Genomic DNA, 57,671 nt, shown 5'->3' on the forward strand with positions numbered 1-57,671 from the left:
TATGAGGGCCGCGCCCAAGCGCGTGGGGCGGCTTTTTATGATCTCGTTCTCCCGCTTCAAGCGAGCGACCTCGGAGCGCAGGTGGGACAGCTCCATCGCTTCCGGCGTTACAACCTTGCTGCCAGTCCCCGTCAGCTTGCCCGCCAAAGCGGCCTTGATCCAGTTGCGCAGACTCTGGCTGCTCAAGCCTAGCTCCTTCGCCGCTTCCGTGATCGTCTGGCCATCACTCACGCGTTTGACGGCAAGCTCTTTGAACTCCGCCGTGTACGCCTTTTCCGGTATCTTCTTCATTTCTAGTCTTTCCAAAGTAACGTCAATTTTACGTCACCTGTGGAAGGCTAAATTTCGGGGGAAGCTCACATGCAGCGTTGTCTTCAGTTCGTCTTCCAGAGGCGCTCATTTGAGCCATCAGGTGATGTACTTTCTCATTCACAAATCCGCCTGGGTCGTTTGCGATACGTGCTCGCGCCGGGAGCATGCATCGGTGACAGGGCAACCCGCGCTAGCAAGCCGCTCGTCATCGATGATGCGTATCTGCTTACCACTTGTACCGACGACCCCTTCTTTCTGCAATTTCGAGAGGGTCCGGCTCACTGTCTCGAGCTTTAACCCGAGATAGTTCCCGATTTCCTCGCGCGTCATCCGGAGATTAAACTCCACACCGGAATAACCGCGTGCCTTCATCCGGGTCGCGAGATTCATGAGGAACGCGGCGACACGCTGTTCGGCGGTCATTGTACCCAGCATCATCATGAGACCCGCTTCGCGCACAATCTCGCCGCTCATCATCCGGTGGATGTGGTGCTGTATTGCTTTCATGTCTTGACACAGGTTCTCCAACAAGGCAAAGGGAACCACGCATACCGTGCTGTCCTCCAGTGCGACCGCGTCGCAATTGTGCTCGTCAGAGCAGACGCCATCCAGTGCAAGCGGATCGCCCGCCATGTGAAAGCCTGTGACTTGCTCATCGCCGTGACGATGGACGACGACTGTCTTGAAGCAGCCGGTGCGAACAGCGTACAGGCTTGTAAACGCATCACCAGCGCGGTATAGCGTCGCGCCACGTTTCACAAACCGAGTTGAGCAAACGATGGCATTCACGCGCGCAGATTGGGCAGTTGTTAAATTCGCCGGTATGAACGTGGCATGCAGGGATGTATCAAAATGGCGTATGAGCCGGGGCACGAAAGTGGATCGAGAGGGGGTAAAGGTCGATGCCGTCAAATGTGAGATAGGCGCAGTATTGAAAGCGACGGTCGAAGATGCGGTAGCGAGAGTCATGCTTTGCTCCAAGTCGGTTGATCCTTCGGTGGTTCGATGACCTTTAGTGCGCGCGCAAGCCGCGCGATCGTCTCTCGCGCCAGTTCTACCTCGGCGGTCTTGTCGAAAAAATAATCAGCGCCGGCTCGATAGCAGGCCGCGCGATAGGCCGGACTTGAACAATTCGTCAATACCATCGTGATAATCGGCACAGAACCTCGTGCCAAAGCCTCAACGAGCGTTAGGCCGGTGCTTCCGGTTAGTCGAAAGTCAACAATCGCGAGGTCTGCGCCGCTCGCCTGAACGCCATCCAGTGCCGTGTCGCAATCCTCTGCCTCACCGACGACCATGGTGTCGTCTAGCGCGCCGATCATGGCCGAGATGCGACGGCGGATAAGGCTCGAATCGTCAACAAGAAAAACCTTCAGCATTTCGCGCATCCGTGAGAACGTATGGCTCGAAGTATCCTTGGAACCATCTAAAAACAAAATCGGCGAACGGCGAGATCTGAAGTAGGCGTTTAGGAAAGCGCGTAGGGATTGGACTACCCTAACAGGGGTGGCCGACTACGCAATTGCGTCCTGTCGCTCAGTCCTCCATGAAAGGCGAATACATTCGGATTCTTGCGGTCAACCTGGCCGATGCCGCGTTTGCCACGTGACGAGCGGGAATATTCATCCTTTTTCAATCGAAAAAAGACGCGAATATTTATGTCATTTTCCTGCTTAGGTGAGCCATACGAAACTGCCGGGAAAACGCGAGAATTTTAAGTGTGAAATATTCCAGTTAAGCGTATAACAAAGGTTCGACACATTTATTCACTGATGATTGCGATGGTGATCGGCAGTTTAGTGTAATCGGACCAGGAGATAGGCGTGAATCGTTTTTTTGATGATTCGAGGCGTCAAGTATCATCTGCCGAGCCGTCAGCACAATGGGCCGAGCAGTGTGGACGACTGTTGATTGGCAGTTGTGCAAACAGTGCGATTTTCCTCCTCGATCAAGCCGGGTATATCGCGAGTTGGAATATCGGTGCCGAACGCATTATGAGCTACAAATCTGAGATTATAGGCTCCCATTTTTCAGTGTTAAGCATTGCGCGTGCTGGGGGAAGCGCTCCAAATAATGGCTTAACACAGACCGAATTGCGCGGCGATTGGGAAGGAGAGGATTGGTACGTCCGAAAAGATGGATCGCTTTTTTGGGCGGACAGCGTTATCACCGCCTTGCGCGATGAGCATCATGCGTTGCTGGGTTTCGGCGTCATCGTGCAGGACGCATCCGCACGCCACAAACATCTGGAACTGCTGCGGCAAAGCGAGGAGCGGCTTCGTCTGATGATCGAGACGGTCCAGGACTACGCGATCTTCATGCTGGATCCGCTTGGAAATGTTGCCAGCTGGAATGCCGGAGCTCAAAAAATAAAGGGATATTCGTCGGACGAAATTATCGGCCGCCACTTCTCGATCTTCTATACACCTGAAGACATCGCGACGGGCAAGCCGGGAGAGGAGCTCGCAACCGCCAACTCTTGTGGGCGCATCGAGGACGAAGGCTGGCGCGTGCGCCGCGACGGCTCGCACTTCTGGGCAAATGTAGTGATCACAGCCGTCCGTGACGAGGCAGGGACACTACGTGGTTTCGCCAAAATCACCAAGGATATGACCGAGAGCATGCAGCTCACCGAGCTTGAACGGAGCCGGGAATTGGCCGCGCAGATTCAAAGTACGCGAGAAGACGAACAACAGCGGATTGCTCGGGAATTGCATGACGATCTTGGTCAGCAACTGACGGCTCTCAAAATAGGCACGGCGCTGCTAGAGGGTAACCTGATCGCGAGCGGTGGCGCTCGACATCTTGCATCTCAGACACAAGTTTTGCAGAAGGAAATCGATTCTATGATGGCTTCTGTTCGGCGCATTGCGTCCGGCCTCCGCCCACCCGTGCTCGACGATCTCGGGCTACTTGCTGCAATCGATTGGCTCGCAGACGACTTCCGTCATCGATACGGCGTGGGCATGAGTGTTCGCATCGAAGCAGGCAGCTGGATGTTTAATGATGCTGCGGCGACCGCCATTTTTCGGATCGTTCAGGAAACCCTGACTAACGTGGCGAGACACGCGCAGGCATCCGAGGTGACCCTGGAAATGATCTGTGATGACGACACTTGCGCGTTAAGAATCGACGACGATGGTCAAGGTGTGCTGCTGCACACGCTACGCAGCGAGAAATCATTCGGTCTCCTCGGTATACGTGAGCGTGCCAGGCAATTAAATGGCACCGTCGCTATTGATACTGCCCCGGGCTGCGGGTTCCACATCTTTGTTCAGTTTCCGATTCATGCGGTCACTTCGGACGCTACGTGCCAGCGACGAGACAATTCTGGTCTCGATTGAACGCTCGACCAGAAAGCAATCGTTCCAAAGGTGAACCCGCCCGAGTAATCGGATAGCGCTTTCGGACGACTTGCGCAGCCGAGCAGCGAGTCTAATTTCAAGGCGATCCAGGATGCTGCTGAGTCGTAGCACCGCGCTCGTCGTAGATGAATCGCGAGGGAAACAAACCGACGTGAACTGTCCCAAACACCTTCACGCGGTTTGCATCCCTCCGTGTGTGATGCTGCAATATCGTCAATGCGGGCTCGATAGAACACTATCGTGTCTCGCCCAGATCGGCACCAAGCAGGCCCGATGTGTGCGCTTGGCAAAGGCGGTCCGCCGCGCAGGACTATTTCTTGACGTAGATCAAGCCCACCGCGATAGTTGGGATTTTCCGTTGTTCATACTCCTTGATCTCGATTAACGTTAACATCAACCAGATCGGGCCTTACTGCAAGTTAAGTCGCGAGCCGTTGCGGCCTAATGTTATTAGGAGCTCTATGAGAACCAATGGCGTACCATGTTCTCTCGCCTTCAATCCATATTCTCAGGATTTTCCTGGCATCCAGCACACGATCGACGCGTGTGTGAAGGCTGCAGCGTTGAACGCGAGAACCTGCCTGGAAGTGGTCGATCGGTGGCAACTCGATATCGCGGCAATACGGAGTGGAAAGTTCGACTTCGATCACGTTTCGGATATGCAGCAGCGGTTGATAGCGCGAAATCTCGCGTATAGCCGACACCCGCAGGACATTGCGATTCAAGCTGGTCACACCACGGCGCAGTCTGATGTCGCTACGGTAAAGAAGAGGCAGGAGCGCATGAGGCAACCAGCGAGTGGCAGCGACGGATGTGCGTTCCCGGGATTAGAGGGTGCGGGGCGTCCCCAGCAAATTCTGTTGGCGGCGATGAACGAGTCCACTAGCCGGATGCTTGATGCGTTCAAAGGTTCGCACCAAACAAGGGGATGACCTGAGCTTCCCCGAGAGTGAGGCAAAGCAGTCGTATCACGCTGCGAATTCGGACTACGGTTGAATGCCCCATTTCGCCACTTTATGTGAGAGATATTTCCTATGGAAAAGTTTTTGAGTGCGCATGAGCTCTCCGCTCTGATGCTCATTAAACGGTCCCCTGAGCCTCCTCTTCTGTGCATTGAGGAAATCGAAAAGCTGCTCAGCCACCGATACGTAGAATTTGATCGGACTGGGAATGTTGCGGCGAGACTATGCGTCACGACGCGCGGCTACGCTACGTTGGCGGCGATTGAAGGAGTGCGGTTAAGCAACTCGGCATGCGCGATACACCCTTAGATACGATGGAAGGGGCCAGAGAAAGTAAGCCCCCGGAGTATAACGAGGATTCTGACAGTCATTTTTCGAAAGGCGCACCCAAATAGACGTGCCTAACACGGCCCTTCGAGGGCAACGTACAACGATCGTCGACCGGCTGTATGCGCCTTCGAGTTGGGCGATGAGAGCTGGAAGCTGTCACTGGGCGACGGTGTGCGCACACCAAGCCGGTGTACGGTGGTGGCTGGCGATACGGCGGCGGTCCCGAGCGCGATCGCAAAAAGCCAAGGCCCGCTCAAGCTTCGAGAAGATGTACAAAGTCAACTGGGACGCGGCGAACAAGGCCAGTATGCGTTGCTTCGCGAAATTGTTGGCGCTCGAAGTAACGAAGAAGGGTGTGACGGTCAATACGGTGTCGTCCGGGTTCATCGCAACCAAGATGGTGGCTGCTTGCCGCAGAACTTGCTTGACACCAAGATCATTTCGCAGATCCCCGCCAGCGGAGGCCGGCCAGACGAGTTAGCAGCGCTCGTGCCGCATTTGTGCTTGTGTGAGGCGGCGTTTGTAACCGGGCCAACATCGCGATTAACAGCGGGCAGCAACAGTAAAATTTAATGCTAGTCGAAGTCGCGGGAACGAACTTCCATAAAAGAAACTTGGATAAGGAATGTCGTTGATCTGTTCATGCTTGCGAGCGCGGCCACATTTGCCACTATCGCCGGGAGCATCTGCACGAGCGGCTGCTTCGTCGGCTGGACCATCGTCAATATTGGGAATTCAAGCAATCACTCTTCACGGGTTTGCCTCTTGCGCGTGCATGCGGCCTACGCCCTCAGAAGTTCTAACCACTAATGTTCCGCAGATCCGCTGAGAAAAACGCGCCACAACCCAGGTACTGACGTTATCTTTAGCGTTTCATGATCTGCTCGCGGGCAACCTTTAAGTCATCTCCTTACACAACTCGACGCTTGCGGAAACGATGACGGAGTAAAAAAGTTGTCAGAAGGGGGTTGTTAACAATGCGGATTTGGCGTTTACTCTCGGATTTTCGGCATGAAGATCCAAGACGACGCGGGAGCATGGGTGGACGAGGAATTTGAAACGCTGGATTTGGGTGATCCACGGCGAGACCGGCGCGCGAAGGAGCTGCTCAAACGGTTCGCCAGTCGGCCCACGGCCAGCATTCCGGGCGCGTGTGAAGGCTGGGCCGAGACGATCGCGGCATATCGCTTTCTGGGCAATGAGCACATCGATTGGCGCGACATGATGCAGCCGCATTGGGACCGTACCACGGCACGCATGGGGCAGTTGCCGGTGGTGCTGTGCATAGCCGATACGACAGAGTTGAACTTTAACGGTCAGGATATCGAAGGGGCCGGCCCGCTCTGTTATGAAGCACAGGTGGGCATGTATCTTCACGCGACCTATGCGGTGACACCGGATCGGGAGCCGCTGGGTGTGATGAATGCATGGATGTGGGCGCGCGAGCCGCGCGATGCAAACGGCAGGCGTGGCGGTGTCAAGGAAAGTGTGCGGTGGATCGAAAGCTATGAGATCGTGGCCGAACAGGCACGGGCCCTGCCTGACACGCGACTGGTGTATGTGGCCGATCGTGAAGGCGATATCGCCGCGCTCATGCAGCGTGCGCAGGAACTGGGTGAACCGGCGGACTGGCTGATTCGCTCGCAGCACAATCGCGCGCTCAAGGGCGAAGCAAGTTTGTGGGAGACAGTGCACGCCAGTAAGGTGCTCGGCCACATCAGCTTCGTGCCGCCCGGGCGCAGCGGCCAGAAGGCGCGTGAAGTGAGGCAGGAACTGCGTAGCCAGCGCGTCACGCTGCCCGGGGCTCACCTGCGTCGAGGCGTATGAAGTGGATGCGCCAGCGGGTGTGAAGCCCGTCATCTGGCGTCTTGTGACCAACCGCGAAGCGGGCGATGCGCATGCCCTCATCGAACTCGTTGACTGGTACCGTGCGAGGTGGGAAATAGAAATGTTCTTCAACGTCCTGAAGAACGCCTGCCGGGTCGAGGCGCTGCAACTCTCACAGATGGAGCGGGTGGAGAAGGCGCTCGCGCTGTACATGGTCGTATCGTGGCGTATTGCGCGGCTCATACGTGTTGGCAGAACCTGTCCGGAGTTGGATGCGTCGCTGTTCTTCGCCGCTGACGAGATACACGGCGCTCACGTGCTCTGTAAGAAGGCGCGTCCGAAAAAACCACCGACGCTCAACCAGATGATACGGATGGTCGCGTCGCTGGGCGGATTCCTCGGGCGCAAGAGCGACGGCGAACCGGGCGCGAAGACCCTGTGGATTGGCATGCAGCGAGTCATGGATGCTGTGATCACCATCCAGATCTTGCGCGACGGCTATGACACTTCTGTATGTGCGACACGTGTCGCCGTCCGCCGAACGTAAATCGGCAAGGTAGTGGATGGCAAAGTCTGCTTCTGTCTTGTCACGCGCGGCTCGCCGTGCCGTGACCTGCTGTACGGCCAGCAGTTGCCTACCCGGACGTGCGCGACTGGTAACGGTCGGGTGCGAAGCTCCGGGGACAACGTACCTCGAAAGACATCACTACTGGCGACAGTGCCGATGACGCTGCGAGCCGCAATGCGGCGTGGGGGCCAGGCAAGTTCCGCATGCGCAACAGATGTGAATCGTCGATAAACCTCGTAAGTGTCAACGGGCCAAAGCGGCTGATAGGCCCGGGCCAAAAAGGCATGCAGCTGGATGTTCTTTTATACAGTGGGGACACGCCGTCATAACGCTGCCGGGGAATAGATGGGCGCTAAACGGATAGTCCCGATGCGATAGATGTGAAGGTCGCATCCGGGGCGACAGGAGCGGGAACGTGGTAAGTCCAATTGTCCGCCCACGCTAGATATTTGGCTACGGCAGGTAAGCCGCGAGGCAAGCTGTTTGGCAAGTGGATATGAGAACGCGGAGAAAGCGAATGGCGGGCGGTAATAGCCCGCATAGGGGTTCAAGATTTGCCCCGACCTGAAAGGGTGCAGACTTCCGCGTGGTGCAGTTGTCGTAGGTCCACTTCCGAGATTCATCGAAGGGAAGCTTGTGAGAGACCGGTATGTCTACGGTTCAGCACCCTTCGTCTCAGCGATGAGGCGAATCGACAATGTGATACTTGCGAAGGGCTTGCGAAGTCTGGCAAGACCGGCGTCTATGCGACGTTTAACACTGTGCTCGAGCCGTATGCGGGGAAAGCCCGCACGTACGGTTCTTCCGGGGCTACCCAATAACGAGATGCCTTTAAGTGGCCCAAGTCCTAAGAACACGACAAACAAGGGAAGAAGACGCAGAAAAAAGAAGAGGATACGAAGAAGATCCACGTTTTAGATAAACAAAATTTAAAAACACCAACAAAGAAGCGAGTTTCAGACCGGCAAATCGAAACTACTTGAGAACGCCGACGGCAGCATCACTAGCTACACAATAATCTCCGGTTTACGCGCGGGTAGGCAACGGGCTGGGATGCCGGGGATCGGCTGCACAAGCATTTGCATTCGCCGCAGGTAATCGCAGGCTTTTGGCGTCGCGTTGTGATTGGATGGAGCGCGAGAAAACACTGACACTACGCTGCGATGCTTCGACGGTTGCTTTATGGGATGCGCACTCCCCGTTCAATCAGGTGATCAGAAAAAGCGTATTCGATTTAACGCGGGCCGAATTTTTTATCGAACTAGCCACAAGGACAGCGCTCAAGCGGTTGCAACTGAACGCGCGTTTTAAAGCCGGGGGCGGCCGGTGGCTATAGTGGTGCGGCCCCAAGTCGCTCTTACGTTGCGAATCCGTGTTTGACTCAGATCAACGAGCCGTGTCGGATCATGAGTAGGGTTAGGTAAGGTTCTCGTGACGCGTGTTCCACCGTGCCGAGATGGCCCGTGTGTTGTACCTACTCTAGGAGAATCGCTATGAAGACGGACAAGCAGATCAAACAGGACGTGGAACGTGAGTTCGAATGGGATCCTGCAATCAATGCGGCGGGCGTTGGCGTGGAAGTGCGCGACCACATCGTGACGTTGGCGGGTCATCTCGGCAGTTATACGGAGAAGCTCGCCGCTGAAAAGGCCGCGCAACGTGTGGAGGGTGTCAGCGGGGTCGTGGTCGAGTTGGATGTCCGGATTCCCGGTGGCGAGAAGCGAATCGATGAAGACATTGCTGCTTCCGCGCACTCATTGCTGGGATGGACCGCTGGGTTCGCGGAAAACCAGGTCAAGGTGCGTGTGGAGAAAGGTTGTGTGACCTTATCGGGCGAGGTTGAGTGGGCCTATCAGCGTCATACAGCGGAAAACCTGGTGTCTCATCTGCGTGGCGTAGTCGTGGTGGTCAATCAGATCGCCGTGCGTAGCCGTGCGACGCCAAGCGGGGTTGAGACGAAGATCGCGGAAGCGCTGAAACGGCATGCGGAGCATGAAGCGAACAACATCGCCGTGACCATCAACAACGACACCGTGACGTTGCGCGGACACATTAGTTCATTCGCAGAGAAGGACATCACTCGCAGTGCGGCCTGGTCGGCGCCGGGAGTACGCAACGTGGTCGACGAAACGCGCGTTGGCTCCTAGCCAAGTGCCCGCGTTGATTAAACCGGCATTGAGCGTGGGGGATAAGTTCGCCACGCTCGCTGGCTAAACAGTCGTGAACGCAAAGGACTGCCCTCAGGATGTAGCCGCACATTCCTGAGCGCTGTGGCTGTGCGGGTCTCGCTGGGGCGTTTGCGTGCCCCGTTAATGCGTCTATCGGCCCTTGTTTGATGTGGGCTTCTGTAACGCATCGAAGCGATGCCTTCAGGCAAATCTCTAACCCCGCCGGCAGACCCGACAGCGTGTCGTGTTACATAAGCTGCTCGTAACTACCCAGCGCAAATGCAGGTCCTTCCGACTTGCGATTCCCGTCGACCAACGTCGTGGTTGCGTCGTCGGCCTACCGGCAGGTATGTGATAGTGCTCTCATCCAGCACCCGTTGAACCAAGCGTTGCAAACTACGCAGAAGCAGCTTGCTGCTTTTCTGAGACCACCGCACCCGCCTTCATTCGCCGAGACGAGCAGCACTTCAATCCTGGGATTGACCCGTTGAGCGTACTGGATGCATCGGGCTACGTCGAAGCTGACATAGCGGATCAGCGAGATCCCACCCTCACAGCCGGTAAGCGTCTGGGCGCCGCAGCCGCAGGATCTCCAGGAAACATAGATCGCGGGCCACAGCCTTTTGGACCGCAGCCTGCGGTCGTTTTCGTCAGAATGCGGCGTTGATGTCGACCACATCGATGAGTTTGTGGTTGACGAACTCCTTGATGCCGAGGCCGAGCAGTTCGCGGCCATAGCCGGAGTGACGGATGCCGCCGAAAGGCAGATCCGCCTTAACCATCGTCGGGTGATTGATGAAGACCATGCCGGTCGAAATCCGCTGGGCAACCTTCGCGCCGTGCTTGAGATCTGAGGTGAACACCGAGCCGCCGAGGCCGAACGGCGAGTCATTGGCGATCCGGACGGCGTCGTCCTCGTCATTGGCGCGGAACAACATCGAGACCGGCCCGAAGAACTCCCAATAACGAGCCGGATTGTCTTCTGTGACGTTGGTCAGAATCGTCGGCTGTACGAACGCGCCCTGCCTTGGAACCTTGGGCCCAACCTCCGTCGCCGTAGCGCCGTGAGCGACCGCCTGGCGGATCTTGTCCTTGAGTTCGTCGGCCGCGCCCTGCGATGACAGGGGCGCCAACGTCGTCGCTGGATCGAACGGGTCGCCCGCATGCAGACCGGCCACGCCCGCGGTATAGCGCTCAAGGTACTGATCGTAGATCTCTTTGACGATGATCATCCGCTTGGAAGAAACGCAGACCTGCCCGCCATTCCAGTGGCGGCCGAAGACCCCCCACTTGACCGTCTTTTCCAGATCGGCATCGGCGAGCACCACGAAAGCATCGGCGCCGCCGAGTTCCAGCGTCGACTTCTTCATCGCCTTGCCTGCCAGCGATGCCACCACGGCGCCAGCGCCTTCGGAGCCGGTGAGAGCAACACCCCGCACCAAGGGATGATTGAGGATGAGCTCGATCTGGGCATGCGCCGTATAAAGGTTCTGGAATACCCCCTTCGGCAGGCCTGCCTCCAGCATGAGCTTCTCACACGCCGCCGCGCTCTGGGGAACGATGCCGGCGTGCTTGAGCAGTATCGTGTTGCCCGCGGACAACTGCGGCGCGATGATTCGAGCAACCTGGTAATACGGGAAGTTCCACGGCTCGACCGCCAGCAATACGCCGAGCGGGTCGTGCACAATCACGGCCTCGCCTTCGGCGATATCCTCGACGGGCAGTCTTTCCGGCGCGAGCAGCGCTCTGGCGTTCCGCGCGTAATATTCGAAAATATTGGCTGACAACTCCACTTCCGCCTTCGCCTCGCCGATCACCTTGCCCATTTCCAAGGTGAGCAGCTTGGCGTAGGCGTCGATGTCTTTGCGCAGAATGTCAGCCGCCTTTTGCATGATCCTGGCGCGTTCGACAAATGCGGTCTTCTTCCACGAAAGGAACGCGGCGTGAGCGTTTTCGATCGCCGCAATCACTTCGGCATCCGTTGTTTCTGGAAACGTCTTAATCACTTCACCAGTGTAAGGATTTGTGGTCGCATATGACATAATGATCTCCGTTGTGGATACGACAGTTGCTGTCTGCCTGTCGCAAGAGGACGAACGTGTTTATCGAGTCTCCCCTCTCCGACTGTGCCGGTCTTGATCTGGGTCAATGGAAGCATGCGCCCCACCGGTCATTGAACCACCGATAGTTCCGTCTCGGCTTTAATGTGGATCGAATCGGTGCGTGTTGCACCGGTCTCCAAGCTGCAACGCATAGATAAGTGTCAAGAACCGTTCACATAGATCGAAGCTGAACTGGCATGGTTCGAACGGGAACTGGCTGACGTGAAGATGGAGCACGATTTACTATTGGGAGTCGCAAGGCTCATCGTTCTCTGCTCCAGAGGGTAAGCAGGACCCGATGAAACTGGCTGTTCCGTCCCCAGTTTCCAGTACGAAAGCGGGGCGGATAACGGCTCGGTTTGAGTGCGACACGTGTCGCCGTCAGCCGCGCGTTATGCGGCATGTAGTGGATGGCAAAGCTCTTTCTTGCCTTGTCACATTCAACAACTGGAATAGCGGAGGTTGAAGCGGTGACCTGCTGTACGACCAGCAGTTGCCTACCCGGACGTGCGCGATTGGTAACGATCGGGTTCGAAGCTCCGGGGACAAAGTACCCTTCAGAAGACGGTTCACCCTGGCGACAGGGAAGGAGCCGACACTGCCAGCAGCCGTGCGGTGTGGGGGCGAGGCAAGTTCCGCATGCACAACGTAAGTGAACTGTTGACGGAATCCTCGTTAAGCCGAAAGAGCCCAAGCTGCTGCAAGGCTCTGACCAAAATGGTGGATGGCCGGTTGCTTCCCTTCATACTGGAAGCACGTCGTCGTGGAGCCATCGGGGAATAGACAGGTGCTAAACGGATAGGCCCGGCAGTATCGGGTCGGCAAGAAAGGGAACGTGGTAAGTCCAATTGTCCGCCCACGCCAGTGATTTGGCTACGGCAGGTGATCCGCAAGGTGAGCTGTTGGGCGAGTGGATATGAGAACGCGGAAAAAGCGAATGGCGGGCGGTAATAGCCCGCATAGGGGTTCAAGATTTGCCCTGACCTGAAAGGGTGCAGACTTCCGCGTGGTGCAGTTGTCGCAGGTGCTCATTTGAGGTTCGATTGCAGGGAAGCTTGAAAGAGACCGTTTTACGACGGTTCAGCGCCCTCGTCTCAGCAATGAGATGAACCAAGAATGTGACGGCCTGCGAAGGGCTTGTGCAATTCGGCAAGACCGGCGTCAGCAAGGCGCTTAATGCTGTGCGCGAGCCGTGTGCGGGGAAAGCTCGCATGCACGGTTCTTCGGGGGCCGCGTTTCCGAGAGGAAGCGTGGCTACCCTCTAGCTCTCCAGGACAATCTGGCCACCGGGTTGCTGGGGACGCCAAGCTGCGCGGCAAGGCGGCATCTGCCAGCACGTTCTGCTCGCAGAGCCGCAGTGACAGTGCGCTCAGCGATGACGCGACCTACTCGTTCGACGTTTGGCATATGTTAGCGTCCATGCATTGGACGGCACGACACTCGACGGACTCGGCGCGAATATCTACACAATCGATCTGGTCGGCTTCCCGTTCCTGCGCGACTTCGGTATCCTGCTCGCGTCGAGCTTGCTTGCGGGCCGCACCGATAGTGCACTTACAGCGCAGATTGGTTCAATGAAATCAACGAGGAAATCGATGCGATTCGCGCACTGCACCTGCATCCGGTCGAACGGCTGCTGCCGCGCGTGTTCGTAACGGTATGTGCTCTGCCGGTCCTCACGTTCGTCGCGATGATGTCAGGGACGGTTGGCAGCCCGCTGGTCTGCATGCTGCGCTTCGGCATTTCGTGGACGATCTCCGTGAGTCGCCTGCGCCTCGATACTCCCGTGTAGCATTTCTTCGTCGGCATCGACAAGGCGCCGGTGTTCGCATTTCTGATCGCCTATATCAGTTGCCTCGAAGGGGCAAGCATCGGCGGCAGCGCACGGTCGGTCGGTCGGTCGGTCGGCGAGCATACAACGTCGAGCGTCGTGCAGTCGATCTTCGTCGTGATTCTGCTCGCCGCCATCGCCGCGCTCTGTCTATGGAAGTGGGGATGGTGAACAACGGCCATCCGGGCAAATACGGTGACCCGCTCGTCGAAATGCGCGACCTGTCGAACCGTTTCGGCGCTGAGATCGTTCACGAGAAGCTTGACCTCGACATCAAGCGCCGCGAGATCCTGCGCGTAGTGGGTGGCTCCGGCAGCGGCAAGTCGGTGCTGCTGCGCTCGCTAGTCGGGTTGCACGCGCTCAATGTGGGAAGCGTCAGCACGTTTGGCTGGAACCTCGCGAAACTCAGCCCGGCCGAGCGGATGCCCGTAAGGGAACTCATGGGTATTCTGTTCCAGCGCGGCGTGCTGTCTTCCTCGGCGTGCTGGACAACTTCGCGCTGCCGCCCGTCGAACATACAGCACTGCGGCCCATTGCCGAGCAGCTTGCGCGCGCCAAGCCCGCGCTCGTCGGCTTGCCGCACAATGCAGCGGACAAGGCGCCTGCGTCACTGTGCGGCGGCATGACCAAGCGTACAGCGCTGGCCCGCGAGCCGTTCGATCCAGAGATTCTCTTTCTCGACGAACTGACCTTCGGACTCGATCCGATGAGCGCGTCGGTCTTCGATGATCCGATCTACACGTTTGCGTGACCCACTCGGACTCACCTTTTTCTCATCACGCACGATTTCGATGCTCTATGCTCGGTCTGCGACCGCGTCGCCATCGCCGTGGGGCCGCTGACCGGAGTCGCGAACTTCGCCGATCCGTGGATCGGCGAGTACTTTCACGGCGCGCAGGCATCCGAGCGGTGCGTGCGAAGCTTCTGAGTTGCTTGCAATAGTACCACCCTACCGAATTCTACTACATTTGATAAGCTATCCTTATCTAATTAAAAAGGTTCTCGAAATCTTCGTTCCATCGACTCTGCTCAAAAAATCGGGTACGTTTTCACCTCAATGGCCGTGAACGAACCCCGAACTCGTGTCATTCGGACAGGCAGCACGTCACCTATTAACTGAACTGGTGCTGCTTTGCCGCCACATCCAACTCTATCGTTGATGCAGGTCAAGCGTGAGACCGGCAGGCCGGTGCCTACTGGTAGGCATGACAAGTTAGCCACGCACGTTGCAAGATGAGGCTTAGGGGTTACGACATGACAGTAAAGGCGACAGTGGTCTTGGCCATAACATTGGCCCTGACCGTAGGAACCTTCGGGGCATTGGAAGCACGTGGACAAAACCTGGCGCCGGCGCAGGCTCCTTCGGTTCCAGATACGGTGCCATTTACGCTGGCGCAACTCGACCAGATGTTGGCGCCGATCGCGCTCTATCCCGATCCCCTCGTCGCGCAGATCCTGATGGCGGCAACCTATCCGCTCGAAGTGGTCGAGGCCGATCGCTGGCTTCAGGACCCGCAAAACACAGCACTTTCGGGAACGCAACTGGCCGCCGCACTCGAAATTCAGCCATGGGATCCCAGCGTCAAGTCACTGGTGCCCTTCCCTCAGATCCTGCACATGATGGATGGCAATCTCGACTGGATAGAGCGTCTTGGCGACGCCTTCCTGGCCGACCAGGCAGCGGTAATGGATTCGGTCCAGCGTCTTCGCCGAGAAGCTGAAGCAGCCGGCAAGCTGGATTCGACCTCCCAGCAGGTGGTGGCAACGAGCGGCCCCGCGATTACGATCGAACCGTCCAATCCCGAGATCGTGTATGTGCCGGTCTACAATCCCGCGTATGTCTATGGCGTGTGGCCGTATCCGGCTTTTCCACCTTACTACTTTCCTGGCTACTTCGACGGTGTGATCGTCGGTAGTGTCGGTTTTGGCTGGGTGGGCATCGGGATCGTCGGGCCGCTCTGGGGCTGGAACCACTGCGACTGGGGGCGGCACCGGATCGACCTCGACCGCGACCGTTTCGCCGGGCTCAATGGCAATCGTTCGCTCGGCGGGACCGCGTGGGTGCATGACCCGTCCCATCGCCTTGGCGTGCCGTATCACGATTCTGGCGTGCGGAACCGGTTTGCGGGCAGCATGGGTGCGCCCGATGCGCGCCGGAGTTTCCGTGGATATCCGGACGACAGTGAGGCTCATTTCCATCCGCCCATGGGCGTTGGGACTGTCTCCGACTTCAGGCGCTCCACGGCACCGCTGACCCGTGTGTTACCCGCGGCACCACGCTTTCCGTCGACGTTCGAATCGTTCGGCCGCGGCGCCGATGTCCGGAGTGACGCTGACCGTGGACGTGCCAGCCGTATGTCGATGCCTGGGTTCGGCGGGGTTCGTATGGCCGCGCCAAGATCGATGCGGTCGGGCGGTGGAGGGAGGCGCTAATGAGCGTAATCGAAACCCGGCGCAAGCGCCGCGAGGATGCAATGACCGACCCCAACCGAACCCGTGCCCCGGCGTTATCCGGGCGCCGATTGATCACTCTGATCGTGACCGCAGCCATATCGGCCGGCAGCGGCCTGTGCGCGGCCGCCGCCGTTGCTGACGGAAGAAGGTTCACTTCGCCTGAACAGGCCGCCGACACGCTAGCCGCTGCATGGCAAAGCGACCAGCCCGATGCGCTCCTGGCGATATTCGGACGCGGCGCGGAAAAACTCGTCCGTTCCGGAGATCCGGTGGCCGAACGGGTAGCCAGAGAAAAACTGGCCTCGGCATACGCCGATGAGCACCACCTCGAAACGGTCAACGCACGGGAAGTTGTCATCGTCCTAGGAAAGGACGCATGGCCCTATCCGATTCCGCTCGTCAGACAGGGAGCCGACTGGACCTTCGATGTCAAGGCCGGCGCGCAGCAGATCGTTGATCGCAGGGTCGGCAGAAACGAAAAAAATGCGATTGAGGTTTGCCGCGCCTACGTCGAAGCGCAACGAGATTACGCACTCAAGAATCGCCAGGGCAACGGGCAACATGAGTACGCACAGCGTGTTGCAAGCACCCAAGGAACGCATGACGGACTTTATTGGCAACGCTTGGCCGGTGACGAAGAAAGCCCGCTCGGCCCGCTCGTCGCCGAGGCCGAAACGCAGGGTTACGGCCCGGCGAGTGCCGCGGGTCGCGCAGCCTTCGATGGCTACTACTACAGGATTCTGACCCGGCAGGGTTCGAAGGTATCCGGCGGCGCCCGCAACTACTTGGTCGACGGGCACCTAACCGGCGGGTTTGCGCTGGTTGCGTTTCCAGCAAAGTATGGCGATTCCGGCGTGGTGACCTTCGTCGTCAATCAGGACGGTATTGTGTTCGAAAAGAACCTTGGCCCCGATACGTCCATTATCGCGGGCCACATGGCGCAATATAACCCCGACCACACGTGGAAAATCGCGCAGCCGTGAAGCGTCGTTGCATGGATGCCATGCCGGTCAGCCGGTTCCTTACGCCCCGCATACCCGAAAGCGGGTGTGGCGCGGCTCGCCGCTATTCGCGTTCGACATACGATTTCCGCGCCCTGGACGACGCACCTATCCGCGACGCGCCTACCCCTCCGTAGCACTACAAAGCACTGCGGAGCGAACTTAATCGATGTCCCACCTATCCCGTTTGGTTCGCATGCCCCGCTCATTTTGCGAAACGCAGGAATGTGCATCAACCGCGACAGAAAACTGGGCGCGTCGTTGCCACTTGTAACGTTTTGCTAGCGGTCTTTCGGCAACCACGCTGGGACACGAAAATGGCCTTCTCCCCTTTCGCGCAGCCTTGCGACACATGTTGCACTTCAAGGCGGAAACCTCTCCTGGTTGATACAAGTCAAGAGCACCACCAACCGACACGCTGAGAATCAAAGGCAAGTGAGGAGTACGAGTTCGGCGGCCAAGACATTTCACCTCTTTGCTCGCCCCGCTGGATTTCGACTCCATAGCACACCCTTAACCGACGCCGCTGATCCAGGCCGCCGGGGCAAGCAAAACGCGAGTACTGGTGTGATTCTCTACGTAGAACCTCGGAGCTAGAAATGAAGAAGATCCTTATCATCGCTGGCGTAATGGGCGCGTCTGCCATGAGCGCCCACGCCCAAAGCAGCGTGACGTTGTATGGTTCGCTCGACGCGGGCATCGTGTACGCCAACAATGTGGTTGGCCATAGTGACTGGCTGCAAGGCAGCGGTGCTGTGTCGAAGACGTACTTCGGCCTGCGAGGCACAGAAGACCTTGGTGGCGGTCTGAAGGCAATCTTCAGGTTGGAAAGCGGCTTCAATGTCAACAATGGCCGCTTCGCGAACGACAGTTCGATGTTCAACCAGCAGGCATATGTAGGTTTGAAGAGTGACCGGATTGGTGCGCTTACTCTCGGACGTCAGTACGATTCGGTTGTCGACTATCTGAGCCCGCTATCGGAAGCGGGAGCAGGTTACGGCAACAATCTCGCGGGTCACCCGTTCGACAACGATAACCTTTCCGCCACGTTCTCGATCAAAAACGCCGTCAAGTACACGAGCGAAGACTATGCGGGTTTCCGCTTCGGCGGTCTGTATGGTTTTAGCAATGAAGCCGATGGCTTTGCGGACAATCGGGCATGGAGCGCCGGCGCATCCTATGCGAACGGTCCGTTTAAGATTGCCGCCGCTTACCTGCAATTGAACAAGTCGGGCGGCACGCTGAACTCAGGCGGTGCTGTGCCCGATAACATCGGCATTGCCGCGAATCTGCAGCGTACTTATGGCGTGGGTGCAAGCTATGTGTATGGTCCGGCCCAAGTCGGTGTCGTCTGGACGCACTCACAGATTGACGGCATGCAGAGCATGGCGAGCGGTGGCACACCACTTCCTGGTGTCGCTGGACTGACTCTGCATCTGGACAACTACGAAATCAACGGTGCCTACAACCTGACGCCAGCGGTGGCGCTCGTCGGCTCTTACACCTTCACCGACGGGACTGCAACGGGCAGCGGCAACGGCTCGACTGATCCGAAATGGCATACCGTCGTACTCGCGGCCGACTATTCGCTCAGCAAACGCACAGACGTGTACCTCGCGGGCGTCTACCAGCATGCGTCGGGTTCGCTTGGCTATGGCGGCAACGGTGCGCCCATCTCGAATGTCGCCGCAATCAACACACTGGCACCGTCATCGACGAACAACCAGATCGCGGCAACGGTCGGCCTGCGCCATCGTTTCTGAACGGTGTGCCAGCCAGTGTCCTCCGCTGCCTGGCGCACTGTGCCTTCATTTGATTGAACTTCCCCATCTGCACGTACAATCTGCCTGACCGCTGAACACCAGAATGACCGCCGCGAGCGTTTGCGGCCGACCGGTGCCGAGGTTCAGCCAGAACTTGCTGACAGCGATAAATCCGCTGCAAAAAAGCAGATTGCAGCACGCCACGCCGATGCCGACGATTGTCACGTTGTTAATCTGTCACGCACTGGCCTTTGCCGATGGCCGCACGTTATCGGTCGCTGACGACATGGAGAGGAAATCGGCCGTGATAATGAGAACAACGAACAGCATCGACGTCAGGATTGCGTGGCCGGTCATAATAGACCACCCGTCAGGAACAGCATCTGATCAATTTTGCGCGTGACCAACCTCAACATATAAGTCCGGATCCGCTGGCAAGTCACCCGCGGCGCGCGTATTTCAATCACGATGCCACCAAGGCTTGGCTCAGTCAGCACGGTACCCGCCGCTGACTTGGCGACATCGGTGGCCGTCGAGACGGCAATTCCCATTTGTGTCTGGGGCGGCGCAGGGGCATGGTTTGCATGGGTCACCACACATGCCGACAATATGGCCGGCGCTCTCGAATACCTTGACGATGTGGAATTTGTCGTTGGAAAAAACGACCGCGAAAACGGCAAACTATTCCGGACGCAATTGCTCAGGCGACCGTCCACGCGGACAGACCGCACCATCGAGCCTGACTGTCGCCGCCGGCGAGCATTGCAGTTCGTACCGAGCTATGCTGGTTCCTATCAGGCATGCCAGTCGGGTGCTTGGAACTCATGCCACGTATGAGCCATTCATCCGCCACGGAGACGCCGAAGGATTGCGACAGGTCGAATGTTTCTGGCGGATCGCCGTCGGAATAAGGCTGGTGCTGCCACCACGGCGTACACTATCGGATCGGTTTGGCGAGTCCTAGCGCCACGGTGACGAGCTACTGCGGTCGTTCACTACAGGCAACGTACGCACAGGCCAAAAGGCGTGTGTTCATACATTGACATACCTCAACTTCGGCGGCGGGTCTCAAGGCTATTCACCCCACGTTGGTTCCCGTTGTTCAGGAGTCTGCAGCAATACGAGGATCATCGCCTTCGTCTACAACATCGTGTATGGCGCTCACGCCGCATGTTCGCCTATAGGCCCCGTGCCTCTCGTTCTCACCGAAGGCAAGCGTTCGCCCATTGCCTTGGATATACCGTCATGAACCAGGCTATCTAGTACTACAGCCGTAGATACTAACTGACAGGCGGGGTAAAACCACGGCGTCGGTAATGGGACTGTTGTGCGCGCCACTGGTGAGTACGTCGCCAAATTGACCATGCAATCACATGATTGATCGGATGGACGGCGCGCCATAACAGGCGGCATAACAGTCGACGAATTTCCTGCGGGCTGAGGGGCATCATGCCTTCAGGAGTTTTTTTTACCCTCGATCCGAAGGGTGACGAGTACTGCGTGCGCCAGAAGTGCCAGGGTGATATGGCGGTACCACCCGCGCCATAGACGCACCTCATACTGATCCAGGCCGCACTCCCCCTTGGTCGCCTCGAAGCCAGTTTCGATTTCCCATCTGCGTCCTGCGACATTCACCAGAATCTGCAGTGAAGCTTTACTGCATGGAGCGTAGACGACATAGTAGGCATGCTCGCGCTTTTCATCCAGACTGCGCCGTACCAGCAGGTAGTGTCCGAAGCTATATTCCTCGGCGGTGATCTGCAGCCTCCACAGTGGCGTCATTGCCCAATCGTACAGACGTTCGCCTTTGGCGCCCACGCCAGCCGATAGGCGCTCCCATGCCGTTGACGGCAACGCTTCGGCTATCTTGTCTGCGCGAACGTACTTCGGCCCTTGCCACCATAGCGGCTCATTCTTTGCGACTGCCAGCACGAAGGCCTGCCCGCGTGACTCCAGCCACAATCGCAGGTCACGGTCACCACCATAAACCTCATCACCTGTGACCCAGCCGCATGGCAGGCCGGCATCCAGCGCACGCTCAAGCATGCTGCGCGCGAGCCGTGGCTTCGTTGCAAACTCCAACGTCGGCGGGACGCCGGCTGCTTTGCAGCGAGCTGGGTCATCGGTCCATGCCCGCGGCACATACAGCTCGCGGTCGATGAATGCACTGCCGCCATGACCGGCATAGCAGAGGAATACGCCGATCTGGCAATTCTCGATTCGGCCCGCCGTGCCGCTGTATTGGCGTTGCACGCCGGCCGAGTGCTCACCTTTCTTGATGAAACCAGTTTCGTCCACGATCAGCACTGCATCACGCTCGCCGAGTCGTTCACCCACGTATTGGCGCAGTACATCGCGCGCGGCGTCGGCGTCCCACTGTGCCCGCTCGAGCAGGTGCTGCACGCCGTCCGGTGTTGCCTCGCCAATCCATTCGGCAAGTTGCCAGCCGTTCTTGCGCTCGACTGTGCCCAGCAGCCCCTTCATATACGCCAGTGAGCGCTGCCGGGGTTCAGGGCGTCTGAACAGGTGTTCGAGACGTTCATGCAATGCGTACAGTTCACGTTCCCACGATTTCGCAATTGCTCGCATCGGTTTATACTCACATAGTAGTACTAATAAATTATAGTAAAAAAATCTACGGCTGTAGTACTAGAAAACTCGAAGGCCACAGTTGCACCGCGGCGGCGTCTCGCAACCGCAGGCGCGCTTGAGGCACCACCCGCCGCCAACGTGTAGGTCGGCGCCCTGCTGCCCCGACACCTGATCGGCGAGCGGCGCGTCGCTACGAATAAAATCACCCAGAAATCGGGGCCGCTCCGGAATCCCGGGTTCGGGTCGAAGAACGCGGAGTTAGCAGCTCGCGTAGCAGCAGCGCATACGCAGGCGATGCCGCACCACCTCTTGTTTCGTCACTGGCGTCGCACGGATCACCTGCCGCCGGCATATGTGGGCAATTGGAGCAATCAGGAACGACGGCGTCTGTGTTGCAGCACCTCGAAGTAGATGGCCTTCTTTTATTCCCCTCGTCAGCATCTTGCCGATCGCGCCGACATAGGCGTTCTCCGTGTGGATCTGCCACTGCTCGGCGACGTCCTGCAACCCCAGGCTCTCGGCAATGAGCAGACGCGGCGTGGTGACGACCGGTTCACTTGTCGACCATGTGTAGAGCTTGCCGGACAGCAGGCCAATCACACGCTCCGCTGTGACTGCCCTGCGCAAGCGCCCGCTCGTCGAGAATCGATGTGACCGGAGGGCGCCTGAGCAACGCTTGGAACACCTCCTCCTTGCTTTCGAAATGCGTGTAGAGGCCTCCCTCGGAAAGAACGACGGGAGCCGCAATGTCGTCGATACGCGTGAAAGTGAAGCGGCGAGTTGAGGATTCAGCCAGCGCGGCATCGAGAATCTGGTTCACCGGTCTTTCCGCTGGAAGGGCGGACGGTCCCGGAGCGCCCGAATTGAAGAGGCGCATTGAGCCCGTATGTCCAGTCCATCGCATGTCATGCTCCGGGAAATCATTTCGATCGAAATAGCTTGGGACCGACAACACGGCTTCGTGCAAAGTGGCGCGATGCCATATCAACCCGATCGGTAAGCGGATCAGAGTGAATTGCGAAAGGCCATGCGGGCCCTTTATTCCCCTTGCTTCTGCGTACCTTAAAATCCTGAGACGACCATGGGGTATTCCTCAGTGTGGTCATCAACGCGCTTGACCCCAGGAGTCGCTTCCGCCGCAACACGCACGGCCTGCACCGCGTCCCTTGAACGAAAAGTACCCCATAGGTGAACAACACCGTTGCTCACGACAACGTTCCGGCCCGCGAAAGCCCAACTGTGACCGGTTAGTTCGCCCATCAGCGTCGCGCGGATGTCGCGATCTGTCGGTGCCTCATTCAGCACATCCTCCTCCGAGGAACTGGCCAACGCTTGGATTAGATTCGCGCGGCTGACAATACCCATAAGTTGACCGTCCCGTATCACAGGAAGCCGCTTAATTCGCCGCGTTTCCAGTAAGTTGGCAACCGCACTTAAAGGAGTCGCCTCATCGACCGAAATCACCTCTGACGTCATAACGTCGCTAACCCTCAGGCCATGAGACTTCACATAGTCCTCTGCATCACGGTCTGGCGAAAACAGATCAAGCCACCAAGAGCGCGTGGGTTTCTCGGTATCGATCTCTGCTCGGTGAATCAGATCGCCTTCGGTGACCATTCCGACAATTTTCCCAGTCGCATCGACAACCGGTGCCCCACTGATTCCCTGTTCCAAGAGCAACCTGGCAACTTCACGCACGGTCATTTCTGGCTTTACCGTTATGACGACCGTGGTCATTACATCAGATGCGCGCATGCTAGCCTCCCAATTGGTCTTTCGTACGCTTTTACGCTGACTAGAGAAGAATGTAACAATTCCGTGACGACCGGTTTTCCTCCGGTCGGTCTCTTAGAAACGGTCTCGGTTGCCTCCTAGTTTCTCAAGAAACGTGGTTCGTGTCCGTGCCTAGAACGCGCCAACATTTGACGTCCTAAAGTGGATTTTCGAGACGAATCGTTTACCCAAATTTCAGATTATGCGATGACACATTCGGGCCATTGATGTGGGTCAATGTTGTCTCCGGCCCGTTCTCCTACCCTCGCATCACCGGGCTCCGAAGTTGCAAGGCGGGGATTGTTCTCGCATTCGACGATGGCGACACAATTTCAATCGGCTAGAGGACCTGGGACAGGTGGAACTATTTTCACCTGATACCCGCCGGGATCTACTGTCTGCATCGCCCGCCGACGCCATCACGTCGGCAAGAGGGAGCCGGCGTTACCTCGAGGCCTACAACGCAAATCTGGTCGTCATCTGAGCAAGCCAGCCGACGTGCTCTTAGCGAGCAAAACGCGGCCAAGTGCGGGTTCCAACTACGGTAGGGATGTAGTTCCTATTGTTGATACCCCCTACTGCATAGCGTTGGGCCTTGAGACGATGAAACAGAGGACGGGCTCAACCCAATTCAAACTCGGGTTCGGCACGTGAGTAGTTTACGCTCAGCAGCCAAGTGGCAAATGTCAGGCACCGGCTGACGTGTGCAGCGCGATGGATCAAAGGACTTGACGGAGTAGACCCTTTGAAGACGGCGCAGGCGTCGGGATAAATCAACTTGCGTTGTTCGCCACGCATAGTCGATGACGACGGCGGCAGCGCAATGACCACGCGAACTCACGGATCGCGCGGTTGACCCAAGTCAAAGTGGCCTATATTCCGCGGTCTACTCTCAAGACGAGCTTCGGTTCGAGAGTCACCCTACCGTCGGCACCGCGATTTCTTACTGACGACCGTGCGACGGGGGTGCCTGCGGAGAATATGAACAGAGACGGGCCAGCCAGGCCAAAAATTGCCCGATTTCTGGCATGGACGGGGACCGCTGCGTGGCTCACGTGAATCGAATACTGGATCTGATGTAGGTCAATTCACATGGCAGATGAACCGAGGATAGTAAAAATCGATCCGTCAAACTCGACGAGGACTATGGGATGACGAGAACCGCGTTAACCTCTGGCAGTCTTAGTGGCATCGGCTCGGCAATCGCGAAAAGCAAGACAAATATGGGCTATTCGGTCACGGCTAACTATTGCGGGAATGGTTATAAATTTGATACCTCCCGTCTGGACACGACAATTCCCGGAGCGCTCCTGCCTCGCACAGAGAAGGTGTCGAATCTAAGTACGATCGAAATGTTCGATGTCTTCACTAATTTGACCGACATTCAGATAGCAGGCGAGAAGCGCCAACGTGCTCTAGAAGCTTGCCTAACCAGCGAGCGGGCCACTGCCGAGTTGCGCGAACAGTTCATCGCGGTGCTCGGGCACGACCTTCGTAACCCGCTAGCAGCAGTCAGTGCCTCCGCCGAACTCCTTATGCTCAGGAAGAGCGATCCCGATCTACTAATGATGGGTCGGCGTCTGACGAAGACTACACTGAGGATGGCACAGCTTATCGACGATGTTATGGATTTCGCGCGCGGCCGTCTAGGCTCGGGTGTTGGCGCATCGATCACCGCTATCGAGGATCTGGCCACCCCGTTGCAGGAGGTCGTCACTGAGCTTCGAACGGCAAATTGCCATTGTACAATTTTTGACGACATTACGATCGAGAGTCCTGTCTTTTGCGATCACGCCCGCGTGCAGCAACTGCTATCTAACCTTTTGGGTAATGCAATTGCTCATGGCTCGCCGGATCAGCCGATTATAGTTAGGGCCTTCATCGAAGATGACCTCTTGACGTTGGTGGTCCGCAACGGCGGTAAAGTAATCCCTCCCGAGAGCATCAGCAAGGTGTTCGAACCATATTGGCGTGTCGAGATGAGCAAACCGGGTGACGGTCTCGGCCTCGGGTTGTTCATCTGAAAACATATCGCGCAGGCGCACGGTGGGACATTGGATGTGGAGTCCTCAGCAGCTTCGGGAACCACTTTCACGGCGAAGTTGCCGCGAGAAACGAGGAGCGTGCCAGCGATCTAAATCATGGAATACATCGACATTGTTTACGGAGTCGGGGGCGTCCACCGACGTTCTGTACTCACGAGTCGCGTCGATATTCCAGCGCTTCGTGATAGCGCGATCACATCCGCATTTCGCTTCTTCCACGAAGCTTGGCGATCAGGCTCGCCCTAGCCCGTCCCTTTCACGAACTCGTCGGTATCAGCCACGATGGCGGCTATGTTTAATACCTTGCGATCCCAGCGTTTTTAAAATTCGGGCATCGCTCTCAGAACCCGACCGGGCCTCTGTTCCACACTCGCGCGTAGAAAGTCCACCGCAGCATAAAACAGCGGATCGACCAAAATATTGTCCTCGAAAGCAGGCCAACTGGCCGCTTTCCGGCAAGCTGACTGCCTTCCCAATTCGAGAGAAGCAGATCAAACTCGGTAGATCGGATCATCAGCAGGCAACGGCAGCGATGTCCAGGTGCATGGGAAGCGGGAAACAAATCCACAAATGGATTCCATGGACCGAGCCTTCCTAAGGAAGTTATCTACGATTAGAAAGCGCTCTTTCCCATTGCCTTCGATGCGCACATAGTGCGCGGCCGAGGTCACCGGTTGACTCCCATCGCCGTTCACCCTGCTATGGTCGCATTCGAGCCCCAAGGACCTCCATCAAGCGCCGCTATGCATCGGAGCTCAACGACTCGGTCCCTGCAAGCTAGCGGTCCGGCACCGCTTTTGTTACCGCTATCCGTTTCGAGACCGCTAGTACTGGCTCGGACCAACAGCCAGGCAAAGCGGCAACAGTCTCACGGCGAGTGCCCTCGTACATGATCGTCACTAAAGTAGAAAATAGATTTGATGCCCCGGCTAATCGTTGCCAATGGTGAATTAATGTGTAAGCGGCGTCGCATGGCGCAACTCGATTAACCGGTTGAGGAATCCGCTCGACCCGGCCTGAGGTTTCGGGAATGCTTGATTTGACATACCAAAAGCGAAGCACGTAACCGGTCCTCTTTAAAACGGATCAGGATGGCAGTCAAGCGTCACAAGAGAAACTGCAACGTATAGAGAAATCACATGCGTTTGATCCCGTTGGGGGAGCAGGTAAGGCCTCTCAGGTGAACTTCATCAAAGACAAGTTCGGTATTCTGCAAATCTCCACTGGCAACATGCTGCGTACGGTCGTCACGGTCGGTTCGGCGTCGAAGCGAGTGCTACGTGCTGCGAACCGGCGCCAGACGAGCTGATCACCGGACTCATCAAGCGATCTTTGTGCGAGCCAGTATTCGGTGGGCACGGAAAACCACCTAGAGGCTTCGGCTTACTTAGCATGCGGAAGATCCGTCGGATACTGTGCAGCCTCTTATGCCGCGGTGCTCTCCATCGAGTAGGTGCGAGTTCACTGGGCAGGCGCCGCTGCAACGCGAGTCGCGTCCTCACCATCGGTGATCAATACCAAGCTGTTGTTCGAATGCAGGCAGCGCCGGCGTCAGCGTTCGGTCGGGACATACTGAATCGATGGTCAAATTATCCTCCTTGATTAAGCTTGACTTGCATCAAGCGACTACACAAATGCAATGCCGATAATCAAAGCTGGTTCAAGGCACGCGGCAAGTCGATGTCGACGTGCTCTCGGTCAATTCCAAGACCTCACTCATCGAATATGGAATACACAATGTTAAAAGCTCGAACAATCGCAATCGTTGCCATGAGTGCAGCAAGCTGGATGATCCCGGTCGCGTACGCCCAGCAGGATGGGGCTCCTCAAACTACCGTCGCATTGGTGCATCAGACCGATGCCGACGCGGATGCCGCATTGGAGCGACTGTATGCCAAAGCTCCCGAAGCCCACGGCCTGATTGCCAGTGCGAAGGGCGTTCTGGTTTTCCCGAATATTCGCGCGGGCGGTGCGGTGCTGGGCGTCGAGTACGGGCATGGCGTACTGCGCACCTCCGGGGGCCCGAGCACTTACTACAACGCAATGACAGGGTCGGTGGGCGCACAGTTCGGCTTCGAATCGAAGAGCGTCATCCTGGTCTTTCTCACCCAGCAGGCACTTGATCGTTTTCGCAGCGGCAAGGGTTGGACTGCAGGCGTCGACGGATCGGTAGCGTTATTGAAGGTGGGGGCCAGCGGCAAGCTTGATTCTAATACTGCGCGCTCCTCCATTGTGGGGTTCGTGCAGACGAACGCGGGTCTTATGTTCAACCTGTCGCTCACGGGGACGCACTTCACCAAGGCACCGGTGTAATCAAGGTCACAGATAGACGCCACCTTCCGTTAGTTAGTATTCAAACGGCAAGCATCATCATCTGAGGGGTGTAAAAACAGTCTCTACGGCGCCTTGTCGGGTAAACCTGCCGGCATTGGCGATAGGCTGTGTTCGATACACAGAAACCTTAAAAGGAAGAACCCCTACAACGGCTCCTGGTTTGGGCGACTGCGGCGCAATCACCAACGTCGTGATCAAGAGACCGTTTGGCTCATGTTGGCCACGCAGTCATGGATGACAAACCGCGGGGGCCAGAATCCTCATGACGTTAGATGGAATCGATAGTATTTTATTTTTCCGACACTGTATAAGGTAATCATTCGGAGCGTTATCGATGATGCATAAAGAGAGCACACGATATTTGACGAGGCATTGCGTTTCGCTGCTCGAACGACCAACAACAGACATTCTGGTGATCAGTTGGAGCGATGCACGGCGATGTCACTATAGCGAACAAATCTGGAGGCTGAGGATGGCCAGTGTCGACGGTCAATGCGCGCTCAGCGGATTGTTCATACACACGGGTGATCAGGTATTCAAGCCCAGTGCGCACCCATCGCCATTGAACGCTGGTGAAATGATCCTGCAAAGCGCTGTGCCTGAAAGCGTTGGCCCCGATGATGCCAACGCATTGAATAACTAGGGTACAAAATATAAATCGATATTTTCCCGGACAGCGGTCAAACAGTCCACGGTTCTCCAAGGGTTCCATCGCCCAGTCGAGTCGCGGATCACTTCACGACGACGATGATGGGAAAGTTGAGGTGATATTTGTAAGCATGGCGTGAGGAAAGCACCTGTTGCAACATCAAACAAACGCGGCGTCCATCCTTGAGATCATTAGGGTAGTAGTTACCGGTGATATTGCTCGGTAAGTCGTGTATGTTTTCTTACCAAATTTTTGACTTCGGAATGAAGGTCAAGGTGAAAGCGGTCTTGCCGATAGCAGCAGTCCTGGTCGTCATGATGTTCTGGACATCGGAAGCATCCGCGCAGGATATGGCGCCAGGGGCGCAGGCTCAGGCCACGGCACTGTTCGCCCTGCTGCAGATCGATCAGATGCTTGCGCCAATCGCTGCATCCTGATTCTTTGGCTGCCAAGATCCCGATGGCGGTGACTTATCCGCTCGAAGTCGTCGAAGCAAATCGTTGGCTTCAGCACCCAAATTACGCCGCACTCAAGGGAGATCCATTTGCAGCCACGGTTGACCAGCAACAATGGGATCGCAGCGTTAAGTCGCTGGTTGCCTTTCCTCAGATTCTGCGCATGATGGATGGCAACCTCGATTGAACGGAGCAGCTCGGGAAGCATTCCTAGCCAATCTGGCTGCGTCGATGGATTCTATTCAGCGACCTTATCAATGGACAGAAGCGGCCGGAAAGCTTGGTTCAACGCCCCAAAAGGCAGTTGCAACAGACGGACCAGCGATTACGCCCGAACCCGCCAGTCCTGATATCGTCTACGTTCCAGTCTTCGATCCCACAGTGATCTATGGTTTATGGCCGTATCCCGCCTTCCCATCATTCGTTCACCCGGCAGCCTTCGACGTCCTGATCGTTGGGATTCGAGTATTAGAGGAAGAACATAATGCTCAAATGGGGCGACGAATTGATCGTAATTTGACAGGAGTAGCTTATGCAAACTGTGAACGATGTCATAGCTGTTGCTCACGCGATTCAGCAGTCCGTTGCGCCGGTATTTCTTCTTACCGGCCTAGGCGCGATTCTAAACGTCATTTCGGGGCGCCTGGGTCGCGTCATCGACCGTATCCGCGTACTGGACGCGAGTCACGAGGACGTGCGGACGGCATACAGATCCGAAATGAAGATCCTGCTGCGCAGGGCACGATGGGTTCATTGGGCCATCATTCTTTGCACGACTTGCGCTCTGTTCATCTGCATAGTGATTGCCGCATTATTCGTTGGATCCGAGTTGGGCCGGGACCCGTCCAACGAAATATCGATACTTTTCATCGTGGCCATGATCGCGCTAACTTCTGGACTATTGTGTTTTCTTCGTGAGGTCACTTTAGCCACCGGCAATATTGCCGGAAATGCGAACTACGTTAATACGGCATAGCGGAAAATTAAGCACACGAATTTGCGTGTTCTTAATTCGGCGAGCGATTCGTGTTGTCGGGGAAGCAGAGGAAAATCGGTAAACGTCGGGCGAGAAAAACCGACACGTAGCCGGGCTTACGTACAATTTGTCGCCAAACTCAGGATCGCACCCCATGATCTAGCCGAGGCTGTTGCAGGGAAGCCCGTTGTTGATAGACTGATAGTCTTGGTCGACCAGGAGAAATTTCTAACTTCCTCGGGAACCCATTCCCGTTTCGACCACGCCAGCTAGCAGATCCGGGGCAATTGCTCTCCCACCAGCATATCGACGATCCGTTTCCCGCCGAAGACAGTCTGCAGCACCACGATTCCGGCGGGCTCCGCCACAACCTCGCCAATCACCGCCGCGTGTCTGCCCGCCGGGTGGCCCTGCATCGCCGACAACACGTCCTGCGCCGCATGCGCGGGCACCAGCGCGACCAGTTTGCCCTCATTGGCCAGATAGAGCGGATCGAGGCCCAGGAGTTCGCACGCGCCCTTCACTTCCTCGCGAATCGGCAATGCGGCTTCCCTGATGCAGATCGCCACCCCCGAGGACAGCGCGAACTCATTCAGCACAGTGGCGACGCCTCCGCGCGTGGCATCGCGCAGGCAGTGGATATCCCAGCATGCATCGAGCATCGCTTCGACCAGGGATGCCAGCGGCGCGCAGTCGCTTGCAATGCCGGACTGCAGCGCGAGCTGCTGACGCGCGACAAGGATCGCCGCGCCGTGATCGCCGAGAAATCCGTTCACGATCACGGCATCGCCAGCTTGCGCCCGACGCGAGGACAGGTTTATCCCTGCCGGCACGACACCGATGCCGGCCGTGTTGATGAACAGCTTATCGGCGCTGCCGCGTTCGACAACCTTGGTGTCGCCGGTGACGATCGATACGCCGGCCTCGATGGCGATCCGCTGCATGCTGACCGCGACCCGGCGCAGGATCTCGACGGACAGCCCTTCCTCGATCACCATCCCGCAGGACAGGAACAGCGGTTTCGCACCGGACATGGCGAGGTCGTTGACCGTGCCCGATACCGCGAGCGCGCCGATATCGCCGCCAGGGAAGAACAACGGGTCGACCACGTAGCTGTCGGTGGTGAAAGCGAGCCTGTCGCCATGCTGCGCGAGAGCTGCGAGCGGGAACACCGCCTGGTCCTCTAGCGCCGCCAGCGCGGGGTTGTCGAAGGCGGTCACGAACACGTCCTCGATCAGGTCGCGCATCGCACGGCCGCCGCCGCCGTGTGCGAGGTTGATCGTCTTGTCGCGCAGCCTGCCGAGCCGGTTTTTCACGCCACCACCTTCGCAGTTGCGGGCCCGTACAGCGCCGAGGTGTCGATGCGTGCGTAGCGGTAATGTGCCGCGCACGCGCCTTCGCTCGAAACCATCAACGAACCGAGCGGTGTCTCGGGCGTGCATGCCGTGCCGAACACCCCGCATTGCTGCGGCTTGATGACTCCCTTGAGCACCTCCCCGCACTGACAGGATTTCGGATCGGCGATCTGCAGGTTCGCAACCGGAAACTTGCGCTCGGTGTCGAACGCGGCGAACTCTTCCCGGATGCGCACGCCCGATTGATCGATCGAGCCGAGCCCGCGCCATTCGAAAAATTCGCGCGGCTCGAACACTTTTCGGATCGCCGACAAAGCCTGTGCATTGCCGTCCTGCGGCACGACACGGCCGTACTGGTTTTCCACTTCACAGCAGCCTTCGGCGATCTGCCGAACCACCATCCATACGGACTGCAGAACATCTATCGGCTCGAATCCGGCCACCGTGATCGGCCTGCCATAGTCCTCGGCAATGAAGCGATACACCCGCGTGCCGATCACCATGCTGACGTGTCCCGGACCGAGAAAACCGTCGAGGCGCAGGTCGGGCGAATCGAGAATGGCCTTGATCGTCGGAATGATCGTGATGTGGTTGCAGAACAGCGAAAAATTGCCGATCCGCTCGGCGTTCGCCTGGAGCACCGTCATCGCGGTGCTCGACATGGTGGTTTCGAAACCCAGCCCGAAAAAGATCACTTCGCGATGCGGATTCGCCCGGGCCATGGCAAGCGCGTCGAGCGGCGAATAGACCATGCGCACGTCGGCACCATCGGCTTTCGCCTTCAGCAGGCTCCCACGGGAACCGGGCACACGCATCGCGTCACCGAAGGTCGCGAAGATCACTTCGGGCCGCTCGGCAAGCGCGACGCAATCGTCCACCCGGCCCATCGGCAGCACGCAGACCGGACAGCCGGGACCGTGAACGAACTCGACCTCCGGCTGCAGCATCTGGTGAATGCCATACCTGAAAATGGAATGCGTGTGACCGCCACAGACCTCCATGATCTGCAACGGGCGCTGCAACCCGCCACGCGCGCGCGCGATCCGCTCGACCGGGCGATGAATCTCCTGCGTCAGTGTGCGGGCCTTGTCCGGGTCCCGGAATTCATCGACGTATTTCACGATGCGCGCTCCGGTGAATCGGGAAGGTCGCCGCCGCCTTCCATCATCGCGGCCATCTCGGCCTGCGCTTCGCCCAGTTCGCGCAGCAGCGCCAGCGTGCGCCGAGCCTCCGCCTCGTCGAGCAGGCTCATGGCGAAACCAACATGCACCAGCACCCAGGCGCCCACGCAGGCAGCCGGCGGCCGACTTTCCTCGACCACGAATGCGATGTTGATGACGCGCCGCACGCCGCCTACATCGACCAGCGCGAGGTGGTTGTCGGCGTCGCAAATCTCCACGATCCGTCCCGGAATTCCTAGGCACATGGCTGGCTCCTTGCTTGCCCGGGAGCAAGCGCCCGGGCGGCTGCGATTGCCGCCTGTCCGAGCGCGATGCCGCCGTCGTTCGTTGGGACCTGGCGATGCGCCAGCACCTTCAGGCCACGCGCCACGAGCCGCGAGGCGAGCTGCTCAAACAGGACGCGGTTCTGCATCACGCCGCCCGACAGCGCGACCGTGCGCACCGTTGTGGGCGCCAGCAAACGCTCGGCCATACGCACAATGGCGATCGCCAGGGCCCTTGTGAAAACGCGCGGCCATCACCGGCGCGGGCGTCACGCGCAGCAAGTCATCGAGCAGCGCGAGCCACATCGGCGCGGGATCGAGCAGAAGCGGGCCGCCCGAGCGCGATACGCTAAACAGATAGGCCAGCGCATCGTCTTCGTCGTAAAGCGCGCGCCAGTCAATTTGCGCCTCGAATTCGATCGCGGCCTGTCCTTCGTACTGCAAACGATCACGGCACACTCCGACCGCCGCGGCAACGGCATCGAAGAGACGCCCGGCCGAACTTGCGGGCGGGCTATTGATCCCGGTTTCGATCATCTGGTCGATGAGTGCGAGCGGCTTGCCGGCGAGAAAGCGATAGAGGTCCAGCCGCTCGTAACGCGCCGTGACGCCCGGCCATCCCACCGCCGCGCGCAAATGCGCGTAAGTGTTGCACCAGGGCTCGCGGATCGCATGCGCGCCACCGGGCAAAGCGACCGGCGTGAAACTCGCCAGCCGGGCGCAATCCGTATGACCGCCCAGCAGGAATTCACCGCCCCAAAGCGTCTGGTCCTCGCCCATCCCGAGACCATCGAGCACGATACCGAGGACATCTGTACCGAAGCCAACCTCGTTCTCGGCCAGGCACGCGACGAAATGCGCGTGATGGTGCGCGACTTCGACGAGCGCCAACTGCTCTCGCCGCGCCATCTCCATACCTAGCTTGCGCGACAGGTACTCAGGACGCCGATCGACCGCGATAATGCGAGGGTCATGCCCGAACAGCTGCTGGTAACACGCAAGCGCCGCCGCGTAATCCCGGTATGTCTCACTGTTCTCCAGTTCACCGATGTGGTGCGAGACCACCGCTTCGCCGTCGCGCAGCAGGCAGAAGGTGTTCTTCTGCTGCCCGCCCATCGCGAGCACCGGCGGCGCGGCGGCGAACTCAACCGGCAGGCGCAACGGGGCGGGGGCATAGCCGCGCGAGCGGCGTAGCATCCGCGGCGCGCCGCCCATCACCCGGACGACCGAATCGTCGAGGCGCTGCGCAATCTCGCGGTCGTGCATCAGCCACGCGTCGGCCATCCCCGAAAGCCGGATGCGGGCCTCCGCGTTATCGATGCACGGCGGCTCATCGACAAGATTGCCGCTCGTCAGCACGATCGGACTATCGAGCGATTGCATGATCAGGTGATGCAGCGGCGTGCAAGGAAGCATGACGCCGAGCGTCGCGACACCCGGCGCCACGCCAGGAAAGCATTCATTCCGGCTACGCATGATGACGATCGGCCCGGCCGCACTTGCCAGCAGTCCTCGATCCATGTCGCTCACGGCGCAGTAGCGTTCGATCATCGCGAGATCGCGCGCGAGCAGCGCGAAGGGCTTGCGCTCGCGACGCTTGAGCATGCGCAATCTCGCTACCGCCGCTTGATCGGCCGCGGCGCATGCAAGCTGGAACCCGCCCAGTCCCTTGATTGCAACAATGCCGCCGCGCCCGATGATGCCGCACACGGCGTCCAGCGGATCTTCAGGTGCGCGCGCGCCATTGGCCAGTTCGAGCCATATACGCGGTCCGCATGCGGGACAGGCGATCGGCTGCGCGTGAAAGCGCCGGTCGGCCGGGTCCTCATATTCGCGGCGACACGCGGCACATAACGGGAACCCCGTCATGGTCGTATTCGGCCGGTCATACGGAATCCTGTCGATGATCGACAGGCGCGGACCGCAGTGCGTGCAGTTCGTGAACGCATAACGGTAGCGGCGGCTCGACGGGTCGAAAGTTTCCTCGATGCACTCGCGGCACGTCACCGCGTCCGCGACCACGCCGGTATGCGCCTTGCCGGCCGCGCTAGCGATAATCCGGAAACCCTTCGCCAGCGGTAGCTCGCCATCGAGCGCGCAACGCTCGATCGAATCGATGCGCCCGAGCGGCGGACAACTGCCGTACAAGCGCGCGACGAAGTCATCGAGCGTCGCCGCGTCGGCCTCAGCATGGATCAGCACGCCTTCGTTATCGTTGCATACATCGCCCATCACACCGCAGTCGCGTGCGAGCCGCCATACGGCTGGCCGGAAACCCACGCCCTGCACCAATCCCCGCACGCGGATAACCTCGCCGGGCCGCCCCGCAACGCGGGACGCGTCGCGAACCGATGGCGGGTACAGGCTCTTGGCCCCCTCGTTATTCCATTTCTAATTCAATAGTGAATCAATGATTCACGGCCACGCGACGATGGAATGAACCCGTTGGTGATCCAGTTCAAGGTTGCGAAGCGAGTCGCACAGATGGTGTTCGAGCGCATCGATACTGTCGAAGACGCGGTTGTGAAAGGACTTTTCGCGCAGATCGTCCCAGAGATGTTCAACGGGATTAAGCTCGGGCGAGTACGGCGGAAGTGTGAGCAGGCGCAGGTTGTGCGCCAGCTTGAGCGAAGCACTCTGATGCCACCCGGCACCGTCGAGAACCATCACGATGCGCTCGTCGGGATGGCGCGCGCAGACCTCATCGAGAAACAGCTGCATGCAGGCGCCGTTGACGTGCGGCAGGATCAACGAGTCGAGCACGCCATCGCTCACCGAGACGGCCGCATAAGCGTAGGTGTACTCCTGCGTCACCATGGCCTGACACAACGGACAAACCGGTTTGGGACACCAGCAACGCCGCGTATCGGAGATGCGACCGAAGCGCGCTTCGTCCTGAAACATCAGCCGGATCGGCCCTTGGCCCGGCCACGCGCGGTCGATTTCGAGGAGGACGTCGGGGAGTTTTTTTTCCAGGCTTCCTGGGCGGCCACATCAGCTTTGGGGTGTCGCTTGTCGGGTGCCAGCTTGCGCCAGCCATGACGGTGTAGCAGGTTGTAGGCGGACGCCAAGGCAACTTTGCGTCCCAGCCGTTCATCCAGCGCCCGCTTGATCTCTCCGACCACGAGGATGCCGCCCACCTTAGCCTTCTCGAAAAAGGGCGCAAGAAAGCTCGCTTCTTCTTCCCGCGTCATATTCTCGCGGCGTCGACCGCCCGGCTTGGGGCGGTCGACTTCGGGCATCCCGTCAGCCAGGATGAAGCGCCGGCGCAACTGACAGGCCCAGCCGACCGATACGCCAATCGCTTGCGCAGTCTGCGCGAGCGTTAGACCGAATTCGAGCGGTAACAGTACCGCTTGAGCCTGCCGCAACTCATCTACCGTTCTGGCCTCGACAATGAGTTTCTTTGCTCGTTCAAGAACCTCACCGCCTGTCGCTTGACGAACCATCGCGCGCACCTCTACATGGAAGGTGTGCTTATTATTACACTATTGAATTAGAAATGGAATTACACGTTGCGGATACGGATATCATGGCGTCACGCCGGTTGATACCGTGTGCCGCTGCGCAGCCTCGCCGTGTCCCGATGCTTCGCTATCCATATGATGATGCACTCCTGCGCGCTGCGACAACAACCAGTCGAGCCAGGGTTCCATGCCATCGCCGGTCGTGGCCGACACGAGAAGCACTTCAATACCGGGATTAACCTGCCGCGCGTACTCGATGCACCGGGACACGTCGAAACTGACATAAGGCATGAGGTCGATCTTGTTGATGACCATCAGCGTTGCAGCGGCGAACATGTCTGGATACTTGAGCGGCTTGTCCTCACCCTCGGTCACCGACAAGACCACGATCTTGGCCGCTTCACCCAGATCCCAGAGCGCCGGGCAGACGAGGTTGCCGACGTTTTCGATGAACAGCAACGCGTCGCTGCCATGCCCGTGACGATGCCCGTGCCCATGATGCGCGGCCGCGTGCAGGTCGAGACGGGCGAAAGCCTCGCCCACCATTTGCGCATCGAGATGGCAGCCACGGCCGGTGTTGACCTGGATCGCCGGTGCGCCGGTCGCGCGAATGCGATCCGCGTCCACACTGGTTTGCTGGTCGCCCTCGATCACGGCCACGCTCAGCTCCGGCTTACGGACCTTGAGTGCCCGGATGCTCGCGCAAAGCAGCGTTGTCTTGCCCGAGCCGGGGCTCGATACAAGGTTGAACGCGCTCACGCCGTGGGCCGCGAAGTGTGCCCGGTTACGGCTTGCCAGGCGCTTGTTCTCGCCCAGCACATCGGCTTCCATGTGAATCGCGCGTGTCTCGCTGATACCGGGCACGGACAAGCGGGCAGAGCCGGTTCCGTAGTGCAGATCGCCGTTGTCCCTCTCCACTGGGGCGTGGACAACGCCGGAGGTCTTTTCCCGTCCATCCGTGGGCTCGGCACCGGACCCGCCGTTACAGCCGCAGACGACACACATGACGCTCTCCTTCAAATTCAACCGTTGAACACGATGAGGTCGACCACGCGGAGTTCGGCGCCTCCCGTAGCCTGCAGGGTGTAGCCACCGCATTGCGAACAGGGCTCGGCATGGCTCTCGATCTCCACCCTGGCGCCGCAGTGCAGGCACCGGGCGGTACCGGGTATCTCGTCGATCATGATCTCGCCACCTTCCAGGCACGTGCCCGGCATCATGGCGGTCAGCGCGAAACGCAAAGCCTGTGGCTCGACGCCCGCCAATGCGCCGATCTCCAGCCGCAATTGCGACACTCGCCGAAAGTGCTCGCGCGCGGCGGCCGCTTCGACCATGTGAAGGATGCCGCCAGCTAGGGCGATTTCATGCATGTGTCGCCTCGGACGTGACCGATGCCGCGATCGATGCGGGCACGGCGTCGCCTTCCAGCCAGGCCTGCGCCCAAGCCAGTGCCTGCGTCAGATAGTCGAGCGCCGAGGCTCCCGGTTGCGCTCCCAGATCGAAGCTCGTGCCTCGGATTGCCAGCAGCGTGCGCGGCGGCGGATCGGCATGGTAAAGGTCGCGATACACCTGCATCACCGACTCGGGCGAGATGGCGTGCGTCGTGAAGCTGACGTCGCGCGCCGGACGCAATGTGCTCACCTCGAACGGGGCGGCGCAGCTCAGGCTGGCATCGACGAACAGCACGCACTCACGGGACACAAGATCGAGAGCGTGCTCGATCTGAAGCTGATAGTCCTCTAGGAAATCCACGCGGCTGCCGAGCGCGGAGCCGGACAGCACCGTGCTCAACCGCTGCACGAACAAAGGACCCAGCGCGTCGTCGCCGCGGCTCAGGTTGCCCCAGCCGAACACCAGCAGCGGGGACGTCATGCGCGCGGCTCCGCGAAGTTTGCCGGCTCGCGCAGCATCTCGCCGTCCTGCGACTTCACCACATGGTCGATCACTTCGCCCGCCGCCCCGAGCAGCACGACATCCAGCGGCATCTGTCCCAGCGCATGGGTTGCGCACGACAGGCAGGGGTCGAAGGCACGGATGGCCACTTCGATGCGGTTGAGGAGCCCTTCGGTCAGCGCGCGGCCATCCAGGTACTCGCGCGCCACCGAGCGCACGGCTTCGTTCATTGCCTGGTTGTTATGCGTCGTCGATACGATCAGGTTGCACATCGTGACCAGGTCGTCGGCACCAACGCGGTAGTCGTGAATCAGGGTGCCGCGCGGCGCTTCGATGATGCCCACGCCCCCCTCCCCGCGCTTGCCGCTCGCCATCAGCTCCCCTTGCAAGATGTCCGGGTCGTCGAGCAGGTCCTTGATGACCTCCACCGTGTGAAGCACCTCGATCATGCGTGCCCAGTGATAGGCCAGCGTGGCATGAACCGGCGCTCCCTTGCCCCAGGCAATGAATTCCTTGCGCTGCGTTTCCGCCAGCGGGCTCGGGATGAAGTCGCAGTTCTGCACCCGCGCGAGCGACCCGACGCGATACCAGCCGGTGTCGCGGCCCAGGCTGCGCAAGTGCGGGAACTTCATGTAGGTCCAGGGCCGTACCTCTTCCTCGATCAGAGCCATGTAGCTCTGGTCGCTGGCGCCGTCGAGGATGATCTGGCCATCGGCGTCACGCGCACGCAGCACGCCATCGTAGAGATCCATCGCTCCATCGGCGCGCACCAGCGAAAGCATGTTGGCGCGGAAACTGCCGAAACTGTCGTAGAGAATCGCGTTTTGCGCGTGCAGTTGCTTGACGATATCCACGGCGTCGACCGCCCACGCGATCATCTGATCAACGTCGCGGTAGAGCAGGTCGCGATCGGCTCGGCTGACATGCTTGTTCATGCCCCCGGGAATCGCGCCGGTGCCGTGAATGCGCTTGCCCGATGTCACCCGAATCACCTCCTGGCCGAATTTGCGCAACAGGATGCTTTTTTTCGCGATATCGGGATGCGCTCGCGCCACGCCGACGATGTTGCGCAGGTTGACCTCAGAGTCGAAGCCGAACAGCAGGTCGGGCGAAGCCAGATGAAAGAAATGCAGCGCATGCGATTGCATGACCCGGCCGTAATGCATCAGCCGGCGGATCTGCTCGGCGCTGCGCGTGATGGGCTGGGCGCCCACCACCCGGTCCATCGCCTTGGCCGCCGCGAGTTGATGCGACACCGGACAGATGCCGCATCAACGCTGCACCATCACCGGGACTTCCCAATAAGGCCGACCCTCGATGAACTTCTCGAAGCCGCGGAACTCGACGATATGCAGGCGCACCTGTTGTACCCGATGTTGCGCGTCGAGCAGGATCGTCACCTTGCCGTGGCCTTCGACGCGTGACACCGGGTCGATAGCCACGCGGCGCAGGCCCTTCGGATCTGTGGCGGTTTCGAGGTCGAAGCTCATGGCGTCTGGTCCGGGTTCTCAGTCGTAATGCATCAGTGCGTGGCCCAGATGCGGGGTACGCCCGGCCATCAGGTCGTTCAGGAAATGCCAGAATGCGTCCGCCGAGGGCGGGCAACCCGGCAGGAAGTAGTCAACGTGCACGACCGCATGGATCGGGCGCACTTGCCGAAGCAACAGCGGCAATTCGGGGTCGTTCGGAATCGTGCTGGTCTTGCTCAGGCCCGGGCGATCCTGGTAGACCTCGTTGAGCAGATCGCCTAGGTCGAAACGGTTGCGCTCCGCCGGCAGCCCGCCATTGATGGCGCAAGCCCCGATCGCCACCAATGTCTTGCATTGGGCGCGAAACGCACGCAGCACCCGCACGTTCTCGGCATTGCACAGGCCGCCTTCGATCAGGCCGATGTCGCACTGGCCGATCTCCTTGATATCGGTCAGCGGCGAGCGGTCGAACTCGATGTGCTCGATCAGTTCAAGCAGGCGTTCGTCGATATCGAGGAAGGACATATGGCAGCCGAAGCAACCCGCCAGCGACACGGTAGCCACTTTCAGCTTGGCGGGCTGGTGGTCCACATCCACATTCGTGGGCGCGCTCACGATGCCTCCTGCACGCCGGGATCGGCGGCCGAGCGCGGGTCATACCGGCGCTCGCCGATCGGGATCACGAAGCCGCGCCGCTTGGGCAGGATCGCACCCACGGGGCAGATGCTCGCGGCCCGGTCCGTGAGCGCCATGCCGGTATCGCCCAGTTGCCCGCTGAGGCTGTTGACGACCAGGTGCGTGCCCATGCCGTGCCCGGCGATAGCGAAGATATCCTTGCCGTCGATATCGTGACTCGCCCTCACACACAGTTCGCACACGATGCAGCGATTGAAGTCGATGAGAAGATCGGCGTGGCTCGCGTCGATCGCGCGGCGGGGATAGAACTCATCGAACAGCATGTCCTGCATGTTCATCTCATAGGCCGTCGCCTGCAGCAGGCAATTGCCGCTCTTTTCGCAGGAAGGACAAAAGTGATTGCCTTCCACGAACAGCATCTGAAGCAGCGTCTTGCGCTCGGCGTTCAGCGCGTCGGTATTGCTTTCCACCTGCGCGCCCGCGCTGGCGTGCAGGGTGCAGGCCGAGCCGGGGCGACCCTTCACCTTCACGGTGCAGACGCGGCAGGAACCCTGCGGATGGAAGTCCGGATGCCAGCACAGGTGCGGGATGTAACGCCCTGCCCGCCGCGCTGCCTGCAGGATGGTTTCGCCAGGCTCGAAGGGCACGTCTTTACCGTCGAGCGAAAAGGTGGCGCCGGCGGTGGCGGTCTTGGCAAGCGTACTCATGCTGTGCTCTCCAGATGCGAGGCCGGGTCGTCTCGCCCGGTCAGGCGGCGCGCGGGCTCGAGTTCGGCATCGAGATCGAAGGCCGGTTCGAAGCGCAGCGACTTCAGTCGCCGCTCGTAGGCCGGGCGGAACTTGACGATGGTGTCGTGCAAGGCATTGCACGCGGACCCGCCCAGGCCGCAATGGGTAGTGCCGTGCATCAGCTTGTCGATATCGGAGAGCAGGTCGACATCGTGGCGCGAACCCCGGCCCGCGGCGAGTTTTGTCCATGCTCTTGACGACCAGCGCCGTACCGACACGGCATGGCGTGCAAAATCCGCAACTCTCCTCGGCGAAGAATCCCGCATAGTTGCGCGCCACGTCGAACATGTCGCGCGAACGGTCGAACACCATGAACGCCCCTGCGGTGGGTACATCGTCGAAGCCGATGCGGCGGCCAAACTCCACAACCGACAGGCACCTGCCCGACGGTCCGCCGACCTGCACGGCCTGCGTATCGCGTGCACCGCAATCTTCCAGGATGCGCTCTATGCTCGTGCCCATCGGGTATTCGTAGATGCCCGGCCGGTCGCAGTCGCCCGATATCGAATGGACGTTGGTGCCGGTGGATGCCGGCGTGCCGATGGCTGCCCACCAGGCACCGCCTCGCAACGCGATGTGCGTCGCGGCGCACAGCGTTTCGACGTTGTCCACCGCGGTGGGTTGCCCGAGGTAGCCGTGCTCCGCCGGGAACGGCGGGCGGATGCGCGGCGTGCCACGCTTGCCTTCCAGCGATTCGATCAGCGACGACTCCTCGCCGCACACATAGGCCCCGGCACCCACATGGATCTCGATGTCGAAATCGAAGCCCTCATGGCCCTGGATCGCGGCGCCCAGCAAGTGCGCGTCGCGGCGGCGCTGCAACACCTCGCGCAGCGGCTCCAGCAAGTAGCGATACTCGCCGCGCAAATACATCAAGCCGTAGCGGGCGCCGATCGCGAATGCGCCGATCGTCATGCCTTCGAACACCATGTCGGGATGGCGAGTCAGCAGCACGCGATCCTTGAAGGTGCCGGGCTCGCCCTCGTCGGCGTTGCACACGATGTAGTGGTTGCTGCCTGCCGCGTCACGGCAGAGTTCCCATTTCTTGCCCGTCACAAAGCCTGCTCCGCCGCGTCCGCGTAGATTGGCGCGCGTCATCTCGTCCACCAGGGCGGGTGCCCCGCGCGCCAGTGCGGCGGCAATGGCCGTGCCGGGTTGCAAAGGCGTGCCGAGGAGGACATCGGCGCGCCGGATGTGGTCGTCCACCTGAGACCAGGCCACGGGCCACGCAGAGACCGGCACCCTGGATTCAATCAGGTCCGCGATCATCGCCACGCGACTGGCGTCGAGCCGGGTGACCACCTGATGGTGGTTGATCAGCAGGGACGGACCCTGGTCGCACAGGCCGGTGCAGGAACAAAAGTCCACGCTGACCCGGCCGTCGCTGCGCATCCGTCCTCGCTCGACGCCCAGCCGCTGGCACAGGTCGGCCAGCAATGCCGCGTTGCCTTGCATGCGGTCGGTGATGTTGTCGCTGAAAAGCACGCGGTACTCGCCCACCGGGCTGGTATGAAAAAACCGGTAGAACGTCGCGACACCTTCCACGTGAGCGAGGGTCAGCCCCAGCGCATCGGCCAGACACGACAGCAGCCCGCGCGGCAGCCACGTCAGTTGCGCCTGCGCCTCGCGCAGGATCTGCACCAGCGCATGCGGATCGGACCCGTGGCGCGAGAGCAGCGGCTCGATGGCGCCGGCCTGAAAGCCGCCGGGTTCGGACAGAAGACCGGGTACAAGATCCACGATAGCGCTCTCCTTGGTCCAGGAACGAACGATGCCTCGATTGCGTTGCTCCGTGCCATTCGACGCACAGACCTCGCACCGGCTTTCGTCCCTGGATGCCTACTGCCAGATTGCTGGGCCTCGGAAAATACTCAGGCCGGGTTGCAGCGGCTCAATGGCGCGCGAACTCGAGTACCACGCGCGAAGGAACGTCGCTGTGCGCGAGGCGCTGGAACACCTGATTGATCGCCGACAGCGGCTGCAACTCTATATCCGCCTTTACCTTGCCGTCAGCAGCAAACGCCAGTGCTTCAGCCATGTCGCGGCGATTGCCGACGAAGGACCCTCGAATCGTGATGCAATTGGCTACCACGTCGAACAGCGGCGTCGGGAACTCGCCCGGCGGCAGGCCCACCAGCACGCAGGTACCGCACTTGCGGGTCATGCCGACGCCCTGCTTGAACGCGCCGAGCGACGGCGCGGTAATCAGCACGCCATGCGCACCGCCGCCCGTGGCTTTTTTAACGGCGCCGATCGGGTCGCCGTCCTTCGCGTTGATCATCACGTCGGCGCCCAGGCGTTGGGCGTGGGCCAGCTTGCCATCGTCGATATCGACTGCGCACACATGCAGGCCCATGGCCTTCGCGTACTGGACGGCAAGATGCCCCAGGCCTCCGACGCCGGAAACAACCACCCATTCGCCCGGCCGGGCCTGCGTCTCCTTGATGCCCTTATAGGACGTCACGCCGGCGCAGATGAGCGGCGCCGCCTCGCGCGCCGCCAGATGCGCCGGTATGTGAGCGACGTAATTCGGGTCGGCAAGGATGTACTCGGCGAAACCGCCGTTCTTCGTGTAACCGCCGAACTGCGCATCGGGACACACGGGTTCGCGGGCCGCGAGGCAATACTCGCAGTGTCCACAGGCGGAATAGAGCCAGGGCACGCCCACCCGGTCCCCTTCCTTAACGGACGTCACCCCCGCGCCAAGAGCCGTGACAATGCCAATGCCCTCGTGTCCCGGGATGAACGGCAAGGCCGGCTTCAAGGGCCAGTCTCCGTTCGCGGCATGCAGATCGGTATGGCACACGCCGCAGGCTTCGGTCTTGACCAGGATCTGACCTGCGCCGGGCACGGGAATATCCAGTTCCTTGAGCACCAGCGGCTTGCCGAATTGCTCGACGACCGCAGCTTGCATCCTGGCTTTCATGGCTTCTCTCCTTGAGATTGAAATAGATTCACGCGGCTAGGCCACGGCAGGCAAGCCCAGGCCTCTGACCGCCTCGATCATCTTGATGAGCACCGTCTGGGCGTCGCCATAGACCATGTCGCAGTTGTCGGCATAGAACAGCGCATTGACGATGCCGGCATAGCCTTTGCCCTCGCCGCGCTTGATCACGTAGACTTTTTTGGCCTTGTCGGCGTTGAGGATCGGCATGCCGTAGATCGCCGAGGACTTGTCGGTGCGCGCGGCCGGGTTCACCACGTCATTGGCGCCGATCACGAGCGCCACGTCGGTGCTCGCGAACTGGTCATTGACGTCCTCCAGTTGAACGATCAGGTCGTAGGGCACGCCCGCCTCGGCGAGCAGCACGTCCATCTGGCCGGGCATGCGGCCGGCGACCGGATGGATGGCGAACTTCACCGACACGCCCCCCGCCTGCAGCAGCTTGACGAACTCGAAGAGCTTGCCCTGGCCCTGCGAGACCGCGAGACCGTAGCCCGGCACGATGATGACCGAGGCGGCATAACGCATCGCGATACCGGCATCGCCGGACTGCACCGGCTTGAGGCTGCCCTGGATCTTGCCCTGCTTGTGCGTGGCCGCTTCGCCGAAGTTCGTGAACACCACATTGCTCACCGAGCGGTTCATCGCCTTGGCCATCAGCAGCGTGAGCAACATGCCGGCTGCACCCACCACCATGCCGGCGATCATCAGCGCCGGGTTTTGCAGCACGTAGCCTTCGATCCCGACCGCGAGGCCGGTGAAGGCATTGAAGATCGAAATCACCACCGGCATGTCGGCGCCGCCGATAGGCAGCGTCATCAGGACGCCCAGCGCCAGCGCGCAACCAAAGAACAGGTAGATCGCGGCCGGCATGGCGAACACCAGCGCGGCCGGGTCCACGCTCGCCACGACGATGTACGCGCCAACCGCAACGGTCGCAAGCATCAGGATCGCGTTGAAGGCTTGCTGCCCTTTCACGCGCAGCGGTTTTTCGATCACGCCGTCGAGCTTGGCCCAGGCAATCAGCGAGCCTGACAGCGATACCGCCCCGATCAGCGCGCCTGCCAAGGTCACGATGAGTTCGGTTTCGCCATGTGCCTTGTTGCCGAGCAATTCCACTGCGGCGATAGCGCCGGCCGCCCCGCCGCCCATGCCGTTGTACATCGCCACCATCTGCGGCATGGCCGTCATTGCTACCTTGCGACCGCTCCACCAGGCCACGCCGCCGCCGAGCACCAGCGCGACAATAGCCAAGCCGATGTTCACCGGCAAATCAGGCCGTGCCGCGGCACTCACACCGAAGGCGTAGAGAAAGCTCGCCAGCACGGCCATCGTCATGCCGATGCCCGCGACGGAAATGCCCGAGGGAGCGGTCACCGGAGATGACATGCGGTGCAGGCCATACAGGAACAGGAATGCGGCGGCGAGATCCGCCGTGCCGATGCCCAATTGTGGAATCAATGTCAGCATGGCCGCGTCCTCAATGCTTCTTGACGTGCAGGGATTTCACATGGGCCGTCTTGCGGTGAGCGGCATGCCCCGTGGGATGGTCGCTGGTCTTGAACATCGCAAGCATGCGGTCGGTGACGGCATAGCCGCCGGCGGCATTGCCCGCGCCAAGCAGCACGGCGAAGAAGCCGATGACCTGCTCCTGCACCGTCGCAGCGTTCAGGAGTGCATAGATCCCGCCCACCACGACAATGCCGTGTACGAAATTCGAACCCGACATCAGGGGCGTGTGCAGGATGGCCGGCACATGCCCGATGATGACCCAGCCTGCGAATGCGGCAAGCATGAAGATGTACAGCGCGATGAAGCCGGAAATGCTGATCTGGAAGTCCATGTCTGGGTCCTCTGTCGGCTTGGTGCCTAGTTGGAGGTGGCCGGCGCGGGCTTCGCGCGTGGGTGACGCGGGATCGAGAGCGTGGCCGTTTTTGCGGCCGCCTCGCTCGCCGCGGCCTTGTTCTCGCCCGCATGCGTGAGTACCGTATGGGCGAGGATTTCGTCGCTCCAGGCGATCTCGATGACGTTGTCCTTCATCATCAGCGCGAGCAGGTTGTACTGGTTCTTCGCATACAGCTCGCTCGCGTCCTCGCCAAGCAGCGAAGCCACGTTCAACGGAGCGACAATCGTCACGGGTCCGATGCGCCGGGTTTCGCCGGGCTGCGTGTCATCGCAATTACCGCCGCCCTCGGCCGACAGATCGACTATCACGGCGCCCGCCTTCATGCCCGCGACCTGTTCGTGGCTGATCAGTTTGGGCGAGGCCTTTCCGGGAATGGCCGCCGTGGTGATGATCAGATCGGCCTTCTGGATGTGCTTCGTGAGCACCGCGGCGACCTTGCTCTTCTCGTCCGCGCTCAACTCGCGCGCATAACCGCCCTTGCCACGCGCATCGATACCGGTGTCAACGAATGTCGCCCCCAGCGAAAGCGCCTGCTCCTGCGTCTCGGGACGCACGTCATAGCCCTCGACAACCGCGCCCAGCCGGTGAGCCGTGGCAATGGCTTCCAGCCCCGCCACGCCCAGCCCCATCACCAGTACGTGGGCGGGCCCGAGCGAGCCCGCCGCACTGGTGATCTTGGGCACCACGCGAGCCAGATGCGTCGACCCCAATTGCACCGCGTAGTAGCCCGCCAGCGCGGACTGGCTCGACAACGCATCCATAGCTTGTGCGCGCGTGATGCGGGGTACTCGTTCCATCTCGAAGCAGGTGATCTTCTTGTCGAGCAAGCGCTGCACCAGCGCGGGCTCGTTGTGCTCATAGATGAACGAAACGAGGATCGCGCCTTCCTTCATCGCATCGATCACTTCCAGTGCGGGCGGCTGGACCGCGAGCACCAGATCGGCGTCCTTGACGAGCGCCTCGCGATCGGCGACGAAAACCACGTTCTCGAACGCGGCATCTTCCAGGTGGATCGCCGCGCCCGCTCCCGACTGCATGTGAAGCCTGACGCCCAGCTTGATCAGCTTAGGAACCACGGAGGGCACGAGCGCCACGCGGCGCTCGTGTTCCCGCGTCTCCGCCAGAACGGCAACGTTGATGTACATGGCTGGGTTTCCCGTGGCATCAAGCCGGAGCGTCGAGGTGGGCGGTGCGAACCAGCTTCTTGTTGACGAACTCCTGGATCCCCATGTTGCCCAGTTCGCGCCCGTAGCCGGAGTACTTGATGCCGCCAAACGGCAGTTCAGCGTCGGACCAGTCGATGTTGTTGATGAACATCATCCCGGTATCGATACTGCTTGCCACCCGCTTGCCGCGCGCTTCATCCCTCGTGAAGACGGAGCCGCCCAGGCCGAAGTCGGAATCGTTGGCGAGAGCAATGGCCGCGGCCTCGTCCTTGACGCGGAAGAATAGCACCACCGGGCCAAAGAACTCGTCACGAAAGGCCGGGTTGCCCGGCTTGAAGTCGGTCAGGATCGTCGTTTCCATGAACGAGCCAGGCCTGTCGATGCGCTTGCCGCCCACCACCAGCGTGGCGCCGTTCGTCACGGCATCCTCGACCTGCTTGAGCAGTTGCACCAGGGCCGCCTCGGTGGACAACGGGACATGCGTCGTTTTCTCATCCATCGGGTCGCCCGGTTTCAAGGCAGAGAGTGCCGCCTTGAACTTCTCAAGAAATTTGTCGGCGATCGAATCGAGAACGATGAACCGTTTCGCCGCGCAACAGGCCTGGCCGGCGTTATACATGCGCCCCAAAACCACCCAGGGAATGGTCTTCTCGAGGTCGGCGTCGTCCAGCACGATGAACGCGTCGCTGCCACCGAGTTCCATCGACGTCTTCTTGAGGTTCTGTCCAGCCTTCGCCGCAATGCTTTTGCCCGCGGCGACACTGCCTGTCAGCGCCACCCCCTTGATGCGCGGATCGTCGATAATGCGCTCCGACTGTTCATGCGAGATCAGCAGGTTGGTGTAAGCGCCCTGGGGCGCGCCCGCGTCGGTCCAGAGTTGCTCGAATGCAATCGCGCATTGCGGTACACAGCCCGCATGCTTGACCACCAGCACGTTGCCCGCCATCAGTTGCGGTCCGGCCACGCGCGCAAGTTGATAGAACGGAAAATTCCAGGGCTCCACGCAGAAGAGCACGCCGAACGGGCTGCTTTCCATGTGCGCTTCCCCAACCTTGGGATGGAGCTTCGTCGGCGCGAGAAAAGTTTCAGCGTGCTCCGCATAGTACGCAAGGATGTCCACGCTGAACTTCACTTCCCCGCGAGCCTCGTCGATGCGCTTGCCCATTTCCAGGGTTGCCAGCCTGGCGAAATCGTCGACGTGCGAACGCATCAGTGCGGCGGCCTTGTTCACGATCGCCGCGCGCTCTGCGTAACTGGTGTGCTTCCAGGACTGGAAGCACGATTGCGCCTCGTCGAGCGATTTTTCCAACTGTGGGTCGCTAAGTTTACCGAAGCTCTTCAGGACTTTGCCGTCGTTGGGGTTGACGGTTTGATAAGCCATGGTCGTGGTTCTCTTTCAATAGAATTGTGCCGAGTACTGAGGAATACTGGAAACTCCGTCCAAAACCTCAGGGACAGCATCAAGCTTGTGGTCCCGATCACCGTTGGGGACCGCTGCTAAGGCTCAAACTCAAGCTCGCGCACCCCCTTCCGGTATTTTTTCGGCGGCCTCAGAAAGCGATGTGTTCTTTACATCTGTCTTAGCCATGTCCGGAATATCACATTCGCCAAGGCCACGGCAATCGCGCTGGCTATCAGGCACGCTTCGTCACGGCATCGTCACAATAGATCCCAACGCGCTTTGCTCTCGACAATACGGACGCTGTGAAATGCCCGACACGTCGAACCGGTGCAAAAGCGTCCATGTCAATCAATATATTCGCTACCGCAGCGGTTTATTTGCGTTAGATCAAGCTAACCGGCCTCACATTTTTGAAAGGCAACACGACACCGATCCGTAATCTGAAGCCTGATCTGATCTAAATCAATTGCTCGCGGAGTGCATGGAACAGAATGACTCTCAAGACAGAGCAAAGAGCAGTGTCAAACGATCGGGTTATCGGGCAATCAGCGCTTGTCCGACAGACCTGCGGAAAGTGAAAAACAAGGCGACGTGCGGTATCACTCAGCCGTGACGAATCAACCTCGCCGTCCTGCCCGAACGGCGAGACTCTGGAAACTGACCTCTTGAAGACTCGTTCACTCGCACCGCTTCCTTCCATGGCCCGGTTCCCTCGCCGACATGACTGGCTCGTCGACGCAGTCGGAATCTGGCTCCTGACGGCCTCACTCGTCTCCATCCTCGATGCATTTCGGGACGCTGCCGTGAACATGGGAGACGTGCGGGGAATCGTCGGCACCGCCGTCGTGTACCTTGTCGTGCCACTGATCGATGCAATCGCTGCACAGCTTGGGCCGACTTTCTCCACGTCGAAGGTCAGCGAGATCGATTCCCGGACACCACAATAGAGATCCATACAGACCCGGGCCAATGTATCGGCCATGAACTGAGTCCCTCGTCACGACGACGCTTGCCGCCGTCGCACGACATCCGTCATTAGGAGCGCCAACATGCAGAGCGTAGCTCAAGGTTCCGAACGGTCGCCGCATAACCGCAAAGCCACGATCGATCGAAGCGGTAGCAGGTTCTATCTCGTGGGTGGCGGAATAGCGTCGCTTGCCGCAGCTGCCTTCCTAATCCGCGACGCCGATATTCGAGGCTGCCAGATCACGATCCTGGAGACCCTCGACAAGTTAGGCGGAAGCCTCGACGGCGCAGGTTCGCCTGAGGATGGCTACGTTCTGAGGGGCGGCCGCATGCTCGAAACCAAGTATCTTTGCACCTACGACCTGTTTTCGTCGATTCCAACACTGGACTCCAGCAAGACCGTCACACGGGAAATATTCGACTGGAACGAAACAATGAAGACGTCTTCCAAGTCGCGTTTCGTGCGTAACGGGCGTCGAGTGGACAAGCCCTTGTATGCGCTGAGCGAGTCGCACATTCTAATGCTCGAGTTCCTGTCGAACGAGCCCGAGCACATTCTGAGTACGAGCAGCATCTCGGATCACTTCGAGTCTTCATTCTTCGAGACGAATTTCTGGTTCATGTGGTGCACCACTTTCGCGTTCCAGCCGTGGCACAGTGCGGTCGAATTCAAGCGTTACCTGCGGCGTTTCGCTCACATGGTTTCCGGGTTCAACCAACTGCAGGGGATCATGCGCACCGTATACAACCAATACGATTCAATGGTCCGCCCGCTCCAAAAATGGCTCGACGAGCGTGGCGTGAGGTTCGAACTCGACACGCGCGTCATCGATCTCGTCCTGAATGAAAGCGCAAATGAAAAGCGTGTCGAGTGCATAGTCTGCGAGCGCGGAGGCAGGGCCGATCGCATCCCTGTCGGCCTGGACGATTTCGTGATCGTCACACTAGGCTCGATGACGGAGGGTTCCACCTTGGGCGGCATGGAACAGGCAACGGCGCTGAATGGCAAGGTGGACGGCGGCGCCTGGAATCTATGGGAAAAGATTGCCAACGGGCGCCCGGAATTCGGCAAGCCCGGTGTGTTCGCCGACCATATCGACGAGTCTAAATGGCTGTCGTTCACCACGACCTTGGACGACCCAGCGTTCTTTTGCCTGGTTCGTGACCTAACGGGCAACGTGCCTGGCGAAGGGGGCCTCATCACGTTCGTGCAGTCCAATTGGCTGGCATCCATCGTCTTGCCGCATCAGCCTCACTTCATCGGCCAACCCGAGGACGTGAACGTATTCTGGGGCTACGGCCTGTTCGTCGACAAGCCCGGTAACTTCGTGAATAAGCCGATGGCGGCGTGCACCGGACGGGAAATCATGATTGAGATCCTGGGTCATCTCCAGGCCGGGACGCAAAGCGCTCCCATCCTTGAACACGCCACCTGCATTCCGTGCATGATGCCCTTCATCACCAGTCAGTTTATGCCGCGCGAGAAGGGGGACCGGCCACAAGTGGTACCCGAAGGATCGGCTAACCTCGCTTTCATAGGGCAGTTCTGTGAACTGGCGGACGACGTCGTGTTCACAGTCGAGTATTCGATCCGCTCCGCGCAGACGGCCATCTATAGCTTGCTCGGACTTGAACGCAAGCCGCCGTCAGTCTACAAGGGTCAATACGATCCGCGCGTCCTGTACAGTGCGTTCATGACCTTGCACGATTTCTAGTCGTCAGGGGCGGCGGACTTGCCGCTACCCGCACGATTGATGCAGATCAAGCGCCGCTTGAGTCGCGCAGTTAGAGTTGGCCACATGACACTATCGTTGCTGAGATGGTCGAGTAATATCGCGAAATGAAGAATGCGAAATGGCTTTAGCACGGTCATCGATTTCGGGCGACAGTCATAAGTTGCGCGGTGCGCTGGTATTTCTGGTTTCAACTCAGCCTTCGTGATATCGAAGACTTGTTGATTGTCGTCAGTTACGAAACGGTTCGACGCCGGTGCGATAAGTTCGGTGAGTTCTTTGCGCATCGTTTAAAAGCGACGCGTCGCGAGCCCGGCAACACATGGCACGTGGACGAAGTATTTGTGACGTTGCGCGTCGGGCTCTACCTGTCGTGGCGACGCCGTCGGTCAGCACGGCGTAGAGCTCGATATCCTGCGACAGAAGCGCCGCGACAAGGCTGCAGCGAAGCGATTTTTCAAGCGCGTGCTTGCCTCGTCCGCTTGAGGCACCGTGCAAGATCGTGACCGACCAGCTGCGCATCTATCCGGCGGCTAAAGCCGAAATTCCCGAACTGGCTCACGTAAAACAAGTCTTCGTCAAAGCCTGCACACGGGTCAATAATCGAGCCGAAAACATCACCAGCCGACGCGAGAACCCGAGCGGCGCATGCGCTGGCTTCTGAGATCCCGAGCGCACATAAGCGTTCTTATCGAGCTTCGGTCCGATTCGGCACCAGTTCGCACTTAAGCGACATCTGCTACGCGCCTCGCTCCATCGAAAGCAGCTCGCGCACGCTTCGCCACTTGGCATCATTTCACTGAAACCACCGAAAATCAGTCCGCTTTCGGAGCATTCCGTGTTCTGTCCGCCAATGCAGCGCAAACGATTTAAGGTGACAGTGCCCTTACGAGACGAAGCAACCGGGATGCTACCGTTCGGTCAAGTTAAAAGGCGTCTCATCGCGCAACGGGATGAGCGGGCTTACGCCGTATCGCCATTGATACCGCTGCTTGTACATACGTCCGTGTCCCGCGCTGCCATTCCGCCCGGTTCTTCTTCTATTTCGCGTCGCCGTCCGAAGTCTCAACCGTTCGCGCCGGCGTCTCCGGCGTCAGTCCACCACGGCGCCGCGCCCAGGTATTGTCGCCGTTTTTCGCCCAGTCGCCGGCCACCGCGTTGCGCGCGAAGTCCTCCCAGATGTCGTTCCAGTCGCCCAATGAGTAACCGTGCCACGGTGATCGCGGACTGAGCACGGGCAAATCGAGCTCTTGCCACAGCGTCTGAGCTCGCTCCATGTATTCTCGCCCGGGCAACGCGAGCGGTGCCATCGGATACTTGAGTGTCGCATCGATCAGCATGGTCGAGTCCGCGTGCGCCGACCCCGATTTCGGTGAATGTCCGGTAGAACGGTAGGGCTCAATGTGCACGTCTTCAATCGGGTTGCAACGATAGGCCAACGACCACATCACCGCATCGGTATGGTCCGGCTCGATATCCTCACTGACGGCGATGACGAGCTTGCCGCAATCGGCCAGTCGCGAGGCGGTTCCCTGCAACCCTCGCCAGATCTCGCTTTTCGGTGTGTCGTTGGCAAACTGCACGAAAATGATAGGCCGCAGATTGCTCAGTGGTTCGTGCATGACCACGCGGCGCACGCTCTTGAGCGACAGGTGATCGCGCAAATGATTCAGGAACAGCGGCTCCATCGCCAGTTTCTTGATAACGCTCGATTCGCTCGGTGAGACCTGACTGATCATCGACGCAAATACCGGCTTGTGCCTGTGCGTGATCGCAGTCACTTCCATCGACATGTTGAAATCCTCGAGGGCGACGTAACCGTTGCTTTCACCAAATGGCCCTTCGGGTTCGAGCAAGTCGGTATCGATCAGCCCTTCAATGACGATCTCCGCATCGGCGGGCACCTCCAGGTCGACCGTCACGGCCTTCGTGGTCCGAATCGCGCTATCCGCAAGAGCCCCTGCCACCGACAGTTCATCCTGGTCGATGGCGAGCTTTTCCGGACCGGTGTACATGATCACCGGCGCCGCGCCGATAACAATGGCGCACGGCATGCGCTCCTTGCGCTCGCGATATTTGCACCAGTGCAGATACCCGCCGGCCCCGCCGATGCGTGACGACATGCGCACGCCCAACCGGTCCGAGCTCTTCAAGGCGGCCCGATAAGTCCCGATGTTTCGCACGCCGCTATCGGGGTCGGCCGTCACGCACAACGTGGCAGTCAGATAGGGTGCCGCGTCGAAGCCCGGTGTGGAAATCGGCACCGGCAAGGCAGCGAGTCCGCCGCCGGGCCGGCGCAGATCATCGCCCATGATGACGACCTCCTGACAAGGTGCATCGGCGATGGTGACGGGTGCAATCGGATTGCCGATGGCATGCAGCCAATCCGCGCCGATATCCGCGATGGTGCGGCCCATACCCATCGCATAGATCCTCGGCGACGCGGCAAACGCGCCGACCACGACCGGGATGTTATAGCGACGGCCGGCGGAGTCAACCACGTTGGTAAAGAGAAAGGCGCGACGCTCGTCCTCGGGAATGCCGCCCAGAAACTGGCAACGGACGAGCGGATGCAACTCGGTGTCCTTGTTGATCTCACGATCGATCCGGACAAGCAGGCCCTTGGCTTCGAGCTCCGCAAGATGGTGTTGAAAATCGAGGCTCACCTGCGTGCCTGTCTGCGACGGGGTATTGCCCATGTCGAGCGCTCTCCTTTAGTGAATGCAAGCTTGATGCGGGTCTTGCGAATCGGCGGCTTGAACACGCGCAGTCGGGAACGACGAACCGCGATCGCCGTGAGCCACGCTAGCACGCGGGGATTACATATCACGGTGCGCCCAATGCCGGCCACACGATGGCCAACGTCGCCTTGCCTCGTAGGGAAGGCGACGTTGGCAACGCGAAGGCGGCCAATCAAGTCACGCCAGGAATCGCAAGTCAGGCTCCGGAGCCTGTCCCGATCCTTGACCTACATCATCGTCATCGCGCGGCCAATGACACAGTATTCGAACAATCCCAGCCTTGGAGTGCGTCCATGCCGTCCAATCCTTCTGCTGCTTCTCGTGCCGAATCCTTTCATCCCGCCTTCGTCGTCGCCTGGATATTTTGCCTGATCTTCTATTTCGGGCAGTACGCTTTGCGCTCGGCTCCAGGCGTCATGGTGCCCGAGTTGACCCATGCTTTTGCGCTGTCCGCGCTCGGCGTAAGTTCGCTCGTTGGGCTCTACTACTACACGTATTCACTGTTTTCGCTTGTCGCCGGTGCATCGCTCGACCGCTACGGCGCTAAGTATGTGATCCCGCTCGGCGTGGTCATGCTCGCAGGGGGAGCCGCGCTGTTCGGCGTTGGTTGGGTGGCTTCCGCTGAATTCGGCCGCTTGCTTCAGGGCGCCGGCGGCGCATTCGCTTTCACTGGCGCCGTGTATCTGGCGACCCACGGCTTCCCTCCGCGCTATCTGGCTACGGCCGTCGGCTTTACCCAATGCTTCGGTATGCTGGGCGGGTCCGCCGGTCAGTTCGTCGTCGCGCCATTGATCCACGGCGGAATCGCGTGGCAACAGTTCTGGCTGTATGCGGGGATCGTAGGCGTGATCGTCGCGGCGCTCATCCTGGTCCTGACTCCCGCGGACCATGACGTCCGGATAACAGAACAATCATCGGTCTGGTCCATGTTCACCCCTTACAAGACCGTGCTGACCAATCCGCAATCGTACTTGTGCGGGTTCGCAGCGGGGTTGCTGTTCCTGCCCACAACCATTGGCGACATGATCTGGGGCGTGGCCTTTTTGCGCCAGGGCTGGCATATCGACTACGCGCAAGCCGTCGATCGCGCGTCGATGGTGCCGCTTGGCTGGGTGATCGGCTGTCCCGTGCTCGGGTACATTGCAGACCGGATCGGCCGCCGCAAACCCATGCTGATCGCCGGAGCCCTCGTGATGCTGGCGGCGGCACTCTCCATCCTGTACCTGCCGCAGGGCACCCTGCCGCCCTACCTGGCCGGCTTCGTTCTCGGATTTGGGTCCGGCGCCGCGATGATTCCCTACACGATCATCAAGGAAGTCAATCCTGATCATGTGAAAGGCAGCGCGACGGGTGCGATCAATTTTCTGGTGTTCACGTTCAGCGCGGTGATGGCTCCGGTCTACGGCTGGCTTCTGACGAAAATCTCCGGAGGCGCCGAACTCACGCTGCCGGTCTTTCAGAAAGCGGGAGTCGTGGGTATTGCCAGCATCGTGCTTGCAATCATCCTGTCGCTGTTCCTTAAAGAGACCGGCCGCGCGGTGACAGCAAAGTCCGGGCCGCCGCATGAAGCCGCGCCGCGGGCGCCAGATCCGTCCGTGATTGGGGAGCACTAAGGCTTGCGAAGCGCTCCGGTATGCGGCAAGCCGATACGTCCTTCCCCGCTACCGTGCAGCGTGCCCGCGTTCAGCAACATGCCGTCGTCAACGCTCCACGTTTCATAAAGCGATCCCGTTGAAAAACTGTGAATGTGCCGTCCCGCAATGGACGACGTTTTGACACCAGAAAAGGGGCACACCCAATGAGTACCCTACACAGCGAAATGAGTCCGGTGGTAAACCTCACGCGCAGACACGCGGTAGGAGTCGAGCGGACGAGCCATCCCGTGTACGTCGATTTGCTTCCCCCGTGCAATCACGCTTGCCCCGCTGGCGAAAACATCCAGGCCTGGCTCGCGCAGGCGCAAGCCGGACACTGGCACGCTGCCTGGGAGACGCTCGTCGCCGACAACCCATTTCCGGCAATCCATGGACGCGTGTGCTACCACCCGTGTGAAGGGAGCTGTAACCGGGGTGAGCTCGATAGCGCAATAAGCATCCACGCGGTCGAGCGTTTCCTTGGCGACCAGGCGCAGGCCGAAGGCTGGACAGTAGCGAAGGCGGCGCCAAGCGGCAAGCGCGTGCTCGTAATCGGTGCCGGCCCGAGCGGACTTGCGGCCGCCTGGCACCTGGCACGCCTCGGACACGAGGTGGAGATCCGCGATGCCGGGCCGGTCGCCGGCGGCATGATGCAGTTTGGCATTCCGGCTTACCGGCTGCCGCGTGAAGTATTGGCAAAAGAGATTGCCAAGGTGGAGCAGCTGGGCGTGAAGATCGTTCTCGATCACAAGGTCGAGGACATACTCGCCGAGCAGCAGGCCGGGCACTTCGATGCGATCTACATAGCGATCGGTGCGCAGGTTGGACGCCATATTGACATCCCGGCACGCGACGCGGCACGGGTGCTGGATGCAGTCTCGCTACTGCATACGACTGCCAGCGGAGAGAAGCCCCTTCTCGGGCGTCGTGTCATCGTCTACGGTGGCAGCGGCACCGCGATGGACGCGGCGCGCACCGCGAAGCGGCTCGGAGCGGACGACGCGATGATCGTCTACTACCGCGACTCCGCTCGAATGGCGGCCCAGCCATTTGAGGTCAAAGAGGCGCTTGCCGAAGGCATCAAGATAAAGTGGCTTTCCAGCATCAAGGACATCTCCGGCGAGACCGTCACGGTAGAAAAAATGGTGCTGGACGACAAGGGCCGCCCTCAGCCAACGGGCGAATACGAAACCCTGCAAGCCGACTCGGTAGTCCTCGCCCTGGGGCAGACCACGGACATCGGCTTCCTGCGCAAGATTCCCGGCATCGAATTCCAGCAGGACGGCACGGTGATCGTCGGCGATGACATGCAGACCGGGCGCACGGGCATCTTCGCCGGAGGCGATGTAGTACCGGCTCAGCGTAGTGTGACCAACGCCGTGGGCCTTGGCAAGAAGGCGGCGCGCCACATTGATGCCTGGCTTGCCGGTACGGTCTGGACACATCCGTCCACGCACCGTCTCGTGTCCTTCGAAGAGCTGAACCTGCCGCTGTACGCCGACGTCATCAAGGCGCGGGAACCCGAGTTGCCGGCGCCCGAACGCGCGGACTTCTCTGAAATCGTGGGCGGTCTCGACGAGGCGGCGGCCCGGCACGAGGCGCAGCGTTGCCTGTCCTGCGGCAACTGCTACGAGTGCGACCACTGCTACGCCGCCTGTCCGGAGGCGGCCATCGTCAAGCTCGGCCCTGGTCATGGCTACGACGTGAACCTGGACTTGTGCACCGGTTGCCAGGCCTGTTTCGAGCAGTGTCCGTGCCATGCGATCGACATGACACCCGAGGCGGCGGCAGCCACAGGATCTGCCCCTATTCCCAGCGAGAAGGAGTTGACCGCATGACGCGAGCGACGATGGATGCCAACACGGCGGTTGCCACGATCGCCTACAAACTCAACGAGGTCTGTGCGATCTACCCGATCACGCCTTCCTCCACCATGGCCGAGCTGGCGGACGAGTGGGCTTCCGCCGAAATCCCCAACCTGTGGGGCAACGTACCGGTGGTGCAGGAGATGCAGGCTGAAGGAGGTGCCGCAGGCGCCGTCCACGGAGCCTTGCAGTCCGGCGCGCTGACAACCACCTTTACGGCATCGCAAGGCTTAATGCTGATGCTGCCGAACATGTACAAGATTGCCGGCGAACTTACCGCGACGGTATTCCACGTGGCCGCGCGTTCGCTCGCGACGTCAGCCTTGTCGATCTTCGGCGACCACTCGGATGTGATGGCCGCCCGCATGACTGGCTTCGCATTGCTTAGTTCCGCTTCGGTACAAGAGGCGCAGGACAGCGCGCTGATCGCGCAGGCGGCGACGTTGGAATCGCGCGTGCCGTTCATGCATTTCTTCGATGGCTTTCGCACTTCGCACGAACTCAACACGTTGGAACTGCTAGACGAATCGGTTTTACGCGCGATGATCGACGACAAGCTGGTCCATGCCCATCGGGCCCGTGCGCTCAACCCGGAACATCCGTTCGTGCGCGGCACCGCGCACAATCCCGACACTTACTTCCAGGCGCGCGAGGCGGTCAATTCATTTCACGACGCGGTGCCCGGGATCGTCGAGCGCGCGATGCAACGTTTTTCAGATCTTACCGGCCGCCATTACCGGTTGTTCGAGTACGAG

The 57,671-nt window shown here is 59.7% G+C and carries 51 protein-coding genes and 6 pseudogenes (1 of these 57 running past the window's edge); 25 read left to right on the forward strand and 32 right to left on the reverse strand.

Going from position 1 to position 57,671, the window contains the following annotated elements; translation table 11 throughout:
* The 3 genes from ACSQ36_RS44455 to ACSQ36_RS44465 form a co-directional block, all read right to left on the reverse strand.
* The coding region (locus ACSQ36_RS44455) for a transposase (protein WP_436187197.1) at positions 1-291 on the reverse strand (291 nt) is incomplete at its 3' end.
* A 138-nt stretch (positions 292-429) separates the two neighbouring features.
* Positions 430-1,281 (reverse strand): helix-turn-helix domain-containing protein, encoded by an 852-nt coding sequence (locus tag ACSQ36_RS44460; RefSeq protein ID WP_436187198.1) that lies wholly within the window; start codon positions 1,279-1,281, stop codon positions 430-432.
* A complete protein-coding gene (locus ACSQ36_RS44465; protein ID WP_436187199.1) occupies positions 1,278-1,691 on the reverse strand; it encodes a response regulator in 414 nt (137 codons plus the stop codon). Before ACSQ36_RS44465 ends, ACSQ36_RS44460 begins: the two co-directional genes overlap by 4 nt.
* 444 nt (positions 1,692-2,135) lie before the next feature.
* On the opposite strand from ACSQ36_RS44465, the gene ACSQ36_RS44470 reads away from it, so the two are divergent.
* From ACSQ36_RS44470 to ACSQ36_RS44490, 5 genes and pseudogenes are all read left to right on the forward strand, one after another.
* Positions 2,136-3,656, forward strand: coding sequence for a PAS domain-containing sensor histidine kinase (locus tag ACSQ36_RS44470; RefSeq protein WP_436187200.1), 1,521 nt, complete (start codon positions 2,136-2,138; stop codon positions 3,654-3,656).
* 482 nt (positions 3,657-4,138) lie between these two features.
* A complete protein-coding gene (locus ACSQ36_RS44475) occupies positions 4,139-4,609 on the forward strand; it encodes a hypothetical protein (RefSeq protein ID WP_436187201.1) in 471 nt (156 codons plus the stop codon).
* A gap of 649 nt (positions 4,610-5,258) precedes the next feature.
* A pseudogene (locus tag ACSQ36_RS44480) lies at positions 5,259-5,535 on the forward strand (SDR family oxidoreductase); the annotation flags it as partial.
* 445 nt (positions 5,536-5,980) lie between these two features.
* A pseudogene (locus ACSQ36_RS44485) lies at positions 5,981-7,343 on the forward strand (IS4 family transposase).
* Between the two features lie 1,514 nt (positions 7,344-8,857).
* Positions 8,858-9,511, forward strand: a complete 654-nt coding sequence (locus ACSQ36_RS44490) for a BON domain-containing protein (RefSeq protein ID WP_436187202.1) — start codon at positions 8,858-8,860, stop codon at positions 9,509-9,511.
* Between the two features lie 671 nt (positions 9,512-10,182).
* Here the strand turns inward: ACSQ36_RS44490 and ACSQ36_RS44495 are convergent.
* Positions 10,183-11,574 (reverse strand): NAD-dependent succinate-semialdehyde dehydrogenase, encoded by a 1,392-nt coding sequence (locus tag ACSQ36_RS44495; protein WP_436187203.1) that lies wholly within the window; start codon positions 11,572-11,574, stop codon positions 10,183-10,185.
* 1,484 nt (positions 11,575-13,058) lie between these two features.
* Between ACSQ36_RS44495 and ACSQ36_RS44500 the strand changes: the two are divergent.
* The 6 genes and pseudogenes from ACSQ36_RS44500 (at position 13,059) to ACSQ36_RS44525 (ending at position 18,683) form a co-directional block, all read left to right on the forward strand.
* Positions 13,059-13,636 (forward strand): annotated as a pseudogene (locus ACSQ36_RS44500) (MlaE family ABC transporter permease).
* The gene (locus ACSQ36_RS44505; RefSeq protein ID WP_436187204.1) at positions 13,630-14,091 is read left to right on the forward strand and encodes an ATP-binding cassette domain-containing protein; all 462 of its coding nucleotides are present in this window, start codon (positions 13,630-13,632) and stop codon (positions 14,089-14,091) included. Before ACSQ36_RS44500 ends, ACSQ36_RS44505 begins: the two are co-directional and overlap by 7 nt.
* Complete coding sequence (locus ACSQ36_RS44510; RefSeq protein ID WP_436187205.1) at positions 14,088-14,216, forward strand: hypothetical protein; 129 nt, start codon at positions 14,088-14,090, stop codon at positions 14,214-14,216. The genes ACSQ36_RS44505 and ACSQ36_RS44510 overlap by 4 nt, the downstream gene beginning before the upstream one ends.
* 527 nt (positions 14,217-14,743) lie before the next feature.
* Positions 14,744-15,898 carry a DUF3300 domain-containing protein gene (locus tag ACSQ36_RS44515; RefSeq protein ID WP_436187206.1) on the forward strand — a complete coding sequence of 385 codons (1,155 nt, stop codon included), beginning with the start codon at positions 14,744-14,746 and terminating at the stop codon, positions 15,896-15,898.
* Entirely contained in the window at positions 15,898-16,902 is a 1,005-nt protein-coding gene (locus tag ACSQ36_RS44520; RefSeq protein WP_436187207.1) for a DUF2950 domain-containing protein, read from the forward strand. The genes ACSQ36_RS44515 and ACSQ36_RS44520 overlap by 1 nt, the downstream gene beginning before the upstream one ends.
* 617 nt (positions 16,903-17,519) lie before the next feature.
* Positions 17,520-18,683: a porin gene (locus tag ACSQ36_RS44525; RefSeq protein WP_436187208.1), complete on the forward strand. Its 1,164-nt coding sequence runs from the start codon at positions 17,520-17,522 to the stop codon at positions 18,681-18,683.
* A 353-nt stretch (positions 18,684-19,036) separates the two neighbouring features.
* Here ACSQ36_RS44525 and ACSQ36_RS44530 read toward each other — a convergent pair whose 3' ends face one another.
* The 5 genes from ACSQ36_RS44530 to ACSQ36_RS44550 form a co-directional block, all read right to left on the reverse strand.
* Positions 19,037-19,234, reverse strand: a complete 198-nt coding sequence (locus ACSQ36_RS44530) for a hypothetical protein (protein ID WP_436187209.1) — start codon at positions 19,232-19,234, stop codon at positions 19,037-19,039.
* A gap of 904 nt (positions 19,235-20,138) precedes the next feature.
* Complete coding sequence (locus ACSQ36_RS44535; protein ID WP_436187210.1) at positions 20,139-21,272, reverse strand: IS701 family transposase; 1,134 nt, start codon at positions 21,270-21,272, stop codon at positions 20,139-20,141.
* A gap of 261 nt (positions 21,273-21,533) precedes the next feature.
* Positions 21,534-21,875, reverse strand: coding sequence for a hypothetical protein (locus ACSQ36_RS44540; protein ID WP_436187211.1), 342 nt, complete (start codon positions 21,873-21,875; stop codon positions 21,534-21,536).
* Positions 21,829-22,095, reverse strand: a complete 267-nt coding sequence (locus ACSQ36_RS44545) for a TetR family transcriptional regulator (protein WP_436187212.1) — start codon at positions 22,093-22,095, stop codon at positions 21,829-21,831. Before ACSQ36_RS44545 ends, ACSQ36_RS44540 begins: the two co-directional genes overlap by 47 nt.
* 242 nt (positions 22,096-22,337) lie before the next feature.
* Positions 22,338-23,030: a CBS domain-containing protein gene (locus tag ACSQ36_RS44550; protein ID WP_436187213.1), complete on the reverse strand. Its 693-nt coding sequence runs from the start codon at positions 23,028-23,030 to the stop codon at positions 22,338-22,340.
* 1,169 nt (positions 23,031-24,199) lie between these two features.
* Here ACSQ36_RS44550 and ACSQ36_RS44555 point away from each other — a divergent pair.
* From ACSQ36_RS44555 to ACSQ36_RS44590, 8 genes and pseudogenes are all read left to right on the forward strand, one after another.
* On the forward strand, positions 24,200-25,072 hold the full coding sequence (locus ACSQ36_RS44555; RefSeq protein WP_436187214.1) for a histidine kinase dimerization/phospho-acceptor domain-containing protein: 873 nt from the start codon (positions 24,200-24,202) through the stop codon (positions 25,070-25,072).
* Positions 25,073-26,219: 1,147 nt separating this feature from the next.
* On the forward strand, positions 26,220-26,402 hold the full coding sequence (locus ACSQ36_RS44560) for a nucleoside monophosphate kinase (RefSeq protein WP_436187265.1): 183 nt from the start codon (positions 26,220-26,222) through the stop codon (positions 26,400-26,402).
* Between the two features lie 428 nt (positions 26,403-26,830).
* On the forward strand, positions 26,831-27,406 hold the full coding sequence (locus ACSQ36_RS44565; RefSeq protein ID WP_436187215.1) for a YSC84-related protein: 576 nt from the start codon (positions 26,831-26,833) through the stop codon (positions 27,404-27,406).
* A 358-nt stretch (positions 27,407-27,764) separates the two neighbouring features.
* Positions 27,765-28,070, forward strand: a complete 306-nt coding sequence (locus ACSQ36_RS44570) for a DUF3331 domain-containing protein (RefSeq protein WP_436187266.1) — start codon at positions 27,765-27,767, stop codon at positions 28,068-28,070.
* 239 nt (positions 28,071-28,309) lie between these two features.
* The gene (locus tag ACSQ36_RS44575; RefSeq protein WP_436187216.1) at positions 28,310-28,513 is read left to right on the forward strand and encodes a hypothetical protein; all 204 of its coding nucleotides are present in this window, start codon (positions 28,310-28,312) and stop codon (positions 28,511-28,513) included.
* Positions 28,491-28,718, forward strand: a complete 228-nt coding sequence (locus ACSQ36_RS44580) for a DUF3300 domain-containing protein (RefSeq protein WP_436187217.1) — start codon at positions 28,491-28,493, stop codon at positions 28,716-28,718. Before ACSQ36_RS44575 ends, ACSQ36_RS44580 begins: the two co-directional genes overlap by 23 nt.
* Positions 28,715-28,951: pseudogene (locus ACSQ36_RS44585) on the forward strand (DUF3300 domain-containing protein); the annotation flags it as partial. The gene ACSQ36_RS44580 and the pseudogene ACSQ36_RS44585, both read left to right, overlap by 4 nt.
* A 112-nt stretch (positions 28,952-29,063) precedes the next feature.
* Positions 29,064-29,507 (forward strand): DUF2721 domain-containing protein, encoded by a 444-nt coding sequence (locus tag ACSQ36_RS44590; RefSeq protein ID WP_436187218.1) that lies wholly within the window; start codon positions 29,064-29,066, stop codon positions 29,505-29,507.
* A gap of 269 nt (positions 29,508-29,776) precedes the next feature.
* On the opposite strand, the gene hypE is transcribed toward ACSQ36_RS44590, so the two are convergent.
* From hypE to ACSQ36_RS44695, 21 genes and pseudogenes are all read right to left on the reverse strand, one after another.
* Positions 29,777-30,823, reverse strand: coding sequence for a hydrogenase expression/formation protein HypE (hypE, locus tag ACSQ36_RS44595; RefSeq protein WP_436187219.1), 1,047 nt, complete (start codon positions 30,821-30,823; stop codon positions 29,777-29,779).
* The gene (gene hypD / locus ACSQ36_RS44600; RefSeq protein ID WP_436187220.1) at positions 30,820-31,983 is read right to left on the reverse strand and encodes a hydrogenase formation protein HypD; all 1,164 of its coding nucleotides are present in this window, start codon (positions 31,981-31,983) and stop codon (positions 30,820-30,822) included. The genes hypE and hypD overlap by 4 nt, the downstream gene beginning before the upstream one ends.
* Positions 31,980-32,288: a HypC/HybG/HupF family hydrogenase formation chaperone gene (locus ACSQ36_RS44605; RefSeq protein WP_436187221.1), complete on the reverse strand. Its 309-nt coding sequence runs from the start codon at positions 32,286-32,288 to the stop codon at positions 31,980-31,982. The genes hypD and ACSQ36_RS44605 overlap by 4 nt, the downstream gene beginning before the upstream one ends.
* On the reverse strand, positions 32,279-32,515 hold the full coding sequence (locus ACSQ36_RS44610; protein WP_436187222.1) for a Kae1-like domain-containing protein: 237 nt from the start codon (positions 32,513-32,515) through the stop codon (positions 32,279-32,281). The genes ACSQ36_RS44605 and ACSQ36_RS44610 overlap by 10 nt, the downstream gene beginning before the upstream one ends.
* Positions 32,433-34,607 (reverse strand): carbamoyltransferase HypF, encoded by a 2,175-nt coding sequence (hypF, locus tag ACSQ36_RS44615; RefSeq protein WP_436187223.1) that lies wholly within the window; start codon positions 34,605-34,607, stop codon positions 32,433-32,435. The genes ACSQ36_RS44610 and hypF overlap by 83 nt, the downstream gene beginning before the upstream one ends.
* Positions 34,608-34,721: 114 nt before the next feature.
* Positions 34,722-35,282, reverse strand: coding sequence for an IS630 family transposase (locus ACSQ36_RS44620; protein WP_436187267.1), 561 nt, complete (start codon positions 35,280-35,282; stop codon positions 34,722-34,724).
* Positions 35,210-35,755, reverse strand: a complete 546-nt coding sequence (locus ACSQ36_RS44625; RefSeq protein WP_436187224.1) for a helix-turn-helix domain-containing protein — start codon at positions 35,753-35,755, stop codon at positions 35,210-35,212. Before ACSQ36_RS44625 ends, ACSQ36_RS44620 begins: the two co-directional genes overlap by 73 nt.
* An 81-nt stretch (positions 35,756-35,836) precedes the next feature.
* Complete coding sequence (hypB, locus tag ACSQ36_RS44630; RefSeq protein ID WP_436187225.1) at positions 35,837-36,778, reverse strand: hydrogenase nickel incorporation protein HypB; 942 nt, start codon at positions 36,776-36,778, stop codon at positions 35,837-35,839.
* 17 nt (positions 36,779-36,795) lie between these two features.
* Positions 36,796-37,143, reverse strand: a complete 348-nt coding sequence (locus tag ACSQ36_RS44635; protein ID WP_436187226.1) for a hydrogenase maturation nickel metallochaperone HypA — start codon at positions 37,141-37,143, stop codon at positions 36,796-36,798.
* The gene (locus ACSQ36_RS44640) at positions 37,136-37,645 is read right to left on the reverse strand and encodes a hydrogenase maturation protease (protein ID WP_436187227.1); all 510 of its coding nucleotides are present in this window, start codon (positions 37,643-37,645) and stop codon (positions 37,136-37,138) included. Before ACSQ36_RS44640 ends, ACSQ36_RS44635 begins: the two co-directional genes overlap by 8 nt.
* Positions 37,642-38,931, reverse strand: a complete 1,290-nt coding sequence (locus tag ACSQ36_RS44645) for a Ni/Fe hydrogenase subunit alpha (RefSeq protein ID WP_436187268.1) — start codon at positions 38,929-38,931, stop codon at positions 37,642-37,644. Before ACSQ36_RS44645 ends, ACSQ36_RS44640 begins: the two co-directional genes overlap by 4 nt.
* A 6-nt stretch (positions 38,932-38,937) precedes the next feature.
* The gene (locus ACSQ36_RS44650) at positions 38,938-39,156 is read right to left on the reverse strand and encodes a hypothetical protein (RefSeq protein ID WP_436187228.1); all 219 of its coding nucleotides are present in this window, start codon (positions 39,154-39,156) and stop codon (positions 38,938-38,940) included.
* Between the two features lie 18 nt (positions 39,157-39,174).
* The gene (locus ACSQ36_RS44655; RefSeq protein WP_436187229.1) at positions 39,175-39,750 is read right to left on the reverse strand and encodes an NADP oxidoreductase; all 576 of its coding nucleotides are present in this window, start codon (positions 39,748-39,750) and stop codon (positions 39,175-39,177) included.
* A complete protein-coding gene (locus ACSQ36_RS44660; RefSeq protein WP_436187269.1) occupies positions 39,747-40,478 on the reverse strand; it encodes a 2Fe-2S iron-sulfur cluster-binding protein in 732 nt (243 codons plus the stop codon). The genes ACSQ36_RS44655 and ACSQ36_RS44660 overlap by 4 nt, the downstream gene beginning before the upstream one ends.
* Positions 40,475-40,894, reverse strand: coding sequence for an NADH-ubiquinone oxidoreductase-F iron-sulfur binding region domain-containing protein (locus ACSQ36_RS44665; protein WP_436187270.1), 420 nt, complete (start codon positions 40,892-40,894; stop codon positions 40,475-40,477). Before ACSQ36_RS44665 ends, ACSQ36_RS44660 begins: the two co-directional genes overlap by 4 nt.
* Positions 40,779-42,299 (reverse strand): annotated as a pseudogene (locus ACSQ36_RS44670) (NAD(P)H-dependent oxidoreductase subunit E); the annotation flags it as partial. The gene ACSQ36_RS44665 and the pseudogene ACSQ36_RS44670, both read right to left, overlap by 116 nt.
* Positions 42,300-42,450: 151 nt before the next feature.
* On the reverse strand, positions 42,451-43,485 hold the full coding sequence (locus tag ACSQ36_RS44675) for a zinc-dependent alcohol dehydrogenase (protein ID WP_436187230.1): 1,035 nt from the start codon (positions 43,483-43,485) through the stop codon (positions 42,451-42,453).
* Positions 43,486-43,521: 36 nt separating this feature from the next.
* The gene (locus ACSQ36_RS44680; RefSeq protein ID WP_436187231.1) at positions 43,522-44,973 is read right to left on the reverse strand and encodes an NAD(P)(+) transhydrogenase (Re/Si-specific) subunit beta; all 1,452 of its coding nucleotides are present in this window, start codon (positions 44,971-44,973) and stop codon (positions 43,522-43,524) included.
* A gap of 10 nt (positions 44,974-44,983) precedes the next feature.
* A complete protein-coding gene (locus tag ACSQ36_RS44685; protein WP_436187232.1) occupies positions 44,984-45,346 on the reverse strand; it encodes an NAD(P) transhydrogenase subunit alpha in 363 nt (120 codons plus the stop codon).
* A gap of 26 nt (positions 45,347-45,372) precedes the next feature.
* On the reverse strand, positions 45,373-46,554 hold the full coding sequence (locus tag ACSQ36_RS44690; RefSeq protein ID WP_436187233.1) for an NAD(P) transhydrogenase subunit alpha: 1,182 nt from the start codon (positions 46,552-46,554) through the stop codon (positions 45,373-45,375).
* A 19-nt stretch (positions 46,555-46,573) separates the two neighbouring features.
* On the reverse strand, positions 46,574-47,956 hold the full coding sequence (locus tag ACSQ36_RS44695; RefSeq protein WP_436187234.1) for an NAD-dependent succinate-semialdehyde dehydrogenase: 1,383 nt from the start codon (positions 47,954-47,956) through the stop codon (positions 46,574-46,576).
* A gap of 686 nt (positions 47,957-48,642) precedes the next feature.
* Here ACSQ36_RS44695 and ACSQ36_RS44700 point away from each other — a divergent pair.
* Entirely contained in the window at positions 48,643-48,924 is a 282-nt protein-coding gene (locus tag ACSQ36_RS44700; RefSeq protein WP_436187235.1) for a hypothetical protein, read from the forward strand.
* Between the two features lie 102 nt (positions 48,925-49,026).
* Positions 49,027-50,658: an oleate hydratase gene (locus tag ACSQ36_RS44705; RefSeq protein ID WP_436187236.1), complete on the forward strand. Its 1,632-nt coding sequence runs from the start codon at positions 49,027-49,029 to the stop codon at positions 50,656-50,658.
* On the opposite strand, the gene ACSQ36_RS44710 is transcribed toward ACSQ36_RS44705, so the two are convergent.
* Positions 50,655-50,963, reverse strand: a complete 309-nt coding sequence (locus ACSQ36_RS44710) for a hypothetical protein (protein ID WP_436187273.1) — start codon at positions 50,961-50,963, stop codon at positions 50,655-50,657. The two genes, ACSQ36_RS44705 and ACSQ36_RS44710, sit on opposite strands and share 4 nt — an antisense overlap.
* Between ACSQ36_RS44710 and ACSQ36_RS44715 the strand changes: the two are divergent.
* Positions 50,847-51,549 (forward strand): annotated as a pseudogene (locus ACSQ36_RS44715) (IS6 family transposase). The gene ACSQ36_RS44710 and the pseudogene ACSQ36_RS44715 sit on opposite strands and share 117 nt — an antisense overlap.
* Before the next feature lie 167 nt (positions 51,550-51,716).
* Here ACSQ36_RS44715 and ACSQ36_RS44720 read toward each other — a convergent pair.
* The gene (locus tag ACSQ36_RS44720; RefSeq protein ID WP_436187237.1) at positions 51,717-53,375 is read right to left on the reverse strand and encodes a UbiD family decarboxylase; all 1,659 of its coding nucleotides are present in this window, start codon (positions 53,373-53,375) and stop codon (positions 51,717-51,719) included.
* Between the two features lie 335 nt (positions 53,376-53,710).
* On the opposite strand from ACSQ36_RS44720, the gene ACSQ36_RS44725 reads away from it, so the two are divergent.
* From ACSQ36_RS44725 to nifJ, 3 genes are all read left to right on the forward strand, one after another.
* Positions 53,711-55,030, forward strand: a complete 1,320-nt coding sequence (locus ACSQ36_RS44725; RefSeq protein ID WP_436187238.1) for an MFS transporter — start codon at positions 53,711-53,713, stop codon at positions 55,028-55,030.
* Positions 55,031-55,215: 185 nt separating this feature from the next.
* On the forward strand, positions 55,216-56,889 hold the full coding sequence (locus ACSQ36_RS44730) for an NAD(P)-binding protein (protein ID WP_436187239.1): 1,674 nt from the start codon (positions 55,216-55,218) through the stop codon (positions 56,887-56,889).
* Positions 56,886-57,671, forward strand: the 5' portion of a protein-coding gene (gene nifJ / locus ACSQ36_RS44735) for a pyruvate:ferredoxin (flavodoxin) oxidoreductase (RefSeq protein WP_436187240.1). The gene runs 2,829 nt beyond the window's last position; only the first 786 of its 3,615 coding nucleotides appear in the window; it begins with the start codon at positions 56,886-56,888; the stop codon falls past the right edge of the window. The genes ACSQ36_RS44730 and nifJ overlap by 4 nt, the downstream gene beginning before the upstream one ends.

It is taken from the genome of Caballeronia sp. LjRoot34 (genome assembly GCF_964253815.1).
Taxonomy (GTDB): domain Bacteria; phylum Pseudomonadota; class Gammaproteobacteria; order Burkholderiales; family Burkholderiaceae; genus Caballeronia.

What these genes read in the sequence shown, in the direction of transcription:
- ACSQ36_RS44460 (WP_436187198.1), bottom strand. Translation starts at nt 1,281, where the DNA reads ATGACTCTCGCTACCGCATCTTCGACCGTCGCTTTCAATACTGCGCCT.
- ACSQ36_RS44465 (WP_436187199.1), bottom strand. Translation starts at nt 1,691, where the DNA reads ATGCTGAAGGTTTTTCTTGTTGACGATTCGAGCCTTATCCGCCGTCGC.
- ACSQ36_RS44475 (WP_436187201.1), top strand. Translation starts at nt 4,139, where the DNA reads ATGAGAACCAATGGCGTACCATGTTCTCTCGCCTTCAATCCATATTCT.
- ACSQ36_RS44490 (WP_436187202.1), top strand. Translation starts at nt 8,858, where the DNA reads ATGAAGACGGACAAGCAGATCAAACAGGACGTGGAACGTGAGTTCGAA.
- ACSQ36_RS44495 (WP_436187203.1), bottom strand. Translation starts at nt 11,574, where the DNA reads ATGTCATATGCGACCACAAATCCTTACACTGGTGAAGTGATTAAGACG.
- ACSQ36_RS44505 (WP_436187204.1), top strand. Translation starts at nt 13,630, where the DNA reads ATGGTGAACAACGGCCATCCGGGCAAATACGGTGACCCGCTCGTCGAA.
- ACSQ36_RS44510 (WP_436187205.1), top strand. Translation starts at nt 14,088, where the DNA reads ATGACCAAGCGTACAGCGCTGGCCCGCGAGCCGTTCGATCCAGAGATT.
- ACSQ36_RS44520 (WP_436187207.1), top strand. Translation starts at nt 15,898, where the DNA reads ATGAGCGTAATCGAAACCCGGCGCAAGCGCCGCGAGGATGCAATGACC.
- ACSQ36_RS44525 (WP_436187208.1), top strand. Translation starts at nt 17,520, where the DNA reads ATGAAGAAGATCCTTATCATCGCTGGCGTAATGGGCGCGTCTGCCATG.
- ACSQ36_RS44530 (WP_436187209.1), bottom strand. Translation starts at nt 19,234, where the DNA reads ATGGGAATTGCCGTCTCGACGGCCACCGATGTCGCCAAGTCAGCGGCG.
- ACSQ36_RS44535 (WP_436187210.1), bottom strand. Translation starts at nt 21,272, where the DNA reads ATGCGAGCAATTGCGAAATCGTGGGAACGTGAACTGTACGCATTGCAT.
- ACSQ36_RS44550 (WP_436187213.1), bottom strand. Translation starts at nt 23,030, where the DNA reads ATGCGCGCATCTGATGTAATGACCACGGTCGTCATAACGGTAAAGCCA.
- ACSQ36_RS44555 (WP_436187214.1), top strand. Translation starts at nt 24,200, where the DNA reads ATGACGAGAACCGCGTTAACCTCTGGCAGTCTTAGTGGCATCGGCTCG.
- ACSQ36_RS44565 (WP_436187215.1), top strand. Translation starts at nt 26,831, where the DNA reads ATGTTAAAAGCTCGAACAATCGCAATCGTTGCCATGAGTGCAGCAAGC.
- ACSQ36_RS44570 (WP_436187266.1), top strand. Translation starts at nt 27,765, where the DNA reads ATGCATAAAGAGAGCACACGATATTTGACGAGGCATTGCGTTTCGCTG.
- ACSQ36_RS44575 (WP_436187216.1), top strand. Translation starts at nt 28,310, where the DNA reads ATGTTTTCTTACCAAATTTTTGACTTCGGAATGAAGGTCAAGGTGAAA.
- ACSQ36_RS44590 (WP_436187218.1), top strand. Translation starts at nt 29,064, where the DNA reads ATGCAAACTGTGAACGATGTCATAGCTGTTGCTCACGCGATTCAGCAG.
- ACSQ36_RS44605 (WP_436187221.1), bottom strand. Translation starts at nt 32,288, where the DNA reads ATGTGCCTAGGAATTCCGGGACGGATCGTGGAGATTTGCGACGCCGAC.
- ACSQ36_RS44610 (WP_436187222.1), bottom strand. Translation starts at nt 32,515, where the DNA reads ATGGCCGAGCGTTTGCTGGCGCCCACAACGGTGCGCACGGTCGCGCTG.
- ACSQ36_RS44625 (WP_436187224.1), bottom strand. Translation starts at nt 35,755, where the DNA reads ATGGTTCGTCAAGCGACAGGCGGTGAGGTTCTTGAACGAGCAAAGAAA.
- hypB (WP_436187225.1), bottom strand. Translation starts at nt 36,778, where the DNA reads ATGTGTGTCGTCTGCGGCTGTAACGGCGGGTCCGGTGCCGAGCCCACG.
- ACSQ36_RS44635 (WP_436187226.1), bottom strand. Translation starts at nt 37,143, where the DNA reads ATGCATGAAATCGCCCTAGCTGGCGGCATCCTTCACATGGTCGAAGCG.
- ACSQ36_RS44640 (WP_436187227.1), bottom strand. Translation starts at nt 37,645, where the DNA reads ATGACGTCCCCGCTGCTGGTGTTCGGCTGGGGCAACCTGAGCCGCGGC.
- ACSQ36_RS44650 (WP_436187228.1), bottom strand. Translation starts at nt 39,156, where the DNA reads ATGAGCTTCGACCTCGAAACCGCCACAGATCCGAAGGGCCTGCGCCGC.
- ACSQ36_RS44660 (WP_436187269.1), bottom strand. Translation starts at nt 40,478, where the DNA reads ATGAGTACGCTTGCCAAGACCGCCACCGCCGGCGCCACCTTTTCGCTC.
- ACSQ36_RS44665 (WP_436187270.1), bottom strand. Translation starts at nt 40,894, where the DNA reads ATGTACCCACCGCAGGGGCGTTCATGGTGTTCGACCGTTCGCGCGACA.
- ACSQ36_RS44675 (WP_436187230.1), bottom strand. Translation starts at nt 43,485, where the DNA reads ATGAAAGCCAGGATGCAAGCTGCGGTCGTCGAGCAATTCGGCAAGCCG.
- ACSQ36_RS44680 (WP_436187231.1), bottom strand. Translation starts at nt 44,973, where the DNA reads ATGCTGACATTGATTCCACAATTGGGCATCGGCACGGCGGATCTCGCC.
- ACSQ36_RS44685 (WP_436187232.1), bottom strand. Translation starts at nt 45,346, where the DNA reads ATGGACTTCCAGATCAGCATTTCCGGCTTCATCGCGCTGTACATCTTC.
- ACSQ36_RS44690 (WP_436187233.1), bottom strand. Translation starts at nt 46,554, where the DNA reads ATGTACATCAACGTTGCCGTTCTGGCGGAGACGCGGGAACACGAGCGC.
- ACSQ36_RS44695 (WP_436187234.1), bottom strand. Translation starts at nt 47,956, where the DNA reads ATGGCTTATCAAACCGTCAACCCCAACGACGGCAAAGTCCTGAAGAGC.
- ACSQ36_RS44705 (WP_436187236.1), top strand. Translation starts at nt 49,027, where the DNA reads ATGCAGAGCGTAGCTCAAGGTTCCGAACGGTCGCCGCATAACCGCAAA.
- ACSQ36_RS44710 (WP_436187273.1), bottom strand. Translation starts at nt 50,963, where the DNA reads ATGCGCAAAGAACTCACCGAACTTATCGCACCGGCGTCGAACCGTTTC.
- ACSQ36_RS44720 (WP_436187237.1), bottom strand. Translation starts at nt 53,375, where the DNA reads ATGGGCAATACCCCGTCGCAGACAGGCACGCAGGTGAGCCTCGATTTT.
- ACSQ36_RS44725 (WP_436187238.1), top strand. Translation starts at nt 53,711, where the DNA reads ATGCCGTCCAATCCTTCTGCTGCTTCTCGTGCCGAATCCTTTCATCCC.
- ACSQ36_RS44730 (WP_436187239.1), top strand. Translation starts at nt 55,216, where the DNA reads ATGAGTACCCTACACAGCGAAATGAGTCCGGTGGTAAACCTCACGCGC.